The organism is Pseudomonas sp. MWU12-3088 (assembly GCF_023242405.1).
GTDB lineage: Bacteria > Pseudomonadota > Gammaproteobacteria > Pseudomonadales > Pseudomonadaceae > Aquipseudomonas > Aquipseudomonas kribbensis.
Genome location: NZ_JALJEA010000011.1, coordinates 228386 through 271282 on the forward strand (window position 1 = coordinate 228386; position 42897 = coordinate 271282).

Genomic DNA, 42897 nt, shown 5'->3' on the forward strand with positions numbered 1-42897 from the left:
CCATCGGCATGTGCAGGATCACGATCTTGCCGGCGCGATGGGCTTCGCGGGCGAATTCGGTGGCGTGCGGGGTGTCGGGCATGATTGCCGTGGTCACCGGCCCGGGCAGGGCCAGCACGCGACGATCCCGAGGCAGGTTCTGCCCCAGGTCGTCGATGATCAGTGTCAGGTAGGCTTTTTGCGGTGTCGGTCTGGCAGGTTCTGCTTGAACAGCACCCGCCAGACAGCACAACAGGACAAAGACGAAACGCAAAGACATCCTCAACGGCCGGACGTAATGCTCAGGCCTTTGAGCAGGCTCAGGGCCTGGGCCAGCTGGTAATCGTCATCCTGCGGCATGGCTTTCGGCTTGCCGCCGGAGCCGGTCGGTTTGTCCGCGCCGCCGTTGCCGTTGCCCAGGTGGCCCTGCAGGTCGGCTTCCTTGAAGTAGTCGCCGTCCGCCTCGTTGGTGATCTTGGCCTTGCGCACTTCGATGTCCGGGACGATGCCCTGGGCCTGGATCGAACGGCCGTTCGGCGTGAAGTACAGCGCGGTGGTGATCTTCAGCGCACGGTCGTTGTTCAGCGGCAGCACGGTCTGCACCGAGCCCTTGCCGAAACTGGTGGTGCCCATGACCACGGCGCGTTTCTGGTCTTGCAGGGCGCCGGCGACGATTTCCGAAGCCGAGGCACTGCCACCGTTGATCAGCACGACCATCGGCACGGCTTCGCTTTCGTCCTTGCCGGTGGCGGAGAAGCGCAACTCGGAGTTGGCGATCCGGCCCTTGGTGTAGACGATCAGGCCCTTGGTGATGAAGTGGTCGACCACTTCCACTGCTGCCTGCAGCACGCCGCCCGGGTTGTTGCGCAGGTCGAGGATGATGCCGTTGAGCTTCTTGCCGTTGTCCTTGCGCAGCTTGGCCAGGGCCTTGGAGACTTCTTCGCCGGTCTTGACCTGGAACTGGGTGATGCGGATCAGGCCGTAACCCGATTCGAGCAGTTGCGCCTTGACGCTCTTCACCTGGATCACCGCACGGGCCAGGGTCACGTCGAACGGCGTGCCGCCGTCACGAACCAGGGTCAGGGTGATTTTCTGGCCGATCTTGCCGCGCATCTTGTCCACGGCTTCGGTCATGGTCTGGCCACGGGTCGGTGCGCCGTTGATCTTGACGATGAAGTCACCGGCCTGGATGCCGGCCTTCGAGGCTGGCGTATCGTCGATCGGCGACACGACCTTGATGAAACCGTCTTCCGAGCCGACTTCGATGCCCAGGCCGCCGAACTCACCGCTGGTGCTTTCCTGCAGTTCGGTGAAGTCTTCCGGGCCAAGGTAGGCCGAGTGCGGGTCAAGGTTGCTGAGCATGCCCTTGATGGCGTTTTCCAGCAGGGTCTTGTCGTCCACCGGTTCGACATACGCGGCCTTGATCCGGTCCATGACCTCGGCAAAGGTGCGCAGCTCTTCCAGCGGCAACGGGGCCTTGGAGGTCGCGGCAGTGCCTGCCGGAGCGACAGCCGGGGCCGGTTGAGCGGCGAACGCCAGAGGCGCGCCGATCACCAGGGCGATCGTCAGGGCCAGCGAGGTAAGGCGGGACAAATGCAGCATGTCGAACGAACTCCTGAATTAGGCGACGCGCTTATCCTTGCGCGTGACACCATTGCGCCGGATCACTCGGGTGACCCTGCTGACGAATTGCGAAATACAGCGCTGGTGTGTCCTGCCCGCCACTGCTACCGACAGTGGAGATGGACTCACCGGCTTTTACCACGTCACCAGCCGACTTCAGCAGCGTCTGGTTATGACCGTAAAGACTCAGAAAACCGTTGCCGTGGTCGAGGATCACCAGCAGCCCGGCACCGCGCAACCAGTCGGCAAACACCACGCGCCCGCCGTGTACGGCATGCACCTGGCTGCCGGCGGCGGCGCTGATCATCACGCCGTCCCACTTGGTGCGGGCATCGTCGCCACGGGTTTCACCGAAGCGTGCCAGCAGTCGACCATCAACCGGCCATGGAAGTTTTCCCCGAGTGGCAGCAAAAGGGCCGCCGAACGTCTCGCCGCTGCTGGAAACCAGCGCGCCAGGGGTTGGTCTGGCTTTTGGGCGTGGGGCGTCGCTGGTGTCCGAGTCCGCATCGGCGCGGGCCTGGGCCTCACGTAAACGCTTTTTTTCGGCTTCCTGCTGAGCGATCAGCGCTTTCTGCCGCGCTTCTTCTGCCTCACGGGCCTGGCGGGCCAGGGTTTCTTCAATGGTTTTAAGGACTTTAGACAGGTCTGCCTGATCCTGCTCGCGGGCGGCCAGTTTCTGGTCGCGGGCTTTCACGTCGTCATTGAGCTTGGCCAGGACTTGCTGGCGCTCCTTGCGAACCTTGTCGAGGGCGTCACGCTGGGTGTCGAGGTCGCTTTTCTGCACCAGCAACTGGGCTTGTTGCGAGGAAATGTCTTTTTCGACATTGGCCAGCTGGCGCAGGGTTTCGTTGAAATTCTTCAGCTGCTCCAGGCGGGCCTGGCTCAGATAGTCGTAATAGGTGAGGGTGCGGGCGAATTTCTCGGGATTCTGCTGGTTGAGCAGCAGCTTGAGGTATTCCTGCCGGCCGTTCTGGTAGGCCGCGCGGGCCTGGATGGCGATCAGTCGCTGCTGTTCAGTGCGCGCGCTCTGGAGTTTTTTTTTCTCCGCATCGAGCCGCTGCAGCTCGGATTCGCTCTTCTTCAGCTCTTTTTGCAGGGCATCGACCTGCTTTTCGAGCTTGCCCATCTCGGTTTCGGTGCCCTTGAGCTCCTTTTGCACCCCGGATTTTTCTTCCTGGAGCTTGCCCAGCAGCTTTTTCAGCTCGGCGATGTCCTGACGCGTGGCGTCCAACTGCTGTTGGGTTTGCGCACGCTCGTCAGCGAAGGCCGGTTGGAGCAGGCATGTCAGAGCGAGGGCGATCAGGACGCGAAGCATAGGGGCGGGCGGCACCAGGGTAAGGGACGGCCTAGTATGCCCGCCCCACGCGGCAAAAAAAACGCCTCAAAGCCAACTGCTTTGAGGCGTTCGTCATAAAAAGCCGTTTCAGGCTGATTACAGGGCGTTTTTGATATCAGACCAGAATCGAAGTGCCAGTCATTTCCGCCGGTTTTTCCAGGCCCAGCAGTTTGAGCATGGTCGGCGCCACGTCCGCCAGTACGCCGCCTTCACGGACCTTGAGGTCACGCTTGCCGACATAGATGAAGGGCACCGGCTCGGTAGTGTGCGCGGTATGCGCCTGGCCGGTGGCTTCGTCGGCCATTTGCTCGACGTTGCCGTGGTCGGCGGTGATCAGGGCTTCGCCGCCAACCTTCTCCAGGGCTTCGACGATCCGGCCGACGCATGTGTCCAGGCATTCCACGGCTTTCACCGCTGCCTCGAACACGCCGCTGTGGCCGACCATGTCGCCGTTGGCGTAGTTGACCACGATCACGTCGTAGCGCTGATTCTCGATGGCATCGACGATGCGGTCGGTGACTTCCGGCGCGCTCATTTCCGGTTGCAGGTCATAGGTGGCGACCTTCGGCGACGGGATCAGGATGCGCTCTTCGCCCGGGAACGGCTCTTCGCGGCCACCGGAGAAGAAGAAGGTCACGTGGGCGTATTTCTCGGTCTCGGCGATACGCAGCTGGGTCTTGCCGTTTTTCGCCAGGTAGTCGCCGAGCACGTTTTCCAGGCTGCCCGGCGCAAAGGCTGCGGGGGCCGGAATGCTGGCGGCGTACTGGGTCAGGCCGACGTACTGCACTTTTGGCTGACGTGCGCGCTCGAATTCCTTGAAACCGTCTTCGACAAACACACGGCTCAGCTCGCGGGCACGGTCGGCGCGGAAGTTCATGAACACCACGGCGTCGCCGTCTTCGACCTTCACCGGCTCGCCGATGCTGGTGGCCTTGACGAACTCGTCGCTCTCGCCACGGGCGTAAGCGGCTTCCAGACCTTCCTGGGCAGTGGCGGCGCTGAATTCGCCTTTGCCATCAACGATCAGGTTGTAGGCCTGGGCTACGCGATCCCAACGGTTGTCGCGGTCCATGGCGAAGTAGCGGCCGATGATGCTGGCAATGCGGCCCTTGCCGAGGGCCTGGAAGGTCGCGTCGAGCAGTTCGATCGACGACGCGGCGCTTTTCGGCGGCGTGTCGCGGCCGTCGAGGAAGGCGTGCAGGTAGATTTTTTCGGCGCCACGCTTGAAGGCCAGTTCGGCCATGGCGATCAGGTGATCCTGGTGGCTGTGGACGCCGCCGTCCGACAGCAGGCCCATGAAATGCACGGCCTTGCCGGCGGCCACGGCTTTGTCCACAGCGGCGCAGATGGTCGGGTTCTCGAAGAACTCGCCGTCGCGGATCGCCTTGGTCACGCGTGTGAAGTCCTGATACACCACGCGGCCGGCGCCCAGGTTCATGTGGCCGACTTCGGAGTTGCCCATCTGGCCGTCCGGCAGGCCGACGTCCATGCCGCTGCCCGAGATCAGGCCGTTCGGCACTGTGGCCCACAGGCGATCCAGCACAGGCTTTTTGGCCGCGAAGACGGCGTTGGATTCGGGGCTGTCGCTGTGACCGAAGCCGTCGAGAATCATCAGGACCAAAGGTTTAGGCGTGGTAGTCATGGAATCCACTCGTGGCTAATAAAGAAGAGGGCGATGGAAAAGGGAGTTGGAGTTTAAAGCGAAGTTCCTGCGGCGTCACCGCCGGACGGGGTTTGGCCGACCATAGTGGCTGTGTATACTGGCCGACATTTTAACGCCCTGGAACCTCCTTCGATGGTTGCTCACCTGATTGAATTTGCCACTAACCACTACATTCTTGTCGGTATCTTCGTCGTACTGCTGGCTTTGCTGCTGGCGCATACGGTGCAGGGCGGCGGTAAAAGCCTGAGCACGGGCGAGCTGACCGCACTGGTCAACAAGGAAGCCGGCGTGGTGGTGGACATCCGTCCGAGCAAGGAATACGCCGCCGGTCACATCGTTGGCGCGGTGAACATTCCTCAGGACAAGCTGGCCGCCCGCATCGGCGAGCTGGAAAAGCACAAGGCCAAGACCATCATTCTGGTCGACGCCCTGGGCCAGACTGCCGGCACCCACGCCCGCGAGCTGATGAAATCCGGCTTCACCGCCGCCAAGCTGTCCGGCGGGATCTCCAGCTGGAAAGGCGACAACCTGCCGCTGGTGAAGTGATATGAGCGAAGTCATCGTCTACTCCAGCGATTACTGCCCTTACTGCTCGCGCGCCAAGTACCTGCTCGCGAACAAAGGCGTGGCCTTCGAAGAGATCAAGGTCGATGGCAAGCCGCAAGTGCGCGCCGCCATGGCCCAGAAAGCCGGACGCACGTCCGTGCCGCAGATCTGGATCGGCGACACCCACGTCGGCGGATGTGACGATTTGTACGCCCTGGAGCGCGCCGGCAAGCTCGACGCGCTGCTCAAGGCCTGAACTGCTGCACCTCACCAAGAACCCAAAAGACCCAAGATCAGAAAGGATCTGAGATGACTGACCAACAGAACACTGCAGCCAGCGAAGAAGAAACCGCACCGCAATTCTCCTTGCAGCGCATCTACGTTCGCGACCTGTCCTTCGAAGCTCCGAAAAGCCCGGCGATCTTTCGCCAGCAGTGGGACCCGACCGTCGGTCTGGATCTGAACACCCGTCAGAAAGCGCTGGAAGGCGATTTCTACGAAGTCGTGCTGACCCTGTCCGTGACCGTGAAAAACGGTGAAGAAGTCGCCTTCATCGCTGAAGTGCAACAGGCCGGTATCTTCCTGATCAAGAACCTGGACGCGAGCTCGATGAGCCACACTCTGGGTGCGTTCTGCCCGAACATCCTGTTCCCGTACGCTCGCGAAACCCTGGACAGCCTGGTGACCCGCGGTTCGTTCCCGGCCCTGATGCTGGCCCCGGTGAACTTCGACGCCCTGTACGCGCAAGAGCTGCAACGCATGCAGGAAGCCGGCGAGACTCCGACCGTTCAGTAAGCGGTCGATGCAACAACGAAAAAAGCGCCGTTACAGGCGCTTTTTTCATGGGCGGTGATCGTTACTTGAAGCCGTTCTGCCGCCACGCTTCGTACACGGCCACTGCCACGGTGTTGGACAGGTTCAGGCTGCGGCAGCCCTCGCGCATCGGCAGGCGCAGGCGCTGTTCGGCGGGCAGCGCATCCAGCACTTCCGGCGGCAGGCCACGGCTTTCCGGGCCGAAGATGAAGGCATCGCCCGGGACGAACGCGGCATCGTGAAACGGTCGCGAACCTTTGGTGGTGAAGGCGAACAGCCTTGGATGGCCGAGGCTTTCCAGGCAGCTGGCCAGGTCGGCGTGGCGTTGCAGCGTGGCGTACTCGTGGTAGTCGAGACCGGCACGACGCAGGCGCTTGTCGTCCATCTCGAAGCCCAGCGGTTCGATCAAATGCAGGTGGCAGCCGCTGTTGGCGCACAGCCTGATAACGTTACCGGTGTTCGGTGGAATTTCCGGTTGAAAAAGGATGACGTGAAACATGCACGGCTCCGAAGGTAAAGATGACGCGCATTCTACGCCGCCAGCCGACCCGCGTTCGAAACTATTCCCGCGAGTCATGGGATCGCTGGCGATTTTCGGCCTGATGGTCGGGATGATGATCGGCCGTTTGACCACGCCTGACCCCAGCGTATTGCAGCAGGTCGAGGTGATCGATGGCGGCCTGGCGGTCTGGTTCAACAACGAACCGAAGCTGCATGGCGAAATCGTCGATGGCACGCTCGCCCTGTTGTTTCAGGCCGAGGGCAAGGCACAAAAGGGCCAGTTGAAGCTCAATGGCAAGGACGTGAACTGGCGGACGCGATTGAGTGACGGCGGGTTGCTGCTGACGGTGCTGGCGGCGCGGCCGCTGCAAGGGGAGTGGGCCGGCCAGGCGGTCGATGACCGCTGGCGGCTGGAGATCCGTCTCCGGGAGCGATAAAAGAGGGAATCCCCGGCCTGCCTGTACCAAGGTTCCCGAAACGGGCGGGCTCATCGCATGGCGTGCTGAGCCGGTGTAAAGAAGGAACCCCTGACCTGCCTGTATCAAGGGCCCCAAAAGGGTGGGCTTGATGAGCCCGGTGTAAAGAGGGGAATCCCCGGCCTGCCTGTACCAAGGCCCCCGAAAGGGTGGGTGAATCGAATCACCTGAAGGGTTTATTGCAGGGGGCGTGCCAGTTTTTATCGTTTTGAAACAAAAAAGCCCGACACCATGACGAAGGCCCCGTAATACGGGGCCTTCGTCTTTTCACTGGCTGGTTTTTTCAGCGTGTTGCGACACAAGGTTGAGCCCGCGACCGTGCCCGATTACGGGTCACGGTGCCTTGCGGCGGTGCAGGCCGGCACTGAATCTCAGCCCTCATCACCCTCATCGTCATCCCCGCCATCGACCTTCATGCCGAGTTCCTTGATCTTGCGGGTCAAGGTATTGCGGCCCCAGCCCAGCAGCACCGCAGCGTCACGGCGACGCCCGGCAGTGTGCTTCAACGCCGTCTCGATCATGATCCGCTCGAACGCCGGCACCGCGCTGTCGAGCAGGCTCGACTGGCCACGCGCCAAGGCCTGGTCGGCCCACTGGCGCAGTGCCTGTTCCCAGTTGGTCACCGGTGCAGAATCCTGCGGCAGGCTCAGCAGTTCCGGTGGCAGGTCGCCGATGTGCACCTCGCGCCCGGACGCCATCACCGTGATCCAGCGGCAGGTGTTTTCCAGCTGCCGCACGTTGCCCGGCCATGGCAGGTTCTTCAGGTATTCCTCGGTCTCGCTTTTCAGCAACTTCGGCTCCACCGCCAGTTCCTGCGCGGCACGGCTGAGGAAGTGCTTGGCCAGGGTCGGGATGTCCTCGCGGCGGTCCGACAGGCGCGGGATATGGATGCGGATCACGTTGAGGCGGTGGAACAAGTCCTCACGGAATTTCCCGGCGTGGACCAGGGTTTCCAGATTCTGGTGAGTCGCCGCGATGATCCGTACATCAACCTTGACCGGCACATGCCCGCCAACGCGATAGAACTCGCCGTCGGCCAGCACCCGCAACAGTCGGGTCTGGGTATCTGCCGGCATGTCGCCGATTTCATCGAGGAACAGCGTGCCGCCATCGGCCTGTTCGAAACGCCCGCGTCGCAGGTTGGCTGCGCCGGTGAACGCGCCTTTTTCGTGGCCGAACAGCTCGGACTCCATCAGATCCTTCGGAATCGCCGCCATGTTCAGCGCAATGAACGGCGAGGCCGCCCGCGGGCTGTGACGGTGCAGGGCATGGGCCACCAGCTCTTTACCGGTGCCGGATTCGCCGTTGATCAACACCGTGATGTTGGAGTGGCTAAGGCGTCCGATGGCACGAAACACTTCCTGCATCGCCGGCGCTTCGCCGATGATTTCCGGGGTGCGGGTCAGGGCCGGCACCACTTCGAGGCCTTGCTGCTCCTGGGCGTGCTGGTTGGCGCGCTTGACCAGCGACACCGCTTCGTCGACGTCGAACGGCTTGGGCAGGTATTCGAAAGCGCCGCCCTGATAGGACGCGACAGCGCTGTCCAGATCGGAGTGTGCGGTCATGATGATGACCGGCAGTCGTGGGTGCTGCTCGCGAATCCGCGCCAGAAGATCCAGACCGCTGGCACCCGGCATGCGGATGTCGGAGATGATCACGTCCGGCTGCTGGCGGGCCAGGCGACTCATCACGCCATCGGCACTGTCGAAGCTCTGGGTGGTCATGCCTTCCTGTTGCAGCGCTTTTTCCAGGACCCAGCGGATAGAACGGTCGTCATCGACGATCCACACGGTTTCACTACGGCTCATGTCGATGTGGCTCCTTGTTCCAATGGCAGAAAGATCGAGAAGGTGGTGTGGCCTGGATGGCTGTCACACTCGATCAGGCCCTGGTGCTGGCTGATGATGTTCTGGGTGATGGCCAGGCCGAGTCCGGTACCGTCCGGACGTCCGCTGACCATGGGAAAGAAAATGGTTTCCTGGAGTTCCGCCGGGATCCCCGGGCCGTTGTCGATGATTTCGATCTTGGTCACCAGACGATGGCGGATATGGCCGATGGTGAACTGGCGCATGGCGCGGGTGCGCAGGCTGATGCGGCCCAGACGCAGTTCGTTCTGGCTGCTGATCGCCTGCATCGCGTTGCGCACGATGTTCAACACGGCCTGAATCATTTGTTCGCGGTCGATCAGCACGTCCGGAATGCTCGGGTCGTAATCGCGCACCAAGGTGATGCAGCCCTGGCTTTCGGCTTCGACCAACTGGCAGACGCGCTCCAGCACTTCGTGGACGTTGCACAGCGCCAGCGACGGCAGTTTGTTCGAGCCGAGCATGCGGTCGACCAGATTGCGCAGGCGGTCGGCCTCTTCGATGATCACGTTGGTGTAGTCGCGCAGGCTGTCTTCCGGCAGCTCCCGGGCCAGCAATTGCGCGGCGCCACGGATGCCGCCCAGCGGGTTCTTGATTTCGTGGGCGAGGCCGCGCACCAGCATCTTGCTGGTTTCCTGCTTCGACAGCTGCGCCTCTTCCTTGGTGATCCGCAGCAAGCGATCGCGAGGGTGAACCTCCAGCAACAGCAGGGTCGCGCCGCTGCTGAGAATCGGAGTCACCGCGTAGTCCACGGTCAGGGTCTGGCCGGTGAGGGCGGTGAGCATCGCTTCGCGCTTGGTGAACGGGTGCGCCTGTTCCACCGCCTGGCGCAACGAATTGAGCGCTTCGGTGGATTCGGTGAACAGCTCGCTGATGAACTGGCCATGGCTGCGCTGACCGCTGATGGCCAGCAGCATCTCCGCCGCCGGGTTCATGTACTCGAGGCGCAATTCGGCGTCGAGCAGGATGGTGGCGGTGGTCAGGTTGTCGAGCAGCAATCGGTGGAGTGCGTCGCTTATGGTCATCAGGACCTCTTTTGGAGCAAGGCGTGCGCGAGAAACGAAGCGCCGGTGCGAGGAAAATGCAAAAACCAAACCAAGGCTCCGAAAAGAAGCGTTCATCCCCTGAAACGGGCGTTTGACGCTCCTTTGCGTGGCGATCAGCCGGCCCTGGCGGGTACTTTCGAACCAAAATGGGTTGGATTGTGGGTACGGTGCAGACTGTTGCACCAATATAGTGCGCAAAGCTGAACGGCGTTAGAAGAAACGCAGGAAGGGGTTTTTCGGTTCGACGGGTTTGTCTTTCAGCGGGCATTCCGGGCGAACGCCGTAGTCGTCGGTGGTGCAGGGTTTGACCTGGCGTTTCTGTGCCAGTGAGATGCGCTGCATGTGGAACGGCTGATTGGCCGTGCGCTCGACGATGCGGTCCTGCGCATCAAGAATCTCCACTGACAGGTTGTGGCTGCCGCGATCAATATTGCTCAGCGGGAACACCGGGCTCAATCCGGGTTCGCCGGTGGGCTGGCCGTCCAGCAACAGGCGATAGCGATGTCCCTTTTGCAGGCCGGGTTCGCTGGTGATGCTGACGATCAGTTCGCCGGCGCTGCTGCGAATGGTCGCGTCCGGTTCCGGGACCAGCACTCGCAGCATGTCGTAGCGGAACAGCGGTTGCTCCGGTGATTTTTTCGCCGTGGTGATGGGTGCCGCCCCGGTCGGGTTCGAGGCCATGCGATTACTGGTGGCCAGCGGCACACGCTTGGCATTGCCGCGCGGCTGGTCGGTGTAGACCCGATTGCCCTGGGAATCGACATAAGTGAAGACCTCGGCGGATGTGCCAAGCGCAAACAGGGCCAGGCACACAGCGATCAATCCGCGAGTCATGGCTTGTGCACCCGCTGCACGGTGAACACCACGGCCGGGCTCTGCTGAATGATCGCCTCGCCATCGATCACCTGAACCGCCAGTCGATGCTCGCCTCGATCGACGTTCACCAGTTGCAGGATCGGCACGTTGCTCGGCTGGCCGTAAGGCGCGTCGTCCAGCAACAGGCGCAATTGATGCGGCGGTTGCAGGCGCGGCTTGATCAGCACGCTGACGGTGAACGTGCCGTTGTTGGCGCGCAGGGCTTCTTCGGTGGGCAGGCCGGTCAGCTCCAGCACTTCATAGGCATTTCGTGCAGGCGCCCGATTGGCCGCGTCCGACGACGGCGCACTCGGTGCCTGAGGCTGGACACTGTTGAGCGGCGGCAACTCCACCGGCTGTGCCTTCACGCCGTCCGGCGAATGATCGCTGTACACCGTGTTGCCGTTGGCGTCGGTGTACTTGTAGATCTGCGCGGCGGCGGGCAGGGCGATCAGCAGCAGGATGTAGAGAAAGGTACGACCCATGAAATCGACCGGAAACGAAAACGATGGGTTGCAGCATAGGCCACGGACGGCGGTTAGCCCAACCGGGACAACATCCGCTCACACAAGCGCCCCGGATTTACTGTGAGATGCTCGGCGTGCCCGCATTTTCACGGGCGCCGGACAAGGTGCCGGCCTTGTAGTGCTCGATGAAGAGCAGCGCACCATTGGCGTCGACTTCGCGCAACTCGCCTTCCTTTTTGTCGTCAGCGAAGTGGACGCTCCGGGTGTGGCCATTGTCCGTCTTGGTCACCCAGAGGCCTTGGCGTTTGTCATCGCGGTATTCACCGCGCTCGGTAGCGCCGCGGACGGTCAATTCGCTGAGGCCGTTGAGTTGGCCGTGGGCATAGGTCTGGAATCCGGTGGCGACCCATTCCATGTCGTCGTGGTTGAGAAGCTGCCAACGACCCTCGCGCAAATCATTGTGGAATTCGCCCTCCAGTGTTTGCCCATCCTGGTACAGCGTCCATTGGCCCTCTCGTTTGCCCTCTACGAAATTACCGGACTCCGAGTATTTCTCGTCTTTGGAAGACGACCACGGACCGATCCGCACGCCTTGCTTGTAGGCTCCTTGGGCCGAGATCGATTCGGAATCAAAAGACACTGACTGGCCGTCTTCGCTGCCGGTGAATTTAGTCGGTTCGGTTTCCCAGGCAATACGCCTGACCCGATAGTTGTAGAGCGTGCGCTTGCCCTCGACGAGAGTCTTGTCGAGCCAGCGCCAGAAGGTCACGGTGAGAAACCGGCCGTCTTTTTCCAGGTAGGTCTTCTTGAAAAAGTAGGGCTCGTCATCTGGCGTCGGGTTGCTCAGTGGGTCGTAGTACTGGCCGTAAAAGCTCACCAGTTTGCCTTGGCTGAAATCGAGCTGGTCGAATTCCGGTACACCGGACTCTTCAAGAAAGAGACTGTAGTTGAGCGGGGTGATCTGGCTCAACGCTTTCTTGATGGTCAGGGCGTCGAGCGGCTTGCGGCCTGCAGTGATACGGTCCAGCGCTGGCTGCAGTCGCGTGACGCGGCTATAGAGGCGATCGTTGGCGTTGTACTTGTAGCCGTAGATCCTGTAGCCGTCGCTTTGCCGGAAAAGCACGAAGCGAGTGGGGTCCTCACTGTCGAGCGACATGAGAAAGACCGACTCGATGCTCGCCTGGCCGAAGTCATCAAGCAATTGCGGTCGTTCGCCCGGTGTCTCGCAACGGCAGTAATAGCCTTTGACGCCGTTCGTTTCCTTGATGAACGCCAGGGTCATCAAGCTTTCTTGCAAGCCCTGGATCAGCGGGTGAGCCAGCGGCTTGTCTTCATAGAATTCGGCACCGCCGGCTGTCGAGCAGGCGAGTCCCGCCATCAGGGCGAAAGCCCGTAACCACTTCATGCGAATCCCTTCGTCAAGGCGCCGCTCATGGCGCGAAAGCGGCGGATTATCCATGGATGAGCGGGCACAAAAAAGGCCTCCCGAAGGAGGCCTCTCTTTTGTCACGCCGCGTCGCGCAGCGCTACCGGATCAGCAGCTGTAGTACAGCTCATATTCCAGTGGGTGTACGAAGGTGCGGACCTTGATTTCTTCTTCGGATTTCAGCGCGATGTAGGCATCGATGAAGTCGTCGGAGAATACGCCGCCCTTGGTCAGGAACGCGCGGCCCTTGTCCAGCTCTTCCAGGGCTTCTTTCAGGCTGCCGCAAACTTGCGGGATCTCTTTCGCCTCTTCAGGCGGCAGGTCGTACAGGTTTTTGTCAGCAGCATCGCCTGGGTGGATCTTGTTCTGGATACCGTCCAGACCGGCCATCAGCAGTGCTGCGAAAGCCAGGTACGGGTTGGCAGCCGGATCCGGGAAACGTGCTTCGATACGACGGCCGCGTGGGCTGTTGACGTAAGGAATACGGATCGAGGCGGAACGGTTGCGAGCCGAGTAGGCCAGCATCACCGGAGCTTCGAAACCTGGCACCAGGCGCTTGTAGGAGTTGGTGGCCGGGTTGGTGAAGCCGTTCAGGGCCTTACCGTGCTTGATGATGCCGCCGATGAAGTACAGGGCGGTTTCGGACAGGCCGGCATAACCTTCACCAGCGAAGGTGTTCTTGCCATCTTTGGCGATGGACATGTGAACGTGCATACCCGAACCGTTATCGCCGTACAGAGGCTTCGGCATGAAGGTCGCGGTGCGGCCGTAGGCATCGGCCACGTTGTGTACAACGTATTTCAGAGTCTGAACTTCGTCAGCTTTCTTCACCAGGGTGTTGAACTTGACACCAATTTCGTTTTGACCGGCAGTCGCCACTTCGTGGTGGTGAACTTCAACGGTCTGACCCATTTCTTCCAGTGCGTTGCACATGGCGGTACGGATTTCGTGGTCGTGGTCGAACGGCGGAACCGGGAAGTAGCCGCCTTTCACGCCTGGACGGTGGCCCTTGTTGCCGCCTTCCACGTCCTGGTCGGACATCCACGAGCCTTGCTCGGAGTAGATCTTGAACATCGAGCCGGAGATGTCGGACTTGAACTTCACTTCGTCGAAGATGAAGAACTCAGGCTCTGGACCGGCGAATACGGTGTCACCGATACCGGTGGTCTTCAGGTATTCCTCGGCGCGGTGGGCGATGGCGCGCGGGTCGCGATCGTAACCTTGCATGGTCGAAGGTTCGATGATGTCGCAGACCAGGATCAGGGTCGGCTCTTCGGTGAACGGGTCCAGAACGGCGGTTTCGTCGTCCGGCAGCAGGATCATGTCGGAGGCTTCGATGCCTTTCCAGCCAGCGATGGAGGAACCGTCGAACATCTTGCCAACTTCGAAGAAGTCGTCTTCCAGCGCATCGCGAGCCGGCATGGTCACGTGGTGCTGAGTGCCTTTGGTGTCCGTGAAGCGCAGATCAATCCACTTGACGTCATGATCTTTGATGAGTTGAACCGACTTCGACATAGTGTCCTCCGGGTGGCTTAGGGCTGGTAGTGGATGCCCTTAAATGTTGGTGATGCCGGCGCGAATACTCTGCCAAGGCAACCTGCCTCACAAGGGAGCAAATTGCATGCCAGTGCCCCAGCATGGGTTTTTTGCCCCAAATTCACGCTTATTAAGGTGCGAAACGCATAAAGGCTGAAAATCTCGCCCTTTAATGTAGCGCCATAAGTCGAAAATGACCCGTTTTGGTGCATGCAAAACCTTCTGCACATTAACTGGTTAAACCTTGAGCAATTTCCGCTATAATCCGCGCCCCCCTTTTTCGGCTGGCCCAGCGCGCGCTGTTTTCATGAAACTAATCGTAAAAGTCTTCCCCGAGATCACCATCAAAAGCCGACCTGTCCGGACGAAATTCATCCGCCAGCTGGCCAAGAACATCCGCACCGTGCTCCGCGACCTGGACCCGGCCGTGGTGGTGAACGGTGTGTGGGACAATCTCGAGCTGGAAACCCGCGTGACCGATCCCAAGGCCCTGAAAGAGATGGGCGAGCGCCTGACTTGCATGCCGGGCATCGCGCACTTTCTGCAGATCGACGAGTACCCGCTGGGCGACTTCGACGACATCACCGAGAAGTGCAAGCAGCACTACGGCGATGCACTGGCCGGGAAGATTTTCTCGGTGCGCTGCAAACGTGCGGGCAAGCATGCATTCAGCTCGATGGACGTCGAAAAATACGTCGGCAGCAAGCTGCGCCGTGAGTGCGGTGCCGCCGGAATCGACCTGAAAGCGCCGGAAATCGAAGTCCGCATCGAAGTTCGCGACAAACGGTTGTTTGTCATCCACAGCCAGCACAATGGCATTGGCGGCTACCCGCTCGGTGCGCTGGAGCAGACGCTGGTGTTGATGTCCGGCGGCTTTGACTCGACGGTTGCGGCCTACCAGATCATGCGTCGCGGCCTGATGGCGCACTTCTGCTTCTTCAATCTGGGCGGTCGTGCCCACGAACTGGGCGTGATGGAAGTCGCGCATTTCATCTGGAAGAAGTACGGCAGCTCGCAACGCGTGCTATTTGTCAGTGTTCCATTTGAAGAAGTCCTGGGCGAAATTCTCGGCAAGGTCGATAACAGTCATATGGGCGTCGTATTGAAGCGTATGATGTTGCGCGCCTCCTCGGCCATCGCCGAGCGCCTGCACATTGATGCGCTGGTCACCGGCGAGGCGATCTCCCAGGTGTCGAGCCAGACGCTGCCGAACCTGTCGGTGATCGACTGCGTGACCGACAAACTGGTCCTGCGTCCGCTGATCGTCGCCCACAAGCAGGACATCATCGACACGGCCAACGAGATCGGCACCGCCGATTTCGCCCGGCACATGCCGGAGTACTGCGGGGTCATTTCGGTCAACCCGAAGACCGCCGCCAAGCGTGGCCGGGTCGAGCACGAAGAGCAGGAATTCGACATGGCGGTGCTCGAGCGTGCGCTCGCAAACGCCAGACTGGTGCCGATCGATCGGGTGATCGACGAATTGGGCCAGGATTTGCAAATCGAAGAAGTCAGCGAGGCACTGGCCGGCCAGATCGTCATCGACATCCGTCACCCGGATGCCGCCGAGGATGAGCCGCTGGAACTCGAGGGCATAGAAGTACAGACGATGCCGTTCTATGCAGTGAACGCACGTTTCAAGGAACTGGACCCTACTCGCCAGTACCTGCTGTATTGCGACAAAGGCGTGATGAGTCGCCTGCATGCTCACCATTTGCTCAGTGAGGGGCATGCCAATGTGCGCGTTTATCGACCGAGCTAAGTGCCCGGGGCTGTTTGCCTGTGGCCTGCGTCACCGGCCCCCCGACACCGCCGTCAAGCTGTAACGGCCATGCCGGACACTACTGCTAATCGCTGCCAAGACTTGTCAGCAAACCGAATCCTCTGATCGAGATACACAAGTGATCGAAAATCTACGCAACATCGCCATCATTGCCCACGTTGACCATGGTAAGACCACCCTGGTAGACAAACTCCTGCGTCAATCCGGCACCCTGGAGCGCAACGAGCTCAACGACGAGCGCGTGATGGACTCCAACGACCAGGAAAAAGAGCGCGGCATTACCATTCTGGCGAAAAACACCGCCATCAACTGGAACGGCTACCACATCAACATCGTGGACACCCCGGGCCACGCCGACTTCGGCGGCGAAGTTGAACGCGTAATGTCCATGGTTGACTCCGTGCTGCTGCTGGTCGACGCTCAAGACGGCCCTATGCCGCAAACCCGTTTCGTGACCAAGAAGGCTTTCGAAGCCGGCCTGCGTCCGATCGTGGTGATCAACAAGGTTGACCGTCCGGGCGCGCGTCCTGACTGGGTTCTGGACCAGATCTTCGATCTGTTCGACAACCTGGGCGCAACCGAAGAACAACTGGACTTCCAGGTTGTTTACGCTTCGGCCCTGAACGGCATCGCCGGTCTGGACCACACCGCCATGGGCGAAGACATGACCGCGCTGTACCAAGCGGTTGTCGACCACGTTCCAGCTCCGGCTGTAGACCGTGACGGTCCGTTCCAGATGCAGATCTCCGCTCTGGACTACAACAGCTTTCTGGGTGTTATCGGTGTTGGCCGTATCGCTCGTGGTCGCGTCAAGCCGAACACTCCGGTTGTGGCTATCGACGCCAACGGCAAGCGCCGCAACGGTCGTATCCTGAAGCTGATGGGTCATCACGGTCTGCACCGCGTTGACGTTGAAGAAGCAGCGGCCGGCGACATCGTCTGCATCAGCGGTTTCGACGAGCTGTTCATCTCCGACACCCTGTGCGACATCAACACTGTCGAGGCGATGAAGCCTCTGACCGTTGACGAGCCAACCGTTTCCATGACCTTCCAGGTAAACGACTCGCCATTCTGCGGTAAAGAAGGCAAGTTCGTGACCTCCCGTAACATCAAGGATCGTCTGGACAAAGAGCTGCTGTACAACGTTGCACTGCGCGTTGAAGAAGGCGACTCGGCTGACAAGTTCAAGGTATCCGGCCGTGGTGAGCTGCACCTGTCGGTACTGATCGAAACCATGCGTCGCGAAGGCTTCGAGCTGGCCCTGGGCCGTCCTGAAGTGATCATCCGTGAAGTTGACGGCGTGAAGCAGGAACCGTTCGAAAACGTGACCATCGACATCCCTGAAGAATCGCAGGGCAAGGTCATGGAAGAGATGGGTCTGCGTAAAGGCGACCTGAGCAACATGGTGCCGGATGGCAAGGGCCGTGTTCGTCTGGAATACAACATCCCTGCTCGCGGTCTGATCGGTTTCCGTAACCAGTTCCTGACCCTGACCAACGGTGCTGGCATCCTGACCTCGATCTTCGATCGTTACGCTCCAGTGAAGTCGGGCCACATGTCCGGCCGTCAGAACGGCGTTCTGGTTTCGGTTGAAACCGGCAAGGCACTGACCTACTCCCTGGAAACCCTGCAGGCTCGTGGCAAGCTGTTCGTAGAACACGGCCAGGAGATCTACAACGGTCAGATCGTTGGTCAGAACTCCCGCGACAACGACCTGGGTGTAAACCCAACCAAAGGCAAGAAGCTCGACAACATGCGTGCTTCGGGTAAAGACGAAACCATCGCTCTGGTACCACCTGTTCGCTTCACCCTGGAACAGGCTCTGGAATACATCCAGGAAGACGAGCTGTGCGAAGTTACTCCTAAGTCCATCCGTCTTCGCAAGAAGATCCTGGACGAAAGCGAGCGTACCCGCGCTGCCAAGAAAGCCAAGGCGTAATTTAGCCCAGGCTTGAAAAAACGCCCCCGGTCGAGAGACCGGGGGCGTTTTTGTTTGTCTGGGGAAGCGTGGTGAACCTCAAGAGCCCCCTCACCCTAGCCCTCTCCCCGAGGGAGAGGGAACCGAATGGGGGATGCTCAAGAAATACGCCGACCTGATCTGGCTGTGCCGAATCCATAATCGACTCGTTCTTTCAGGTCGATGGATAGCGCAAGACACCTCGGTTAGCTCCCTCTCCCTCGGGGAGAGGGCTGGGGTGAGGGTTGGATCTAAAGTCTGATGCAGATATCTGGAAGGATCAGAACTTCTCGATCGACCGCGAATTCTGCACCCGCTCCACTTCCTTCGGCTTGTACGCGCAATATCCCGGGCGCGGGCCGATCTTCGGGTGGTTGCGGCAGGTGTCCGGGCGCTTGTCATAAATGGTGCACAACCGGCTCTTGCGATCCAGGTAGTAGCAATCGTTGTTACTCATGCGCTGGAGGGTAAAGATCCCCGACTTCTGGTTGAAGCGCTCCACCAGACCTTCCTTTTGCAGGCGCTTGGCGATGTTCTTCGGCGGGTCGCCCAGTTCGAACTCGTCGACCACGCCGATGCGCACCAGATCCTTGATCTTGACCTCGACCGGCAGCGTGCAGCAGCTGGAAACGCACGAGCCGCACATCGGGGCCGAATATTTGGCCCAGGTATCGAGACGGTCGATCTCGGCTGCGGCGATCAGGTTGGGCTTCATCATCGGGGTTTACCAGGCGTGTGCGTCAGGGCGCGCGATCATACCGGGACTGGTGGATTTTTGAACAACCTTTCGCCAGATTTTTTCTTTCTGTCATCACCGGGGCCGACAATTCGGCACGGCCCCTGCATTCATTCAGGCATTCGCCAAGGTATTGCCGAACGATCCCGCACTCTCAGGAAAAACTGCCGAACCAGAGCCCCCACCGTCGGTCAGACCGTCTAGGCTCTGACAATTCCCCGCTCGCTCGAGGTCCTATCGATGACTCAAGAACCACTAGTTCGCGAAGCAGAGGTGGCCGCATTCCGCGACGCCGTCCTGACCAAACTCACCTACGCGGTAGGCAAAGACCCGGATCACGCCTTCGACCATGACTGGTTCGAAGCCATCGCTCTGGCGGCCCGGGACCACATGGTCGAGCACTGGATGGACCACACCCGGCAGATCTACCGCAAAGGTCAGAAGCGGGTGTATTACCTCTCGCTGGAATTTCTCATCGGCCGTTTGCTGTACGACAGCCTGAGCAACCTCGGTCTGCTCGACGTCGCCCGTGAGGCGCTGACCGAACTGGGTGTGGATCTGGAGCGCATCCGCCTGCTGGAGCCCGACGCAGCGCTGGGCAACGGTGGCCTCGGACGGCTGGCGGCGTGCTTCATGGAAAGCATGTCGACCCTCGGCATCGCCGGTCACGGCTATGGCATTCGTTATGAGCACGGGCTGTTTCGCCAGGCCATCGTCGATGGCTGGCAGCAGGAGCAGACCGAGCACTGGCTGGATTTCGGCAACCCGTGGGAGTTCGAGCGGCCGGAGGTCGTCTACAGCATCGGCTTCGGTGGCAGCGTCGAAACCGTCACCGATGTCAGCGGCAAGAGCAAACAGGTCTGGCACCCGGCGGAAACCGTGCGGGCGATTGCCTACGACACTCCGGTGGTCGGCTGGCGCGGGGCGAGCGTCAATACCTTGCGTCTGTGGCGCGCCCGGGCGATGGAGGACTTGCATCTGGAGCGCTTCAACGCCGGTGATCACCTCGGCGCTGTGGCCGAAGTGGCCCGGGCCGAAAGTATCTCCCGCGTTCTGTATCCGGCGGACAGCACCGAAGCCGGGCAGGAACTGCGCCTGCGTCAGGAATACTTCTTCGTCGCAGCGTCCCTTCAGGATCTGCTGCGCCGCCATCGCAACATGCACACCTCGGTGCTGACCCTGGGCGATCACGCATCAATCCAGCTCAACGATACGCACCCCTCGATCGCCGTCGCCGAACTGATGCGTCTCCTGGTGGATGTCTACGACGTGGCCTGGGATGCAGCGTGGCAAGTCACCGTCGATACGCTCTCGTACACCAACCACACGCTGCTGCCCGAAGCACTGGAGACCTGGCCGGTGGGCCTGATGGAACGCATGCTGCCGCGGCACATGCAGATCATCTACCTGATCAACGCCCAGCACATCGATTCGCTGCGGGCCAAGGGCATCCACGATTTCGACGTGCTGCGCGCGGTGTCGCTGATCGAAGAGGACAACGGCCGCCGGGTGCGCATGGGCAATCTCGCGTTCCTCGGCTCCCACAGCGTCAACGGCGTATCGGGCCTGCACACGCAACTGATGCGCAAGACCGTGTTCGCTGAACTGCACAAGCTCTATCCGGAGCGGATCAACAACAAGACCAACGGCATCACCTTCCGCCGCTGGCTGTACCAGGCCAACTCCGAACTGACCTCGATGCTGGTCGATGCTCTCGGGCCGGATGTGCTGGACAACCCCGAAGAGCGCCTGCTGGACCTTGAACCGTTCGCCGAAAAAGCGGCCTTCCGCAAGGCCTTCGCCGAGCAGCGGCTGCACAGCAAAAAGGCGCTCGCCTACCTGATCCACGAGCGGCTGGGGATCGCGGTCAACCCGGCGGCGATGTTCGACGTGCAGGTCAAAAGGATCCATGAGTACAAACGTCAACTGCTCAACCTGATGCACACCGTGGCGCTGTATCAGGCGATTCGCGCCCAGCCGGAAACCGACTGGGTGCCGCGAGTGAAGATCTTCGCCGGCAAGGCTGCGGCCAGTTATCACCAGGCCAAGCTGATCATCAAACTGACCAACGATATCGCCCGGGTGGTGAACAACGACCCGACCGTGCGCGGGTTGCTGAAGGTGGTGTTCCTGCCCAACTACAACGTCAGTCTGGCGGAGAGCATCATCCCGGCGGCGGATTTGTCCGAGCAGATATCCACCGCCGGTTTCGAGGCGTCGGGCACCAGCAACATGAAGTTCGGCCTCAACGGCGCGCTGACCATCGGCACCCTCGACGGTGCCAACGTGGAAATGTGCGAGCGCATCGGCGCCGAGCACATGTTCATCTTCGGCCTGAGCGCCCAGCAGGTCGAAGCGCGCAAGCAGAACCACGAGTTCAGCGCGGTGCCGGACATTGCGGCGTCCCATCGTCTTAACGACGTGTTGCAGGCGATCCGCAGCGGCGTGTTCTCGCCGGACGACACCTCGCGCTATACCGGGCTGATCGATTCGCTGGTGGACTACGACCGCTTCCTGGTTTGCGCCGACTTTGACTCGTACTGGGAAGCGCAGATGCGCGTCGATGCGCTCTGGCACGATTCCAACAACTGGTGGCGTTCGGCGGTGTTGAACACCGCGCGGATGGGTTGGTTCTCTTCGGACCGGACGATTCGCGAGTACGCCACGGATATCTGGAAGGCACTGGAGTAACTTTTAGCGACAAATGTGCGCCCGGCCCCACGCTTGTTGGGCCGGGCCGATATACTGAGCCCTGATTTCGCCCCGTTCCGGGGCTGCTCAGGGATATCGACCATGCAATGGATGTTCATGTTGATCGGGCTGGTGCTCGGTTGGCTGCTCGACGAGTCGTTCAGTAGCGCGCTGTTGGGGGCGCTACTGGGCCTGGTGATTGGCCAGACGATCCGGATCGCCCGGCTCGGCTCGCAGAGTGCCGAGCACAAGACTCAACTTGAACAGGCGAAAGTCGCCTTGCAGGCTGTCGAGCAGCGGCTGTTTCTGCTCGAAGGCGCCGGTGTGCGTACCACGCCGCCCAGTGTCGAGCCGACTACCGAAGCCGCTGTCGAGCCGGTCCGGGTTGCCGAAGAAGCCCCCGTCAATGCCCCCGAGCTGGTCTGGGAACTGCCGCCCGAACTTGAACCGATCTCCGCTGTGGCCAGCGAAACCAGTCAACCTTTGCCGGCGGATGTCTGGCAGCTCGACGCCGTAACCCCCGACTCTCCCGAACCACAGCAACCTGCCGAACCCCGAGGCCCGAACCTCATCGAGCGCGGCATCAGTGCTGCGCGCAACTGGCTGTTCGGTGGCAACACCGTGCTGCGGGTCGGCGTGGTGCTGTTGTTCTTCGGCCTGGCCTTCCTGCTGCGCTACGCCACCGAAGGCATGGTGGTGCCGATCGAAATGCGTTATGCCGGGGTCGCGGCAGCGGCGTTGGGATTGCTGGCGCTGGGCTGGTGGTTGCGCCATCGCAACACGAGCTACGCCTTGATGCTGCAGGGCACCGGGATCGCAGTGTTGTACCTGACGGTGTTTGCGGCGATGCGCCTGCATCCGCTGCTCGATCCGTCCGCTGCGCTGGGATTGCTGGTGGCCGTGACGGTGTTCTCGGCCATTCTGGCCATCACCCAGGATTCCCTGGCCCTGGCCTGCGTTGCTGCGCTTGGCGGGTTTGCCGCGCCGATCCTGACCTCCACCGGCGCCGGCAACCATGTCGCGCTGTTCAGCTATTTCGCGTTGCTCAACGCCGGCATTCTGGCCATTGCTTGGTTCAAGGCCTGGCGCCTGCTCAACCTGATCGGTTTCGCCGGCACCTTCGGCATCGGTTTCGCCTGGGGCCTGCGTTCGTATGCACCGGAATTGCTGTGGAGCACCGAGCCGTTCCTGATTCTGTTCTTCTTGATGTATCTGGCCATCGGCCTGCTGTTCGCCCGTCGCAAGCTGCTGGACATGCCGGACGCCCCGGCGGAAGGCGATCGCGAGGCGCTGCTGAATTGGTCGGCGCGCAAGGGCGACTACGTCGACGGCACCATGCTGTTCGGGCCGCCGCTGGTGGGTTTCGGCCTGCAATTTGCGCTTATCCAGCATCTGGAATTTGCCGCCGCGTTCAGTGCACTGGCACTGGGCATGATTTACATGGCCCTCGCCCGGGTGCTGATGGGCGGTCGCGCTTTGTTGCTGGGCGAGACCTGCCTGGCGCTCGGGGTGATTTTCGCCAGCCTGGCGATTCCATTGGGGCTGGATGCGCGCTGGACTTCTGCGGCCTGGGCGGTGGAGGGCGCGGGGATTTTCTGGCTGGGTCTGCGTCAACATCGCCCGTTGGCCCGGGCGTTTGCGATGCTGCTGCAACTGGGTTCGGCGCTGGCGTTTACCAGCCACTTGCGCGCTGGCGAAGCCAGTCTGCTCGACGGTGCACCGCTGGGGGCGTTGATGCTCGGGTTGGCGCTGTTGTTCAGTTTCTATCAATTGCGCAAGGCGTTGCCGGACCAGACTTCAGCTTGGGAGCGAGAGAGCTTGCCGGTGATGGCCAGTCTGGGCCTGGGCTTTCTCTATCTGCTGGCGCCGCTGTTTTTCTTCGTCCAGTTCACGGCAATCAGTTGGGCCCTGGCCGGTCTGGTGACCTTGTTCGTCGGCTTGCGCCTGCAATCGCGCACGTTCCTGTTCACCGCGTTTGCCGTGCAACTGCTGGGCGGTGCGCTGTTCCTGCTGCGCCTGCAAGGGGCGGGTGAGGATTCGGCAGCCGTGTTCAGCGCTGGCTGGAGCGGTTTGCTCAGTGCCTCGCTGATCGGTCTGGCGCTGATCGCCGGCATGCTGCTGGCGGCACGCGACGAGATGGTGCGCAGCGATGTTCGTCTGTTGCGCGGTTTGTCGGTGGTGCTGCTGGCAGGGCTGGTGCTGATCAATCTGGCGGTGTTGTTCGTGCTGCCGTGGCAGACCGCAAGTGCGGTGTGGGCGGCCAGTGGCTTGCTGATCATCTGGCTCAGTCTGTACCTCAAGCAGCGCGTGAGTTTTGTCTTTGGTCTGTTGTTGCAACTGATCGGCGGCGCGGCGTTTTTGCTGGCCGGTCCCGAGTTGCTCGGGCCGTTGTCCAGCGAAGGTCTGCGGCCGCTGGCCCATGGCGGATTCTGGACGCCACTGGTGCTGGGGCTGGCGGCGATGATCGGTGCGTGGCGCCTGCAATTGGGTAATCACGCTTCGGCATTCGATGTGCTGAGTTTGCAGCGGTTGTCCGAAGTGCTGCTGGTGTGGGGTGCCGGTTGGTGGGCGCTGGCGTGGGTCAGCGAGGTGTTGCGGTTTGCGCCGCTGAATCTGCAGGCAACGCTGTTGCTGCTGGTCGCCGCGTTGAGTGTCGCATTGTGGACGCTGTTGGCATTGCGCCTGAAATGGCCGTCGCTCGGGTTGCTTTGCACCCTGCTGATTCCGGCGGCCGGACTGGTGTTGCTCGCTGCGTGGCACTCGCGTTATCACCCGGCGGCCAACTTCGGCTGGCTGGCGTGGGCAGCAGTGTTCGCGGTGCATTTCTTCAGCCTGCGGCGTCTGGCGCCGATGCTGCCGGCGCGGGCCTTGAGCACCGCGCATGTGCTCGGTTGCTGGCTGCTGATCGGCGTGCTGGCGCTGGAGTTGCGCTACGGCCTGCTGCTGTTGTCCGAGCAATACAACGCCTGGCGCTGGCTGGGCTGGGCGATTCTGCCGAGCGTGTATCTGTTGCTGATGGCCGCGCCGCGCAACTGGCCGTGGCCGGTGGCAGCGTTCCCTCGTGAGTACCGCTTGTACGCGGCGGCGCCGCTGGCAGTGTTGATGCTTGCCTGGTTCTGGCTGGCGAACGGCGTGAGCGACGGCAACGCCGAACCGCTGCCTTACGTGCCGCTGATCAACCCGCTGGAGCTGGGCCTGTTGATCGCGTTGTTCAGCGTCTATGTCTGGTCGCGCAGTGCGGTCACCGAGCTGTCGATCCGCAAGGATTACGCCGCTCACGCTTTGCAACTGATCGCCGGTGTTTCGCTGTTCGCCTTGTGCACCGCGCTGGTGACCCGGGCGGCGCACCATTGGGCGGGGATTCCGTTCGAGCTGGACCTGTTGCTCGAATCGATGCTGGTGCAGGCCGGGTTGTCCATCGTCTGGACGCTGATGGCGCTCGGGCTGATGATCGGCGGGCATCTGCGCCATCGCCGCGAAGTGTGGCTGATCGGTGCGGCGCTGATTGCGCTGGTGGTGGCCAAACTGATTTTTGTCGAATTGAGCAACCGTGGCGGGCTGGCGCGGATCGTCTCGTTTATCGGCGTCGGCGTGTTGCTGCTGGTGGTGGGCTACTTCGCGCCGCTGCCGCCCAAACGCGTCGAAGCTGCACCGGCGGCGGACAAACCGGCCCCGGAAACCGAAGGAGTGTCGTCTTGAGTCGCAAGCTTAATCTCGGGTGGCTGTTGCTGGGCGTGGCCATGACGGCCGGCGCCCAGGAAAAACCGGCGGACTTTGCCGCGCAGGTGCCGTTGTCGGTCAGCGGCGCAGGCCCGTGGTATCGCCTCGAACTGCCGCTGAGCGTGCAATTGCAGGCCCGCCAGACCGATCTCAGCGATCTGCGGGTGTTCAACGCCGCCGGTGAGCCGCAGGCCTATGCGCTGGCCCGGGAATCGGCGCAAACCCGCGATGACGGCCACATGAACACGGTGAAGTGGTTCCCGCTGTACAACTCGGCGGATGCCACCGAACGCGCGCCGAGCGTGCGCGTCCAGTCGACCACCACCGGCACGCTGGTGGAAGTGCAGCCCTCCAGCCAGCTGGAAGCGGGCGAGGAAGTGCTGCGCGGCTGGCTGCTGGATGCCAGCGCGATCAAGGCACCCTTGCAGCAACTGATCCTCGACTGGACCAGCGAGCGCGACGGCTTCCAGCGTTTCAGCATCGAGGCCAGCGACGACCTGCAGCACTGGCAACCGTGGGGTGAAGGCCAGGTCGCGCGCCTGACTTTTTCCGATGAGCGCATCGAACAGCATGAAGTCGCGCTGCCGGGGCAATCGGCGCGTTACCTGCGCCTGCTGTGGGATTCGCCCAATGCGGCCCCGACCCTGACCTCAGCGCAACTGAAAAGCAGCGACCCGCAAAACCTGCCGTTGCCGCTGGTCTGGTCGCCAGCGCTGGCCGGCAGCAGCACCAAGGCCGGGGAATACACCTGGCAGTTGCCGATGGGGCTGAATGTCGAGCGGGTCCAGATCGAATTGAAACAGCCCAACAGCCTGGCGCCGGTGACGCTCTCGGGACGCCGCGAAACCAGTCTGCCGTGGCAGCCGTTGAGCAGCGGCTTGCTCTATCGCCTGACCCAGAACGGCCAGGACGTGGTGCAGAACGAATTGCAGCTCTACGGCCAGACCGTGCAGCAGTTGAAGCTGACCGTCGACGAACGCGGTGGCGGCCTCGGCGAGCAGGCGCCGAGCATCAAGTACGCGGTGCGCGCCACTCAAGTGATCTTCCTTGCCCGGGGTGACGGGCCTTACAGCCTGGCGCTGGGCAATCCGACGGTGAGAACGGCAAACCTGCCGCTGACCACGCTGATCCCCGATTTCAAACCGGAGAAACTGGCCACGCTGGGCAAGGCCACGGTGCAGGGTGATGCAGTCGCGACGCAGACAACGACGGCGACGACAGCAGCTGTCGCCGAGACCAACTGGAAGAAAATCGGATTGTGGGCGGTATTACTGTTGAGTGTGCTGTTTCTGGCTGCGATGGCCTTCAGTCTGCTGCGCAAGCCACCGGCGAAGTCCTGAATAAGACGGGTGTGGCCTCCACATCCGTCGGGTTTCCAACTACGCTGAATCCGATGCCTGAACTCTCCCGGATTCATCACGTCTGATAGCAGGAATTGCACCCGACGCACGTTAGCGGGCGTCATTGCTCGCTACGGTTTCAGACTCCCTGTAAACTGCGCGGGTTTTCAGCCCCCCATTCCACCGGAGCCGTCCATGTCCCGCGTTACCCTGAGTCGCTATTTGATTGAGCAGACCCGCAGCAACAACACTCCTGCCGATCTGCGCTTCCTGATCGAAGTGGTGGCGCGTGCCTGCAAAGAGATCAGCCACGCCGTGTCCAAAGGCGCCCTGGGCGGTGTTCTGGGCAGCATGGGCACGGAAAACGTGCAAGGCGAAGTGCAGAAGAAACTCGACGTGCTGTCGAACGAAATCCTTCTCGAAGCCAACGAGTGGGGCGGTCACCTGGCCGGCATGGCGTCCGAAGAAATGGACAACGCCTACCAGATCCCGGGCAAATACCCGAAAGGCGCCTACCTGCTGGTATTCGACCCGCTGGACGGTTCGTCGAACATCGACATCAACGCCCCGGTCGGCACCATCTTCTCCGTGCTGCGTTGCCCGAACGAATACCTGAGCCAGAACGAAGCCCTGAACGAAAAGGCCTTCCTGCAGCCAGGTACCCAGCAGGTCGCGGCCGGTTACGCGATCTACGGTCCGCAAACCATGTTGATCCTGACCCTGGGCAACGGCGTGAAGGGTTTCACCCTGGACCGCGAAATGGGCAGCTTCGTCTTGACCCACGAAGACATCACCATTCCTGAAAGCACCCAGGAATTCGCCATCAACATGTCCAACCAGCGTCACTGGGAAGCTCCGGTACAGCGCTACGTTTCGGAACTGCTGGCCGGTGAAGAAGGCCCGCTGAAGAAGAACTACAACATGCGCTGGGTCGCGGCGATGGTTGCCGACGTGCACCGCATCCTGACCCGTGGCGGTCTGTTCATGTACCCGCGCGACAGCCGCGAGCCGTCCAAGCCAGGCAAACTGCGCCTGATGTACGAAGCCAACCCGATGTCGTTCCTGGTGGAACAGGCAGGCGGCGCTTCCACCGACGGTCACCAGCGCATCCTCGACATCCAGCCTGAAGGCCTGCACCAGCGCGTAGCGGTGTTCCTCGGCTCGAAAGAAGAAGTCGCCCGCGCCACGGCTTACCACAAGGAATAAACCATGACCGCGCCCTGGCAGCCGTTGCTCGATTGGTGGTTCGGTCATGCCGAGTCAGCGACTGAAGTGACGGCGCAACAGGGCAAGTTGTGGTTCGGCAAGAAAGACAGTCAGGACCTCGAAGCGCGTGAGCGTTTCGGGGTCTTTGTCGATCAGGCCCTCGCCGGCGAATTGACCGAGTGGACGCAATGTCCCGAAGGTTGGCTGGCGGTGGTGCTGCTGCTCGATCAACTCCCGCGCATGATCTTTCGCGATACACCCAAGGCTTTTTCCGGTGATCTGCGGGCGCAAAAACTGGTTGCCCAAGGCATTGCGGCGGATTTCGACCGGCAGTTGAAACCGATTCAGCGCCTCTTCATCTACCTCGTCTTCGAACACTGCGAAAATCTCGCGGTGCAGAACGAAGCAGTCTCGCGATTCATCGAACTGGTGGCTGAACAGCCGGAGGCGGAGCGCGGGGTGTTTGCCGACAACCTGGATTATGCCGAGCGGCATCAGCGGGTGATTGCGCGGTTCGGGCGGTTTCCGCATCGCAATGCGGTGTTGGGGAGGGAGTCTACGGCGGAGGAGTTGGCGTTTCTTTCGCAGCCGGGGTCGAGTTTCTGAATCACCATCAAGACGACTGACCTCTTCGCAGTAAAGCCCGCGAAGAGATCAGTGAGAGCGCCTTAGATCCGGAAACTACCCACCAACTGCTTCAACCGCGCAGCCTGCTGCTCCAGATCCGCACAAGCGCGTAACGTCGCCTGCAGGTTTTCCACACCTTCCTGGTTCAGCGTGTTGATCTCGTTGATGTCGACGTTGATCGACTCGACCACCGCCGTCTGCTCTTCGGTCGCGGTCGCCACCGACTGGTTCATGCCGTCGATCTCGCCGATGCGCTGGGTCACGCTTTCCAGACGCTCGCCGGCCTGGTTGGCGATGCCAACGCTGCTTTCGCTCTCGCGCTGGCTCTCGGTCATGATGCCGACCGCCTGACGTGCGCCGACCTGCAGTTCTTCGATCATGCTCTGCACTTGCTGCGCCGAATCCTGGGTGCGGTGTGCCAGGTTGCGCACTTCGTCGGCGACCACGGCGAATCCGCGACCGGCCTCACCGGCACGGGCCGCTTCGATGGCGGCGTTGAGCGCCAGCAGGTTGGTCTGCTGGGAGATGCTGGTGATCACTTCCAGAATCTGCCCGATGTTCACGGTGTTGCTGTTCAGGGTTTCGATGTTGCCGCAGGAGTCGCTGATCTTCGCCGACAACTGTTGCATCGCGTGGATGGTTTTATCCACAACCTGCTGGCCGTCGACCGCCAGGCTGCGCGCATCGCTGGAGTGTTGCGAGGCGAGGGCGGCGTTCTGGGCGATTTCCTGGGCAGCGGCGCCGAGCTGATTGATTGCAGCGGCCACGCTGTTGGTGCGCGAAGCCTGCTGGTCGGAGTTGAACATCGACGAGTTGGACGCCGCGACCACGCGCAGCGCGACTTCGTTGACCTGCCCGGTGGCCGAGGACACTTCGCGGATCGAGGTGTGGATACGCTCGACAAAACGGTTGAACGACAGGCCCAGCGCACCGAATTCGTCGTGGCCATGGATCACCAGACGCTTGGTCAGGTCGCCTTCGCCTTCGGCGATGTCATGCATGGCGCGACCCATGGTCAGCAGCGGCTGCATCAGCACGCGGATCAGCATGCCGAGCAGGGCGATGATGATGACGACGGCGATCACCATGGCGATCAGCGCCGAGGTGCGGAACTCGCTGAGCATCGAGAATGCGGTGTCCTTGTCCAGCACCAGGCCCACGTACCAGTCGGCCGACGGTACGCCGTTGACGCGGGTGAAGGAGATCAGTTGGGTCTTGCCGTCGAACTCGACTTCTTTCAGGCCCGGGCTGACTTTCGGCGCACCGCTTGGATAGGCCTCGGCCAGGGTCTTGAGTACCAGTTTGCTGTCCGGATGGATCAGGATCTTGCCGTCGGCACTGACGATGAACGCGTGGCCGTGGCCACCGAAGTTCAGCGAGTTGATGATCGCACTGACGCTGGTGAGGTCGATGTCGGCGCCGGCCACGCCGATCATCTGGCCCTGGCGCTGTACCGGGGTGGCGACGGTGATCACCAGTTTGCCCGACGACGCGGCGATGTACGGTTCAGTGACGATGGTCTGCTGGGCGCTGTTCGCGGCCTTGTACCAGCCACGGGCGCGTGGGTCGTAGTCCGGCGCGCGATTGCCGGCCGGGACCGAGAACATCACGCCGTCGGCGCCGCCGAAATAGCTGAGCTGGAAATTGCCGGTGTAGGCGGGCAGGTCGATGATGCGCTTCAGGCTGGCCGGAGCGCTGCCGTCGGCGACAACCTGCTGCGACATCGATTGCAGCAACTGGATGCGGCTTTCCAGCCAGGTCTGGATGTTGCTGGTGGTCAGGCTGCCCAGTTCCTGCATTGATGCTTCGGTGCTGCTTTGCAAGGCTTCGCGTTGTCGATAGTCGTTGAACAAAATGAAACAGGCGAACGCTACGGCCACCACGAGGGCGGCAGCCAACAAGATCTTGTGGCTGAATTTCATGTTTCTGGTCATTAAGTGAGCTACCGCGAAGGGGCTGGTCAAGAAAGGGCGGCAATTTGCCACACTCTCGGGCTTTGCGCTGCTCTTATTTCGACCGCCGCGCGACAAAGATGAGGACGCTTTTGTTAAAGGCGACGAAATGCTCAATAGCCCTACAAAGTGTCTGATTTACCGATGAATGCCGGACGAGCGGGCCAATAAATAGCCACCTGTCGAGGGAACCAGACAGGGGTTTTCTCTTCTAAGCTTCTGGTTGGCGCCAGGCCATCCCCCTTCCGTTCCAGGAGTTACACCATGTCGCTGCGATCTATCGCCCTTCTGTCGTTTTGCGTGCTGTTGGCCGCATGCAGCAAGGTCAATCAGGAAAACTACTCGAAGCTCTCGGCCGGCATGGCCAAGGCCGAAGTGGAGACGCTGCTTGGCAAGCCTACCGACTGCTCGGGTGCGCTCGGCATGTCCAGTTGCACCTGGGGCGACAAGAACAGCTTTATCAGCGTGCAGTACGCCGGTGACAAAGTGTTGATGTTTTCCGGCCAAGGCCTGAAGTAAACCGGGGCTACGCGCCCACGGGAGAAAAACAATGAAGCGGTTATTGCTTGTCCTTTTTGCCGGCCTGGTACTGGCCGGCTGCGCCACCACCGGTGAAGATCCGCTGGCGCCCAAGACAGTCCACAGCGTCAATCTCAAGCGTTATCAGGGTACCTGGTACGAGCTGGCGCGACTGCCGATGTATTTCCAGCGCAACTGCGCACAATCCGAAGCCCGTTACACGCTCGAATCGGACGGCAACCTGGGCGTGTTCAACCGTTGCCTGACCAAGGACTGGCAATGGGAAGAGGTCAAGGGCACGGCTTATCCACAGGTACCGGGCAAGACCGACAAATTGTGGGTCGAGTTCGACACCTGGTTTTCGCGGCTGATTCCGGGCTCGGCGAAGGGCCAATACTGGGTGCTGTACGTCAGCGACGACTACAAGACTGCCATCGTTGGCGATCCGAGCCGTCGCTACCTGTGGCTGTTGTCCCGCACGCCGACCGTCAACGGTGTGGTGCGTGAGGAACTGCTGAGCAAGGCGCGCCAGCAGGGTTATGACACCACGCGCTTGATCTGGCGGGCGTCGGATCAGCAGATGGCCAAGACGTCCAACTGACGCGCAACAAAAAACCTGTGGAGGTTGCCCTCCACAGGTTTTTTTGTGTCAGCCCAAAAGGTCTCGCAGGACCTGGGTGAAGGCGTGAATGCTGTCCTCTTCCCCGGCATGTCGCCCGTCGCGAACGACCCACTGACCGTTGACCAGCACGTCACGCACCTGACGATCACCACCGGCAAACAGCCAGCGGTTGAGGATCCCGTCGCCGCTGGCCGTGGCCAGATACGGATCGCTGCCATCGAGCACAATCCAGTCGGCGCGCTTGCCCACCTCCAGCGCGCCAATCGGCTGGCCCAGCGCCTGAGCGCCACCGTCCAGTGCGGCGTCATACAACGTGCGGCCAACCATCGGTTGATCCGCGCCATACAAGCGGTTGCGCCGCTGATCGCGCAGACGCTGGCCGTATTCCAGCCAGCGCAATTCTTCCACCACGCTCAACGACACATGGCTGTCGGAACCGATACCCATGCGCCCGCCCTCAGCGAGGAAATCCACCGCCGGGAAAATCCCGTCGCCGAGGTTGGCCTCGGTGGTCAGGCACAGGCCGGCGATGGCGCGACTCTTGGCCATCAGCGTGACTTCTTCCGGATTGGCGTGGGTGGCGTGGACCAGGCACCAGCGCTGATCGACTTCGGTGTTTTCATACAGCCATTGCAGCGGACGGCGGCCGCTCCAGCTCAGGCAGTCGTCGACTTCCTTCTGCTGTTCGGCGATGTGGATGTGCACCGGGCATTGTTTGTCGCTGGCCGCCAGCACTTCGCTGATCTGCTGCGGCGTGACCGCGCGCAACGAGTGGAAACACAATCCCAGCGACTGGGCCTTCTGCTGCGCCAGCAACGGTTGCAGGCGCGATTGCAGCTTCAGGTAGTTTTCGGTGCTGTTGATGAAGCGGCGCTGGCCTTCGTTCGGTGTCTGGCCACCGAAACCGCTGTGGCTGTAGAGCACCGGCAACAGTGTCAGACCGATGCCGGCGGAGCTGGCGGCCTGGCTGATACGCAACGCCAGCTCCGCCGGATCGGCGTACGGCTGACCGTTGTGATCGTGGTGGACGTAATGGAATTCGGCGACCGAGGTGTAACCGGCCTTGAGCATTTCGATGTACAGCTGACGGGCGATCACGCCGAGTTGGTCCGGGCTGATTTTTCCGACGAGCCGGTACATCAGATCGCGCCAGGTCCAGAAACTGTCATTGGGATTGCCGGCCACTTCCGCCAGCCCGGCCATCGCTCGCTGGAACGCGTGGGAGTGCAGATTCGGCATGCCCGGCAGCAGCGGACCGCTCAACCGTTCGGCGCCATCTGCGGTGGAATCGGCCTGGATTCGGGTCAATACGCCATCGGCGCTGACCTCGAGACGTACATTGTTGGCCCATCCGTTAGGCAGCAGCGCGCGTTCGGCAAAGAAGGCGGACATGGTTCAGCACCCCATCGTGTGTTATTTGTATATACATATACAGACGTTTGCCTGCCCGGTAAACTCCGGCAAGCTAGCAACCTTATCCAATGAACAGGGATCCATCGTGCCGACTCCGCCTCCAGTTTCTCCGTTGGCCGCGAACATGGGCGACAGTCCGGCGCCCTTGTACGCCCGCGTCAAACAGATGATCACCCAGCAGATCGACAGTGGTAACTGGCCGCCGCATTACCGCGTGCCGTCGGAAAGCGAGCTGGTCAGCCAGCTGGGTTTCAGCCGCATGACCATCAACCGCGCGCTGCGCGAGATGACCGCCGACGGTCTGCTGGTGCGCATGCAGGGCGTCGGCACCTTCGTCGCCGAACCGAAGAGCCAGTCCGCGCTGTTCGAAGTGCACAATATCGCCGACGAAATCGCCTCCCGTGGCCATCGCCACACCTGCCAGGTGATCACTCTGGAGGAAGAGGCCGCCGGTTCCGAACGCGCCCTGGCGCTGGATATGCGCGAAGGGCAGAAGGTGTTCCACTCGCTGATCGTGCATTACGAAAACGACATTCCGGTGCAGATCGAAGACCGTTTCGTCAACGCGCTGGTCGCCCCGGAATACCTCAAGCAGGACTTCACCCTGCAAACGCCATACGCCTATCTGAACCAGGTTGCGCCGCTGACCGAAGGCGAACACGTGGTCGAAGCCATCCTCGCCGAGCCGTCCGAATGCAAACTGCTGCAGATCGAAAAAGGTGAGCCGTGCCTGCTGATCCGTCGCCGTACCTGGTCGGGCCGTCAGCCGGTAACCGCTGCGCGCCTGATTCACCCTGGTTCCCGTCATCGTCTGGAAGGTCGGTTCCATAAATGAAAGAGTTGAAGGTTTTACGCGCCGAAGGCTACCCGCGCATGCCGTGGAAGAACGGCGGCGGCAGCACCGAGGAAATCACCCGTGACGCCGGTGCCGGCCTCGACGGTTTCGGCTGGCGTCTGTCGATTGCTGACATAGCCGAATCCGGTGGTTTCTCGACGTTTACCGGTTATCAACGGGTGATCACGGTGTTGCAGGGCGACGGCATGACCCTGTGCGTAGACGGTGACGACACCCGGCCGCTGTTACCCCTCGACCCGTTTGCCTTCAGCGGCGAAAGCCAGGTCTCCTGCACCCTGCTCGGCGGGGCGATCCGCGATTTCAACCTGATCTATGCGCCGCAGCGTTACAGCGCTCGTTTGCAGTGGCTGGATGACGAGCAGCGGTTTTTCAGCTCCGCCGGCACTGTTCTCGTTTTCAGCGTCAGCGAGTTGCTGCAAGTGCAGGTCGGTGACAGCGCTGCGCAACTTGGCCGGCATGATTGCCTGCAACTGGACGGCAACACCGGTCTGGTGGAAATCGCCGTCAACGCGGGCTGCTGTGTGATCGAACTGACTGCACGCTGATCCGAACCTTGAAAAGCCGCCGCTTTGGACAGCGCCTGTAGGGGCTGTTAAAAACGGCGGCTTTTTTCATTCCGACGTTCCCGAACGCGCACCAACTTGTTACCGAACGCCCCAGCGTGGCGCAAAACCACGCACATGAACTCGCCCTCCGCTTGTTCAAACCCACCCCGCGAAAAAATTCATACGCGCCACAACCCTTGATTCAGGCGTCCTCCAGCCGTCCCCGCATTTTTATTGATCAACCCTCCAACAAGTTGGCCGCTCGATTGCATATGCTTGTATGTACAAGTAAAGACGTATGCGTATGAGTCGTCCGAGATTCTCCGCAGCGTCCCTGATTCGCTTGTCGCGCATTGAAGCGCACAAGCCGCTTGCCCATCGCCAGGGTTGGTTTGAATTGATCGCTGAGGAGTCTTTTTCGTGACTGACGCAAAAACTACTAAATTCCGTGACGTTGAAATTCGTGCATCGCGCGGCAACAAGCTGACCGCCAAGAGCTGGCTGACCGAAGCGCCGCTGCGCATGCTGATGAACAACCTCGACCCGGAAGTGGCCGAGAACCCGAAAGAGCTGGTGGTCTACGGTGGCATCGGCCGTGCCGCACGTAACTGGGAGTGCTACGACAAGATCGTCGAAAGCCTGACCAACCTGAACGACGACGAAACCCTGCTGGTGCAGTCCGGCAAGCCGGTCGGCGTGTTCAAGACCCACAGCAACGCCCCGCGCGTGCTGATCGCCAACTCCAACCTGGTGCCGCACTGGGCGACCTGGGAACACTTCAACGAACTCGACGCCAAAGGCCTGGCGATGTACGGCCAGATGACCGCCGGCAGCTGGATCTACATCGGTAGCCAGGGCATCGTCCAGGGCACCTACGAAACCTTCGTCGAGGCCGGTCGCCAGCATTACGACTCCAACCTCAAGGGCCGCTGGGTCCTGACCGCCGGCCTCGGCGGCATGGGTGGCGCCCAGCCGCTGGCTGCAACATTGGCCGGTGCCTGCTCGCTGAACATTGAATGCCAGCAGGTCAGCATCGATTTCCGCCTGAAAAGCCGTTACGTCGACGAGCAGGCCAAAGACCTCGACGACGCGCTGGCGCGCATTGAAAAGTACACCAAGGAAGGCAAGGCGATCTCCATCGCCCTGCTGGGCAACGCCGCTGAAATCCTTCCGGAACTGGTCCGCCGTGGCGTGCGTCCGGACATGGTCACCGACCAGACCAGCGCCCATGACCCGCTCAACGGCTACCTGCCGGCCGGCTGGACCTGGAACGAATACCGCGCCCGCGCCAAGACCGAACCGGCGGCCGTGATCAAGGCCGCCAAGCAGTCGATGGCGGTGCACGTCAAAGCCATGCTGGATTTCCAGAAGCAAGGCATCCCGACCTTCGACTACGGCAACAACATCCGTCAGATGGCCCAGGAAGAGGGCGTCGAGAATGCCTTCGACTTCCCGGGTTTCGTACCCGCTTATATCCGTCCGCTGTTTTGCCGTGGCATCGGTCCGTTCCGCTGGGCGGCGCTGTCGGGTGATCCGCAGGACATCTACAAGACCGACGCCAAGGTCAAGGAACTGATCCCGGACGACGCCCACCTGCACAACTGGCTGGACATGGCCCGCGAGCGCATCAGCTTCCAGGGTCTGCCGGCACGCATTTGCTGGGTCGGCCTGGGTCAGCGCGCCAAGCTCGGTCTGGCGTTCAACGAAATGGTCCGTCGCGGCGAACTGTCGGCCCCGATCGTGATTGGCCGCGACCACCTCGACTCCGGCTCGGTGTCCAGCCCGAACCGTGAAACCGAATCGATGCAGGACGGTTCCGATGCCGTCTCCGACTGGCCACTGCTCAACGCTTTGCTGAACACCGCGAGCGGCGCGACCTGGGTCTCGTTGCACCACGGCGGTGGCGTCGGCATGGGCTTCTCGCAGCACTCGGGCATGGTGATTGTCTGCGACGGTACGGATGAAGCAGCCGAGCGCATCGCTCGCGTGCTGCACAACGACCCGGGCACTGGTGTGATGCGTCACGCCGATGCCGGTTACCAGATCGCCATCGACTGCGCCAAGGAGCAAGGGCTGAACCTGCCGATGATCACCGGCAAATAAAAACCTGGGGGAGCGAGCGCGCTCGCTCCCGTTCAAGCCAATACAACAACAAAACCCAGAACAATCCACAGAGGTTGAATCATGGCTGGCAACACCGATCGTGCAAGCAACAAACCGTTGATCGAAAGGCGTTCGATCGACTACATCCCGGAAGCGGAAAGACACGGTCGTCTATTCAGTCAGTTCACCCTGTGGATGGGTGCCAACCTGCAAATCACCGCGATTGTCACCGGGGCCCTGGCCGTGGTGCTGGGCGGTGATGTGTTCTGGTCGTTGATCGGTCTGTTGATCGGTCAACTGCTGGGCGGCGGCGTCATGGCGCTGCACGCGGCGCAAGGGCCGAAGCTGGGCCTGCCGCAGATGATCTCCAGCCGTGTGCAGTTCGGGGTTTATGGCGCGGCGATTCCGATCGTGCTGGTGTGCCTGATGTACCTCGGTTTCACCGCGACCGGCACTGTGCTGTCCGGTCAGGCGCTGGGCCAGTTGTTCGGGGTCAGCGACACCGTCGGCATCCTGCTTTTCGCCAGCGTCATCGTGGTGGTCACGGTGCTCGGCTATCGGGTGATCCACTGGATCGGCCGGATCGCCAGTGTCATTGGCGTGATCGCTTTTGTTTATCTGTTCAGCCGTCTGATGAGTCAAGTGGACGTCGGCGCACTCCTGCAGATCCGTCACTTCAGCTGGAGCAGTTTCCTGCTGGCGGTGTCGCTGGCGGCGTCCTGGCAGATCGCCTTCGGCCCTTACGTAGCCGACTACTCGCGCTACCTGCCGAGCAAGGTTTCCTCGGTGAAAACCTTCTTTGCTGCCGGCGCCGGCTCGGTGATCGGCGCGCAGGTGGCGATGATCCTCGGCGTGTTCGCGGCGGCTTCGGCCAACGGCCAGTTCGCCGGCCATGAAGTGGCTTACATCGTCGGTCTGGGTGGCACCGGTGCCACCGCGGCGCTGCTGTATTTCAGCATCGCGTTCGGCAAGGTGACCATCTCCACCCTGAACTCCTACGGCAGCTTCATGTGCATCGCCACCATCATCAGCGGCTTCCGTGGCCACCTGACGGTCAGCCGGATGCAGCGTCTGGTGTTCGTGCTGGTGATCGTCGGCGCGGCGACCCTGATCGCCTTGCTCGGCCAGCACTCGTTCCTCGGGGCGTTCAAGTCTTTCATCCTGTTCCTGCTGGCGTTCTTCACGCCGTGGAGCGCGATCAACCTCGTGGACTACTACTGCATCACCCGCGAGCGCTATGACGTACCGGCGCTGGCCGACCCAAATGGTCGCTATGGTCGCTGGAACCTCCTCGGTATCAGCGTCTACGTGTTCGGTGTGCTGGTGCAGCTGCCGTTCATTTCCACCAAGTTCTACACCGGTCCGCTGGTGGCCGCACTGGGTGATGTGGATATCTCGTGGATCATCGGTCTGGTGCTGCCCGCTGCGCTTTACTACGTGTGCGCAAAGAAATGGCACGGCAGCGTGCCCGATCACCTGATTCTGCCGGTCGAGCAGAACAGCGTTGTACAACCTGAAGCAAACGGGACCGGCCGCGCTGCGGCGCAGGCCTGATCTGGACGTGGACAGGGCTGGATGCCTCTTGAACTGCCGTAAGCCAATTCATGATTAGGAGCGTCACAACAATGAAATCGAACAAGACCCTGCTGACCACATTGCTGTCCATGGGCCTGCTGGCCAGTGCCGGTGCAACTCAGGCTGCCGGCTGGTGCGAATCCGGCAAACCGGTGAAATTCGCCGGCCTGAACTGGGAAAGTGCGATGTTGCTGACCGACGTGCTGCAAGTCGTGCTGGAGAAAGGTTACGACTGCAAGACCGACAGCCTGCCGGGCAACTCCATCACCATGGAAAACGCCCTTAGCAGCAACGATATTCAAGTGTTCGCCGAAGAGTGGGTCGGCCGCAGCGAGGTCTGGAACAAGGCTGAGAAGGCCGGCAAGGTTGTCGGAGTCGGCGCGCCTGTCGTCGGTGCGGTTGAAGGCTGGTACGTGCCGCGCTACGTGATCGAAGGCGATGCCAAGCGCAAGATCGAAGCCAAGGCGCCGGACCTGAAAAACATCGCTGACCTGGGCAAATACTCGGCGATTTTCAAGGACGCCGAAGAGCCGTCCAAGGGCCGCTTCTACAACTGCCCGGCCGGCTGGACCTGCGAGCTGGACAACAGCGAAATGCTGAAAAGCTACGGCCTGGAAAACAGCTACACCAACTTCCGTCCGGGCACCGGCCCGGCGCTGGATGCGGCGGTGCTGTCGAGCTACAAGCGCGGCGAGCCGATCCTGTTCTACTACTGGTCGCCAACCCCGCTGATGGGCCAGATCGACGCGGTCAAACTGGAAGAGAAACCGGGCGTCGACAAGCGCGTGACCATCAAGGTCGGCCTGTCCAAGACCTTCCACGAGGAAGCCCCGGAGCTGGTGGCCGTGCTGGAAAAGGTCAACCTGCCGATCGACCTGCTGAACCAGAACCTGGGTCGCATGACCAAGGAGCGGATCGAGTCGCCGAAACTGGCGAAAATCTTCCTCAAGGAACATCCTGAGGTCTGGCATGCGTGGGTCAGCGACGACGCTGCCAAGAAAATCGACGCGGCGCTGTAGGTCGATACCTCCCGGCTAACCGTGAGGCTGGCCGGGAGAATTGCCGTCATCGCTTGATTGAGATTTCTGATTGAGAGCCGCTTATGTTTCCCGAACGCTTTACGTTTTCCATCGCCGACTGGGTCAACGGTTGGGTCGATGCACTGGTCACCAACTACGGTGACGTGTTCCGCCATATCTCCGATACCCTGCTGTGGGCCATCGTCAACCTTGAAGGCCTGCTGCGCGCCGCACCGTGGTGGTTGATGCTGGCCATCGTCGCGGGCGTTGCCTGGCACGCCACGCGCAAGCTCGTGACCACCGCCGTGATCGTTGGTCTGCTGTTCCTGGTCGGCGCCGTCGGCTTGTGGGACAAACTGATGCAGACGCTGGCGCTGATGATGGTCGCCACGGTCATCTCGGTTCTGATCGGTGTGCCGCTGGGGATCCTCTCGGCCCGCAGCAATCGCCTGCGTTCGTTCCTGATGCCGCTGCTCGACATCATGCAGACCATGCCCAGCTTCGTGTACCTGATCCCGGTGCTGATGCTGTTCGGCCTGGGCAAGGTGCCGGCGATTTTCGCCACCGTGATCTACGCTGCGCCGCCGCTGATCCGCCTGACCGATCTGGGCATCCGCCAGGTCGACGGTGAAGTGATGGAGGCCATCAACGCTTTCGGCGCCAATCGCTGGCAGCAACTGTTCGGCGTGCAACTGCCGCTGGCCCTGCCGAGCATCATGGCCGGGATCAACCAGACCACCATGATGGCCCTGTCGATGGTGGTGATCGCCTCGATGATCGGTGCCCGTGGCCTGGGTGAAGATGTGCTGGTGGGCATCCAGACCCTCAACGTCGGACGCGGCCTTGAAGCCGGTCTGGCGATCGTGATTCTCGCAGTGGTCATCGACCGCATTACCCAGGCGTATGGTCGGCCACGGCATGAGGTGAGCAAATGAGCAACGCAACCGTGAGCAAGATCGAAGTCAAAAACGTCTTCAAGATTTTCGGCAACCGTTCCAGGGACGCGCTGGCCATGGTCGGCCAGGGCAAGACCAAGGAGCAGGTGCTGAACGAAACCGGTTGCGTGGTCGGGGTCAACGACCTGTCCCTGAGCATCGGTACCGGCGAAATCTTCGTGATCATGGGCCTGTCCGGCTCCGGCAAATCCACGCTGGTGCGCCACTTCAACCGCCTGATCGACCCGACCAGCGGCGCGATCCTGGTGGACGGCGTGGACATCCTGCAATACGACATGGACGCCCTGCGCGAATTTCGCCGGCACAAGATCAGCATGGTGTTCCAGAGCTTCGGCCTGCTGCCGCACAAGACCGTGCTCGACAACGTCGCCTACGGTCTGAAAGTGCGCGGCGAGAGCAAGCAACTGTGTGCCGAGCGCGCGCTGCACTGGATCAACACCGTGGGCCTCAAAGGCTACGAAAACAAATACCCGCACCAGCTCTCCGGTGGCATGCGCCAGCGTGTCGGCCTGGCCCGCGCCCTGGCGGCGGACACCGACATCATCCTGATGGACGAGGCGTTCAGCGCCCTCGACCCGCTGATCCGCGCCGAGATGCAGGACCAGTTGCTGGAGCTGCAAAAGACCCTGCACAAGACCATCGTCTTCATCACCCACGACCTCGACGAGGCCGTGCGCATCGGCAACCGCATCGCGATCCTCAAGGACGGCCGCCTGATCCAGGTCGGTACGCCGAAAGAGATCCTGCATTCGCCGGCGGACGAGTATGTCGACCGCTTCGTGCAGCGGCGGGCGGCGGTGGTTTGAGGTTCGTTCCCACGTCGAGGTGTCGAACCGTCTGCGTGGGAATGCATTTCGTGACGATCAGGTTAAAGAGGTTTTAGATGTCCCAGGCTGAAAAAATCGTTATCGCCGACGCTCCATTGCGTTGGCAGGATGTGGTCGCGGTAGCCCGTCACGGCGCGCAGCTCGAGCTGTCGGCCCAGACCTGGGCGCGCATCGAAAATGCTCAGGGCATCGTCCAGCGCATCGTCGCCAGCGGCGAGCGCGCCTATGGCGTCAACACCGGGCTGGGCGGTCTGTCCAACGTCTCGCTGCAGGGCGAACAACTCAGCCAGTTGTCGCGCAACACGTTGCTCAGCCACGCCTGCGGCGTCGGCCCGGTACTGGCCGACGAGCAGACCCGCGCAATCATGTGCGCTGCGATCCGCAATTACAGCCACGGCAAGTCCGGGATTCATCGCCAGGTAGTCGAAGCGCTGCTGGCGCTGCTCAATCGCGGCATCACCCCGCAAGTGCCGTCCCAGGGTTCGGTGGGTTACCTGACCCACATGGCGCACATCGGCATCGCGCTGCTGGGCGTGGGCAATGTCAGCTATCGAGGGCAGGTTGTCTCTGCTCAGCAGGCGCTGGCGGAAGAGGGCCTGCAACCGGTGCAACTCGGCGCGAAGGACGGTTTGTGCCTGGTCAACGGCACGCCATGCATGACCGGTCTCGGCTGCCTTGCCATCGCCGATGCCACGCGGCTGGTGCAATGGGCCGACGTGGTCGGTGCCATGAGTTTTGAAGCGCAGCGCGGCCAGATCGCCGCATTCGACGCCGAGATCATCGCGCTCAAGCCACACCCGGGCATGCAACAGGTCGGCGTCAATCTGCGGGCGCTGCTCGATGGCAGCGAAGTGATCGCGAAGAGCAAAGGCATTCGCACTCAGGATGCGCTGAGCATCCGCTCGATCCCACAGGTACACGGCGCTGCCCGCGATCAACTGCAACACGCGATCAAACAGATTGAAACCGAACTCAACGGCTGCACCGACAACCCGTTGCTGCTGGGCACGCCGGACAACTTCCGGGTGATGTCTCAGGCCAACCCGCACGGGCAATCGGTGGCGCTGGCGGCGGACTTGCTGGCGATCGCGATGGCCGAAATCGGCTCGATTGCCGAGCGGCGTCTGGACCGTCTGATCAACCCGCATGTCAGCGGTCTGCCGGCGTTCCTGGTGGCCAATCCGGGGGTGAACTCCGGGATGATGATCGTGCAATACGTCGCCGCGTCGCTGTGCGCGGAAAACCGCCAGTTGGCACAACCGGCGGTGCTCGACAACTACGTCACTTCCGGCCTGCAGGAAGACCACCTGAGCATGGGCACCAACGCCGCGCTGAAGCTGCACCGCGCACTGGAAAACTGCACGCAGATCCTCGCCATCGAGTACCTGTTGGCGGCTCAGGCCTTTGAATTTCTCAAGGAACAGCGCTTTGGCGCCGGCACCGATGTGGCGTGGCGACTGCTGCGCGAAAAGGTCCCGGCCTACGATCAGGACCGCTGGCTGGCGCCGGATATCGCCGCTGCCGCGAGCGTGTTGAAGGACTCGGAATTGCTGCATAACGTACTGCCGAATTTGCACTGACAACTGCCCATACCAGCGTGCCAAGGCGCGGATCGTCCAAAAGACGAGAAGCGACGGATAACGGAATGCTCCGGAGCGACTGGTAGTTCATAACAAACTCTCAAAAGGAGCATTTAAATGACTGCGCTGAACCTGATCCCCGGCCAACTGAGCCTGGCCCAACTGCGTGATGTCTACCAGAACCCGGTCCAGCTGACCCTCGACAACAGCGCCAGCGCCCAGATCGAAGCCAGCGTCGCCTGCGTCGAGCAGATCCTGGCCGAGAACCGCACCGCCTACGGCATCAACACCGGTTTCGGCCTGCTGGCCTCGACCCGCATCGCCAGCGAAGACCTGGAAAATCTCCAGCGCTCGCTGGTGCTGTCCCACGCTGCCGGCGTCGGTCAGCCGATCAGCGATGAGCTGGTGCGCCTGATCATGGTGCTCAAGGTCAACAGCCTGAGCCGTGGTTTCTCCGGCATTCGTCGCGTGGTGATCGATGCGTTGATCGCGCTGATCAATGCCGAGGTTTACCCGCATATTCCGTTGAAAGGTTCGGTCGGTGCGTCCGGCGACCTGGCACCGCTGGCGCACATGTCGCTGGTGCTGCTGGGCGAGGGCAAGGCGCGCTACAAGGGCGAGTGGATGGAAGCGACCGAGGCGCTGAAAGTCGCCGGTCTGACGCCGCTGACCCTGGCTGCGAAAGAGGGGCTGGCGCTGCTCAACGGCACTCAGGTTTCCACCGCATTTGCGCTGCGT

36 protein-coding genes and 1 pseudogene (1 of these 37 running past the window's edge) are annotated in these 42897 nt (G+C 61.5%); 22 read left to right on the forward strand and 15 right to left on the reverse strand.

The window, feature by feature from the left end; genetic code table 11:
- The 4 genes from M5B98_RS23855 to gpmI form a co-directional block, all read right to left on the reverse strand.
- Window positions 1-259, reverse strand: partial view of a divergent polysaccharide deacetylase family protein gene (locus tag M5B98_RS23855; protein WP_248744179.1) — the 5' portion only. It extends 518 nt beyond the left edge of the window; 259 of the gene's 777 nt are visible here — the first part of the coding sequence; its start codon is at window positions 257-259; its stop codon lies off the left edge, out of view.
- A gap of 2 nt (window positions 260-261) precedes the next feature.
- Window positions 262-1581 (reverse strand): S41 family peptidase, encoded by a 1320-nt coding sequence (locus M5B98_RS23860; RefSeq protein WP_085712771.1) that lies wholly within the window; start codon window positions 1579-1581, stop codon window positions 262-264.
- Window positions 1582-1612: 31 nt separating this feature from the next.
- On the reverse strand, window positions 1613-2917 hold the full coding sequence (locus M5B98_RS23865; protein WP_119428657.1) for a murein hydrolase activator EnvC family protein: 1305 nt from the start codon (window positions 2915-2917) through the stop codon (window positions 1613-1615).
- A 136-nt stretch (window positions 2918-3053) separates the two neighbouring features.
- Window positions 3054-4580: a 2,3-bisphosphoglycerate-independent phosphoglycerate mutase gene (gpmI, locus tag M5B98_RS23870; RefSeq protein ID WP_248744180.1), complete on the reverse strand. Its 1527-nt coding sequence runs from the start codon at window positions 4578-4580 to the stop codon at window positions 3054-3056.
- Between the two features lie 153 nt (window positions 4581-4733).
- Here gpmI and M5B98_RS23875 point away from each other — a divergent pair, with 153 nt between their 5' ends.
- The 3 genes from M5B98_RS23875 to secB are packed head-to-tail and all read left to right on the forward strand — an operon-like array spanning window position 4734 to window position 5942.
- Window positions 4734-5147 (forward strand): rhodanese-like domain-containing protein, encoded by a 414-nt coding sequence (locus M5B98_RS23875; RefSeq protein WP_085712774.1) that lies wholly within the window; start codon window positions 4734-4736, stop codon window positions 5145-5147.
- 1 nt (window position 5148) lies between these two features.
- A complete protein-coding gene (gene grxC, locus M5B98_RS23880) occupies window positions 5149-5403 on the forward strand; it encodes a glutaredoxin 3 (protein WP_085712775.1) in 255 nt (84 codons plus the stop codon).
- A gap of 53 nt (window positions 5404-5456) precedes the next feature.
- Window positions 5457-5942 carry a protein-export chaperone SecB gene (gene secB, locus M5B98_RS23885; protein WP_248744181.1) on the forward strand — a complete coding sequence of 162 codons (486 nt, stop codon included), beginning with the start codon at window positions 5457-5459 and terminating at the stop codon, window positions 5940-5942.
- Between the two features lie 61 nt (window positions 5943-6003).
- Here the strand turns inward: secB and M5B98_RS23890 are convergent, their stop codons facing one another.
- Window positions 6004-6459 carry a tRNA (cytidine(34)-2'-O)-methyltransferase gene (locus tag M5B98_RS23890; protein ID WP_114881098.1) on the reverse strand — a complete coding sequence of 152 codons (456 nt, stop codon included), beginning with the start codon at window positions 6457-6459 and terminating at the stop codon, window positions 6004-6006.
- Here M5B98_RS23890 and M5B98_RS23895 point away from each other — a divergent pair.
- Window positions 6458-6898 (forward strand): hypothetical protein, encoded by a 441-nt coding sequence (locus M5B98_RS23895; protein WP_248744182.1) that lies wholly within the window; start codon window positions 6458-6460, stop codon window positions 6896-6898. The genes M5B98_RS23890 and M5B98_RS23895 overlap by 2 nt on opposite strands.
- 410 nt (window positions 6899-7308) lie before the next feature.
- Here M5B98_RS23895 and ntrC read toward each other — a convergent pair whose 3' ends face one another.
- The 6 genes from ntrC to glnA all read right to left on the reverse strand — a co-directional run bounded on the left by ntrC (window position 7309) and on the right by glnA (window position 14111).
- Window positions 7309-8745, reverse strand: a complete 1437-nt coding sequence (ntrC, locus tag M5B98_RS23900; RefSeq protein ID WP_085712778.1) for a nitrogen regulation protein NR(I) — start codon at window positions 8743-8745, stop codon at window positions 7309-7311.
- The gene (gene glnL / locus M5B98_RS23905; protein WP_085712779.1) at window positions 8742-9827 is read right to left on the reverse strand and encodes a nitrogen regulation protein NR(II); all 1086 of its coding nucleotides are present in this window, start codon (window positions 9825-9827) and stop codon (window positions 8742-8744) included. The genes ntrC and glnL overlap by 4 nt, the downstream gene beginning before the upstream one ends.
- A gap of 231 nt (window positions 9828-10058) precedes the next feature.
- The gene (locus M5B98_RS23910; RefSeq protein WP_248744183.1) at window positions 10059-10682 is read right to left on the reverse strand and encodes a DUF4124 domain-containing protein; all 624 of its coding nucleotides are present in this window, start codon (window positions 10680-10682) and stop codon (window positions 10059-10061) included.
- The gene (locus tag M5B98_RS23915; RefSeq protein WP_248744184.1) at window positions 10679-11188 is read right to left on the reverse strand and encodes a DUF4124 domain-containing protein; all 510 of its coding nucleotides are present in this window, start codon (window positions 11186-11188) and stop codon (window positions 10679-10681) included. The genes M5B98_RS23910 and M5B98_RS23915 overlap by 4 nt, the downstream gene beginning before the upstream one ends.
- Window positions 11189-11285: 97 nt before the next feature.
- Complete coding sequence (locus tag M5B98_RS23920) at window positions 11286-12629, reverse strand: toxin-antitoxin system YwqK family antitoxin (protein ID WP_248744185.1); 1344 nt, start codon at window positions 12627-12629, stop codon at window positions 11286-11288.
- 75 nt (window positions 12630-12704) lie between these two features.
- The gene (glnA, locus tag M5B98_RS23925; protein WP_085712782.1) at window positions 12705-14111 is read right to left on the reverse strand and encodes a glutamate--ammonia ligase; all 1407 of its coding nucleotides are present in this window, start codon (window positions 14109-14111) and stop codon (window positions 12705-12707) included.
- A gap of 328 nt (window positions 14112-14439) precedes the next feature.
- Here glnA and thiI point away from each other — a divergent pair, with 328 nt between their 5' ends.
- Window positions 14440-15894: a tRNA uracil 4-sulfurtransferase ThiI gene (gene thiI, locus M5B98_RS23930; RefSeq protein WP_085712783.1), complete on the forward strand. Its 1455-nt coding sequence runs from the start codon at window positions 14440-14442 to the stop codon at window positions 15892-15894.
- A 139-nt stretch (window positions 15895-16033) separates the two neighbouring features.
- The gene (gene typA / locus M5B98_RS23935) at window positions 16034-17854 is read left to right on the forward strand and encodes a translational GTPase TypA (protein WP_085712784.1); all 1821 of its coding nucleotides are present in this window, start codon (window positions 16034-16036) and stop codon (window positions 17852-17854) included.
- Between the two features lie 298 nt (window positions 17855-18152).
- On the opposite strand, the gene M5B98_RS23940 is transcribed toward typA, so the two are convergent.
- Window positions 18153-18590 (reverse strand): YkgJ family cysteine cluster protein, encoded by a 438-nt coding sequence (locus M5B98_RS23940; RefSeq protein ID WP_007961740.1) that lies wholly within the window; start codon window positions 18588-18590, stop codon window positions 18153-18155.
- Between the two features lie 258 nt (window positions 18591-18848).
- Here M5B98_RS23940 and M5B98_RS23945 point away from each other — a divergent pair, with 258 nt between their 5' ends.
- From M5B98_RS23945 to M5B98_RS23965, 5 genes are all read left to right on the forward strand, one after another.
- Window positions 18849-21299, forward strand: coding sequence for a glycogen/starch/alpha-glucan phosphorylase (locus M5B98_RS23945; RefSeq protein WP_134825186.1), 2451 nt, complete (start codon window positions 18849-18851; stop codon window positions 21297-21299).
- Between the two features lie 102 nt (window positions 21300-21401).
- Complete coding sequence (locus tag M5B98_RS23950; RefSeq protein ID WP_248744186.1) at window positions 21402-24998, forward strand: DUF2339 domain-containing protein; 3597 nt, start codon at window positions 21402-21404, stop codon at window positions 24996-24998.
- The gene (locus M5B98_RS23955) at window positions 24995-26359 is read left to right on the forward strand and encodes a DUF3999 domain-containing protein (RefSeq protein WP_248744187.1); all 1365 of its coding nucleotides are present in this window, start codon (window positions 24995-24997) and stop codon (window positions 26357-26359) included. The genes M5B98_RS23950 and M5B98_RS23955 overlap by 4 nt, the downstream gene beginning before the upstream one ends.
- Window positions 26360-26554: 195 nt before the next feature.
- Window positions 26555-27565: a class 1 fructose-bisphosphatase gene (locus M5B98_RS23960; protein ID WP_065261556.1), complete on the forward strand. Its 1011-nt coding sequence runs from the start codon at window positions 26555-26557 to the stop codon at window positions 27563-27565.
- A gap of 3 nt (window positions 27566-27568) precedes the next feature.
- Window positions 27569-28171, forward strand: a complete 603-nt coding sequence (locus M5B98_RS23965) for a DUF924 family protein (RefSeq protein WP_248744188.1) — start codon at window positions 27569-27571, stop codon at window positions 28169-28171.
- A 62-nt stretch (window positions 28172-28233) separates the two neighbouring features.
- On the opposite strand, the gene M5B98_RS28940 is transcribed toward M5B98_RS23965, so the two are convergent.
- Both M5B98_RS28940 and M5B98_RS28945 read right to left on the reverse strand, forming a co-directional pair.
- Window positions 28234-28998, reverse strand: coding sequence for a methyl-accepting chemotaxis protein (locus M5B98_RS28940; protein ID WP_371320915.1), 765 nt, complete (start codon window positions 28996-28998; stop codon window positions 28234-28236).
- A 93-nt stretch (window positions 28999-29091) separates the two neighbouring features.
- Window positions 29092-30126: pseudogene (locus tag M5B98_RS28945) on the reverse strand (cache domain-containing protein); the annotation flags it as partial.
- Between the two features lie 282 nt (window positions 30127-30408).
- Here M5B98_RS28945 and M5B98_RS23975 point away from each other — a divergent pair.
- Window positions 30409-30663 carry a hypothetical protein gene (locus tag M5B98_RS23975; RefSeq protein WP_007952486.1) on the forward strand — a complete coding sequence of 85 codons (255 nt, stop codon included), beginning with the start codon at window positions 30409-30411 and terminating at the stop codon, window positions 30661-30663.
- Between the two features lie 31 nt (window positions 30664-30694).
- Window positions 30695-31264, forward strand: coding sequence for a lipocalin family protein (locus tag M5B98_RS23980; protein WP_085712791.1), 570 nt, complete (start codon window positions 30695-30697; stop codon window positions 31262-31264).
- A gap of 48 nt (window positions 31265-31312) precedes the next feature.
- Here the strand turns inward: M5B98_RS23980 and M5B98_RS23985 are convergent, their stop codons facing one another.
- The gene (locus M5B98_RS23985) at window positions 31313-32677 is read right to left on the reverse strand and encodes a formimidoylglutamate deiminase (protein ID WP_248744189.1); all 1365 of its coding nucleotides are present in this window, start codon (window positions 32675-32677) and stop codon (window positions 31313-31315) included.
- A 145-nt stretch (window positions 32678-32822) separates the two neighbouring features.
- Here M5B98_RS23985 and hutC point away from each other — a divergent pair, with 145 nt between their 5' ends.
- From hutC to M5B98_RS24030, 9 genes are all read left to right on the forward strand, one after another.
- A complete protein-coding gene (hutC, locus tag M5B98_RS23990) occupies window positions 32823-33533 on the forward strand; it encodes a histidine utilization repressor (RefSeq protein ID WP_162803449.1) in 711 nt (236 codons plus the stop codon).
- On the forward strand, window positions 33530-34099 hold the full coding sequence (locus tag M5B98_RS23995) for a HutD family protein (RefSeq protein ID WP_248744190.1): 570 nt from the start codon (window positions 33530-33532) through the stop codon (window positions 34097-34099). The genes hutC and M5B98_RS23995 overlap by 4 nt, the downstream gene beginning before the upstream one ends.
- A gap of 420 nt (window positions 34100-34519) precedes the next feature.
- Window positions 34520-36202 (forward strand): urocanate hydratase, encoded by a 1683-nt coding sequence (gene hutU, locus M5B98_RS24000; protein WP_248744191.1) that lies wholly within the window; start codon window positions 34520-34522, stop codon window positions 36200-36202.
- Window positions 36203-36283: 81 nt separating this feature from the next.
- Complete coding sequence (locus M5B98_RS24005) at window positions 36284-37756, forward strand: purine-cytosine permease family protein (protein WP_248744192.1); 1473 nt, start codon at window positions 36284-36286, stop codon at window positions 37754-37756.
- 71 nt (window positions 37757-37827) lie between these two features.
- Window positions 37828-38796, forward strand: a complete 969-nt coding sequence (locus M5B98_RS24010) for an ABC transporter substrate-binding protein (protein ID WP_085732540.1) — start codon at window positions 37828-37830, stop codon at window positions 38794-38796.
- 83 nt (window positions 38797-38879) lie between these two features.
- Window positions 38880-39731, forward strand: coding sequence for an ABC transporter permease (locus M5B98_RS24015; RefSeq protein ID WP_114881111.1), 852 nt, complete (start codon window positions 38880-38882; stop codon window positions 39729-39731).
- Complete coding sequence (locus M5B98_RS24020; RefSeq protein ID WP_085711028.1) at window positions 39728-40558, forward strand: quaternary amine ABC transporter ATP-binding protein; 831 nt, start codon at window positions 39728-39730, stop codon at window positions 40556-40558. The genes M5B98_RS24015 and M5B98_RS24020 overlap by 4 nt, the downstream gene beginning before the upstream one ends.
- Window positions 40559-40635: 77 nt before the next feature.
- Entirely contained in the window at window positions 40636-42159 is a 1524-nt protein-coding gene (hutH, locus tag M5B98_RS24025; protein ID WP_248744193.1) for a histidine ammonia-lyase, read from the forward strand.
- A 117-nt stretch (window positions 42160-42276) separates the two neighbouring features.
- Window positions 42277-42897: aromatic amino acid lyase (locus M5B98_RS24030; protein WP_248744194.1), on the forward strand; the 621-nt coding region annotated here is incomplete at its 3' end.

Excerpts from the sequence above, each read along its gene's own strand:
- M5B98_RS23860 (WP_085712771.1), bottom strand. The coding sequence starts at position 1,581 with ATGCTGCATTTGTCCCGCCTTACCTCGCTGGCCCTGACGATCGCCCTG.
- M5B98_RS23865 (WP_119428657.1), bottom strand. The coding sequence starts at position 2,917 with ATGCTTCGCGTCCTGATCGCCCTCGCTCTGACATGCCTGCTCCAACCG.
- gpmI (WP_248744180.1), bottom strand. The coding sequence starts at position 4,580 with ATGACTACCACGCCTAAACCTTTGGTCCTGATGATTCTCGACGGCTTC.
- M5B98_RS23875 (WP_085712774.1), top strand. The coding sequence starts at position 4,734 with ATGGTTGCTCACCTGATTGAATTTGCCACTAACCACTACATTCTTGTC.
- grxC (WP_085712775.1), top strand. The coding sequence starts at position 5,149 with ATGAGCGAAGTCATCGTCTACTCCAGCGATTACTGCCCTTACTGCTCG.
- secB (WP_248744181.1), top strand. The coding sequence starts at position 5,457 with ATGACTGACCAACAGAACACTGCAGCCAGCGAAGAAGAAACCGCACCG.
- M5B98_RS23895 (WP_248744182.1), top strand. The coding sequence starts at position 6,458 with ATGCACGGCTCCGAAGGTAAAGATGACGCGCATTCTACGCCGCCAGCC.
- M5B98_RS23890 (WP_114881098.1), bottom strand. The coding sequence starts at position 6,459 with ATGTTTCACGTCATCCTTTTTCAACCGGAAATTCCACCGAACACCGGT.
- ntrC (WP_085712778.1), bottom strand. The coding sequence starts at position 8,745 with ATGAGCCGTAGTGAAACCGTGTGGATCGTCGATGACGACCGTTCTATC.
- glnL (WP_085712779.1), bottom strand. The coding sequence starts at position 9,827 with ATGACCATAAGCGACGCACTCCACCGATTGCTGCTCGACAACCTGACC.
- M5B98_RS23910 (WP_248744183.1), bottom strand. The coding sequence starts at position 10,682 with ATGACTCGCGGATTGATCGCTGTGTGCCTGGCCCTGTTTGCGCTTGGC.
- M5B98_RS23915 (WP_248744184.1), bottom strand. The coding sequence starts at position 11,188 with ATGGGTCGTACCTTTCTCTACATCCTGCTGCTGATCGCCCTGCCCGCC.
- M5B98_RS23920 (WP_248744185.1), bottom strand. The coding sequence starts at position 12,629 with ATGGATAATCCGCCGCTTTCGCGCCATGAGCGGCGCCTTGACGAAGGG.
- glnA (WP_085712782.1), bottom strand. The coding sequence starts at position 14,111 with ATGTCGAAGTCGGTTCAACTCATCAAAGATCATGACGTCAAGTGGATT.
- thiI (WP_085712783.1), top strand. The coding sequence starts at position 14,440 with ATGAAACTAATCGTAAAAGTCTTCCCCGAGATCACCATCAAAAGCCGA.
- M5B98_RS23940 (WP_007961740.1), bottom strand. The coding sequence starts at position 18,590 with ATGATGAAGCCCAACCTGATCGCCGCAGCCGAGATCGACCGTCTCGAT.
- M5B98_RS23945 (WP_134825186.1), top strand. The coding sequence starts at position 18,849 with ATGACTCAAGAACCACTAGTTCGCGAAGCAGAGGTGGCCGCATTCCGC.
- M5B98_RS23950 (WP_248744186.1), top strand. The coding sequence starts at position 21,402 with ATGCAATGGATGTTCATGTTGATCGGGCTGGTGCTCGGTTGGCTGCTC.
- M5B98_RS23960 (WP_065261556.1), top strand. The coding sequence starts at position 26,555 with ATGTCCCGCGTTACCCTGAGTCGCTATTTGATTGAGCAGACCCGCAGC.
- M5B98_RS23965 (WP_248744188.1), top strand. The coding sequence starts at position 27,569 with ATGACCGCGCCCTGGCAGCCGTTGCTCGATTGGTGGTTCGGTCATGCC.
- M5B98_RS28940 (WP_371320915.1), bottom strand. The coding sequence starts at position 28,998 with ATGTTCAACTCCGACCAGCAGGCTTCGCGCACCAACAGCGTGGCCGCT.
- M5B98_RS23975 (WP_007952486.1), top strand. The coding sequence starts at position 30,409 with ATGTCGCTGCGATCTATCGCCCTTCTGTCGTTTTGCGTGCTGTTGGCC.
- M5B98_RS23980 (WP_085712791.1), top strand. The coding sequence starts at position 30,695 with ATGAAGCGGTTATTGCTTGTCCTTTTTGCCGGCCTGGTACTGGCCGGC.
- M5B98_RS23985 (WP_248744189.1), bottom strand. The coding sequence starts at position 32,677 with ATGTCCGCCTTCTTTGCCGAACGCGCGCTGCTGCCTAACGGATGGGCC.
- hutC (WP_162803449.1), top strand. The coding sequence starts at position 32,823 with ATGGGCGACAGTCCGGCGCCCTTGTACGCCCGCGTCAAACAGATGATC.
- M5B98_RS23995 (WP_248744190.1), top strand. The coding sequence starts at position 33,530 with ATGAAAGAGTTGAAGGTTTTACGCGCCGAAGGCTACCCGCGCATGCCG.
- M5B98_RS24005 (WP_248744192.1), top strand. The coding sequence starts at position 36,284 with ATGGCTGGCAACACCGATCGTGCAAGCAACAAACCGTTGATCGAAAGG.
- M5B98_RS24010 (WP_085732540.1), top strand. The coding sequence starts at position 37,828 with ATGAAATCGAACAAGACCCTGCTGACCACATTGCTGTCCATGGGCCTG.
- M5B98_RS24015 (WP_114881111.1), top strand. The coding sequence starts at position 38,880 with ATGTTTCCCGAACGCTTTACGTTTTCCATCGCCGACTGGGTCAACGGT.
- M5B98_RS24020 (WP_085711028.1), top strand. The coding sequence starts at position 39,728 with ATGAGCAACGCAACCGTGAGCAAGATCGAAGTCAAAAACGTCTTCAAG.
- hutH (WP_248744193.1), top strand. The coding sequence starts at position 40,636 with ATGTCCCAGGCTGAAAAAATCGTTATCGCCGACGCTCCATTGCGTTGG.